This is a genomic window from Vibrio sp. B1-2, assembly GCF_963888445.1.
GTDB lineage: Bacteria > Pseudomonadota > Gammaproteobacteria > Enterobacterales > Vibrionaceae > Vibrio > Vibrio anguillarum.
Window position 1 is genome coordinate 57672 of sequence record NZ_CAWPJH010000002.1, and the last position, 57671, is coordinate 115342.

Annotated in this window: 56 protein-coding genes and 1 pseudogene (1 of these 57 only partly in view); 9 read left to right on the plus strand and 48 right to left on the minus strand. The window is 39.5% G+C overall.

Translation table 11 applies throughout. The features are described 5' to 3' along the window. Positions 1-185: 185 nt before the first annotated feature. The 5 genes from AACQ75_RS00960 to AACQ75_RS00980 all read right to left on the minus strand — a co-directional run bounded on the left by AACQ75_RS00960 (position 186) and on the right by AACQ75_RS00980 (position 3644). A complete protein-coding gene (locus AACQ75_RS00960; protein WP_170889281.1) occupies positions 186-875 on the minus strand; it encodes an HIRAN domain-containing protein in 690 nt (229 codons plus the stop codon). Continuing rightward, a complete protein-coding gene (locus tag AACQ75_RS00965; RefSeq protein ID WP_170889282.1) occupies positions 865-1797 on the minus strand; it encodes a HipA domain-containing protein in 933 nt (310 codons plus the stop codon). The genes AACQ75_RS00960 and AACQ75_RS00965 overlap by 11 nt, the downstream gene beginning before the upstream one ends. 778 nt (positions 1798-2575) lie before the next feature. Next, positions 2576-2839, minus strand: a complete 264-nt coding sequence (locus AACQ75_RS00970; protein WP_009836584.1) for a Txe/YoeB family addiction module toxin — start codon at positions 2837-2839, stop codon at positions 2576-2578. Continuing rightward, complete coding sequence (locus tag AACQ75_RS00975) at positions 2832-3086, minus strand: type II toxin-antitoxin system Phd/YefM family antitoxin (RefSeq protein ID WP_009836585.1); 255 nt, start codon at positions 3084-3086, stop codon at positions 2832-2834. Before AACQ75_RS00975 ends, AACQ75_RS00970 begins: the two co-directional genes overlap by 8 nt. Before the next feature lie 219 nt (positions 3087-3305). Beyond that, positions 3306-3644, minus strand: a complete 339-nt coding sequence (locus AACQ75_RS00980) for a hypothetical protein (protein WP_445285768.1) — start codon at positions 3642-3644, stop codon at positions 3306-3308. A 252-nt stretch (positions 3645-3896) separates the two neighbouring features. Between AACQ75_RS00980 and AACQ75_RS00985 the strand changes: the two genes are divergently transcribed. Beyond that, complete coding sequence (locus AACQ75_RS00985) at positions 3897-4229, plus strand: PBPRA1643 family SWIM/SEC-C metal-binding motif protein (RefSeq protein WP_170889284.1); 333 nt, start codon at positions 3897-3899, stop codon at positions 4227-4229. A gap of 240 nt (positions 4230-4469) precedes the next feature. On the opposite strand, the gene AACQ75_RS00990 is transcribed toward AACQ75_RS00985, so the two are convergent. The 16 genes from AACQ75_RS00990 to AACQ75_RS01070 form a co-directional block, all read right to left on the minus strand. Continuing rightward, entirely contained in the window at positions 4470-4805 is a 336-nt protein-coding gene (locus AACQ75_RS00990; protein WP_094165683.1) for a superinfection immunity protein, read from the minus strand. A 1313-nt stretch (positions 4806-6118) separates the two neighbouring features. Further along, complete coding sequence (locus tag AACQ75_RS00995; RefSeq protein ID WP_170889285.1) at positions 6119-7306, minus strand: hypothetical protein; 1188 nt, start codon at positions 7304-7306, stop codon at positions 6119-6121. Positions 7307-7472: 166 nt separating this feature from the next. Continuing rightward, positions 7473-7964, minus strand: coding sequence for a GNAT family N-acetyltransferase (locus AACQ75_RS01000; protein WP_170889335.1), 492 nt, complete (start codon positions 7962-7964; stop codon positions 7473-7475). Positions 7965-8675: 711 nt separating this feature from the next. Further along, positions 8676-9047: a nuclear transport factor 2 family protein gene (locus AACQ75_RS01005; RefSeq protein ID WP_170889287.1), complete on the minus strand. Its 372-nt coding sequence runs from the start codon at positions 9045-9047 to the stop codon at positions 8676-8678. A gap of 610 nt (positions 9048-9657) precedes the next feature. Then, entirely contained in the window at positions 9658-9939 is a 282-nt protein-coding gene (locus tag AACQ75_RS01010) for a hypothetical protein (RefSeq protein ID WP_170889288.1), read from the minus strand. 673 nt (positions 9940-10612) lie between these two features. Further along, the gene (locus tag AACQ75_RS01015; protein ID WP_170889289.1) at positions 10613-11278 is read right to left on the minus strand and encodes a DUF2971 domain-containing protein; all 666 of its coding nucleotides are present in this window, start codon (positions 11276-11278) and stop codon (positions 10613-10615) included. 164 nt (positions 11279-11442) lie between these two features. Then, the gene (locus AACQ75_RS01025) at positions 11443-11862 is read right to left on the minus strand and encodes a GNAT family N-acetyltransferase (RefSeq protein ID WP_170889290.1); all 420 of its coding nucleotides are present in this window, start codon (positions 11860-11862) and stop codon (positions 11443-11445) included. A 1219-nt stretch (positions 11863-13081) separates the two neighbouring features. Further along, a complete protein-coding gene (locus tag AACQ75_RS01030) occupies positions 13082-14230 on the minus strand; it encodes a hypothetical protein (RefSeq protein ID WP_170889291.1) in 1149 nt (382 codons plus the stop codon). Positions 14231-14901: 671 nt separating this feature from the next. After that, a complete protein-coding gene (locus AACQ75_RS01035; protein ID WP_170889292.1) occupies positions 14902-15819 on the minus strand; it encodes an alpha/beta hydrolase in 918 nt (305 codons plus the stop codon). A 213-nt stretch (positions 15820-16032) separates the two neighbouring features. Next, positions 16033-16500: a hypothetical protein gene (locus tag AACQ75_RS01040; RefSeq protein WP_170889293.1), complete on the minus strand. Its 468-nt coding sequence runs from the start codon at positions 16498-16500 to the stop codon at positions 16033-16035. 141 nt (positions 16501-16641) lie between these two features. Continuing rightward, positions 16642-17232 carry a pentapeptide repeat-containing protein gene (locus AACQ75_RS01045; protein ID WP_170889336.1) on the minus strand — a complete coding sequence of 197 codons (591 nt, stop codon included), beginning with the start codon at positions 17230-17232 and terminating at the stop codon, positions 16642-16644. A gap of 129 nt (positions 17233-17361) precedes the next feature. Further along, positions 17362-18321: a DUF4917 family protein gene (locus AACQ75_RS01050; protein ID WP_170889294.1), complete on the minus strand. Its 960-nt coding sequence runs from the start codon at positions 18319-18321 to the stop codon at positions 17362-17364. A gap of 239 nt (positions 18322-18560) precedes the next feature. Beyond that, on the minus strand, positions 18561-19070 hold the full coding sequence (locus AACQ75_RS01055; RefSeq protein ID WP_170889295.1) for a hypothetical protein: 510 nt from the start codon (positions 19068-19070) through the stop codon (positions 18561-18563). Between the two features lie 797 nt (positions 19071-19867). Next, a complete protein-coding gene (locus tag AACQ75_RS01060; protein ID WP_026028286.1) occupies positions 19868-20116 on the minus strand; it encodes a DUF3297 family protein in 249 nt (82 codons plus the stop codon). A 235-nt stretch (positions 20117-20351) separates the two neighbouring features. After that, positions 20352-20756: a hypothetical protein gene (locus AACQ75_RS01065; protein WP_164996832.1), complete on the minus strand. Its 405-nt coding sequence runs from the start codon at positions 20754-20756 to the stop codon at positions 20352-20354. Positions 20757-20998: 242 nt separating this feature from the next. Beyond that, positions 20999-21583, minus strand: coding sequence for a hypothetical protein (locus tag AACQ75_RS01070; RefSeq protein ID WP_170889238.1), 585 nt, complete (start codon positions 21581-21583; stop codon positions 20999-21001). 30 nt (positions 21584-21613) lie between these two features. Here AACQ75_RS01070 and AACQ75_RS01075 point away from each other — a divergent pair, with 30 nt between their 5' ends. Next, on the plus strand, positions 21614-22582 hold the full coding sequence (locus AACQ75_RS01075; RefSeq protein WP_170889297.1) for an IS30 family transposase: 969 nt from the start codon (positions 21614-21616) through the stop codon (positions 22580-22582). A 35-nt stretch (positions 22583-22617) separates the two neighbouring features. On the opposite strand, the gene AACQ75_RS01080 is transcribed toward AACQ75_RS01075, so the two are convergent. Further along, the gene (locus AACQ75_RS01080; RefSeq protein WP_170889298.1) at positions 22618-23304 is read right to left on the minus strand and encodes a hypothetical protein; all 687 of its coding nucleotides are present in this window, start codon (positions 23302-23304) and stop codon (positions 22618-22620) included. A 603-nt stretch (positions 23305-23907) separates the two neighbouring features. Between AACQ75_RS01080 and AACQ75_RS01085 the strand changes: the two genes are divergently transcribed. After that, positions 23908-24639, plus strand: a complete 732-nt coding sequence (locus tag AACQ75_RS01085; protein WP_115340187.1) for a hypothetical protein — start codon at positions 23908-23910, stop codon at positions 24637-24639. A gap of 1598 nt (positions 24640-26237) precedes the next feature. Beyond that, positions 26238-26474, plus strand: coding sequence for an RNA recognition motif domain-containing protein (locus AACQ75_RS01090; RefSeq protein WP_013867767.1), 237 nt, complete (start codon positions 26238-26240; stop codon positions 26472-26474). A gap of 211 nt (positions 26475-26685) precedes the next feature. Here the strand turns inward: AACQ75_RS01090 and AACQ75_RS01095 are convergent, their stop codons facing one another. From AACQ75_RS01095 to AACQ75_RS01120, 5 genes are all read right to left on the minus strand, one after another. Further along, a complete protein-coding gene (locus tag AACQ75_RS01095; RefSeq protein ID WP_170889299.1) occupies positions 26686-27099 on the minus strand; it encodes an RDD family protein in 414 nt (137 codons plus the stop codon). A gap of 681 nt (positions 27100-27780) precedes the next feature. Next, a complete protein-coding gene (locus AACQ75_RS01100) occupies positions 27781-28533 on the minus strand; it encodes a hypothetical protein (protein ID WP_170889300.1) in 753 nt (250 codons plus the stop codon). A 153-nt stretch (positions 28534-28686) separates the two neighbouring features. Continuing rightward, the gene (locus AACQ75_RS01105) at positions 28687-29046 is read right to left on the minus strand and encodes a VOC family protein (RefSeq protein ID WP_170888933.1); all 360 of its coding nucleotides are present in this window, start codon (positions 29044-29046) and stop codon (positions 28687-28689) included. A 176-nt stretch (positions 29047-29222) separates the two neighbouring features. Beyond that, on the minus strand, positions 29223-29864 hold the full coding sequence (locus AACQ75_RS01110; protein ID WP_108315849.1) for a hypothetical protein: 642 nt from the start codon (positions 29862-29864) through the stop codon (positions 29223-29225). A 2297-nt stretch (positions 29865-32161) separates the two neighbouring features. After that, positions 32162-32410: a hypothetical protein gene (locus AACQ75_RS01120; RefSeq protein ID WP_170889301.1), complete on the minus strand. Its 249-nt coding sequence runs from the start codon at positions 32408-32410 to the stop codon at positions 32162-32164. A 207-nt stretch (positions 32411-32617) separates the two neighbouring features. Between AACQ75_RS01120 and AACQ75_RS01125 the strand changes: the two genes are divergently transcribed. Further along, positions 32618-33268 carry an Ail/Lom family outer membrane beta-barrel protein gene (locus tag AACQ75_RS01125; protein WP_234911133.1) on the plus strand — a complete coding sequence of 217 codons (651 nt, stop codon included), beginning with the start codon at positions 32618-32620 and terminating at the stop codon, positions 33266-33268. A gap of 2240 nt (positions 33269-35508) precedes the next feature. Here AACQ75_RS01125 and AACQ75_RS01135 read toward each other — a convergent pair. The 14 genes from AACQ75_RS01135 to AACQ75_RS01200 all read right to left on the minus strand — a co-directional run bounded on the left by AACQ75_RS01135 (position 35509) and on the right by AACQ75_RS01200 (position 48310). Continuing rightward, complete coding sequence (locus AACQ75_RS01135) at positions 35509-35922, minus strand: hypothetical protein (protein ID WP_170889302.1); 414 nt, start codon at positions 35920-35922, stop codon at positions 35509-35511. Positions 35923-36060: 138 nt separating this feature from the next. Then, positions 36061-36564, minus strand: coding sequence for a DinB family protein (locus tag AACQ75_RS01140; protein WP_170889303.1), 504 nt, complete (start codon positions 36562-36564; stop codon positions 36061-36063). A 177-nt stretch (positions 36565-36741) separates the two neighbouring features. Continuing rightward, positions 36742-37701, minus strand: a complete 960-nt coding sequence (locus tag AACQ75_RS01145) for a pPIWI-associating nuclease domain-containing protein (RefSeq protein WP_170889304.1) — start codon at positions 37699-37701, stop codon at positions 36742-36744. 699 nt (positions 37702-38400) lie between these two features. Beyond that, positions 38401-38850: a GyrI-like domain-containing protein gene (locus AACQ75_RS01150; RefSeq protein WP_170889305.1), complete on the minus strand. Its 450-nt coding sequence runs from the start codon at positions 38848-38850 to the stop codon at positions 38401-38403. A gap of 1191 nt (positions 38851-40041) precedes the next feature. Beyond that, positions 40042-40476 carry a GNAT family N-acetyltransferase gene (locus AACQ75_RS01155; protein ID WP_170889306.1) on the minus strand — a complete coding sequence of 145 codons (435 nt, stop codon included), beginning with the start codon at positions 40474-40476 and terminating at the stop codon, positions 40042-40044. 141 nt (positions 40477-40617) lie between these two features. Continuing rightward, positions 40618-41151, minus strand: coding sequence for a hypothetical protein (locus AACQ75_RS01160; RefSeq protein WP_170889307.1), 534 nt, complete (start codon positions 41149-41151; stop codon positions 40618-40620). Positions 41152-41267: 116 nt separating this feature from the next. Further along, entirely contained in the window at positions 41268-41723 is a 456-nt protein-coding gene (locus AACQ75_RS01165; protein WP_170889308.1) for a hypothetical protein, read from the minus strand. Positions 41724-42928: 1205 nt separating this feature from the next. Next, entirely contained in the window at positions 42929-43369 is a 441-nt protein-coding gene (locus AACQ75_RS01170) for an excinuclease (RefSeq protein ID WP_170889309.1), read from the minus strand. A gap of 637 nt (positions 43370-44006) precedes the next feature. Then, on the minus strand, positions 44007-44489 hold the full coding sequence (locus AACQ75_RS01175; RefSeq protein WP_170889310.1) for a tetratricopeptide repeat protein: 483 nt from the start codon (positions 44487-44489) through the stop codon (positions 44007-44009). Positions 44490-45159: 670 nt separating this feature from the next. Next, a complete protein-coding gene (locus AACQ75_RS01180; RefSeq protein WP_158160353.1) occupies positions 45160-45705 on the minus strand; it encodes a hypothetical protein in 546 nt (181 codons plus the stop codon). 158 nt (positions 45706-45863) lie between these two features. Continuing rightward, complete coding sequence (locus tag AACQ75_RS01185; protein ID WP_170889311.1) at positions 45864-46079, minus strand: TIGR02450 family Trp-rich protein; 216 nt, start codon at positions 46077-46079, stop codon at positions 45864-45866. Positions 46080-46296: 217 nt separating this feature from the next. Beyond that, the gene (locus AACQ75_RS01190; RefSeq protein ID WP_170889312.1) at positions 46297-46662 is read right to left on the minus strand and encodes a hypothetical protein; all 366 of its coding nucleotides are present in this window, start codon (positions 46660-46662) and stop codon (positions 46297-46299) included. A gap of 629 nt (positions 46663-47291) precedes the next feature. Then, positions 47292-47753: a hypothetical protein gene (locus AACQ75_RS01195; protein WP_170889313.1), complete on the minus strand. Its 462-nt coding sequence runs from the start codon at positions 47751-47753 to the stop codon at positions 47292-47294. Between the two features lie 140 nt (positions 47754-47893). Further along, positions 47894-48310, minus strand: coding sequence for a VOC family protein (locus tag AACQ75_RS01200; RefSeq protein ID WP_017045395.1), 417 nt, complete (start codon positions 48308-48310; stop codon positions 47894-47896). A 775-nt stretch (positions 48311-49085) separates the two neighbouring features. On the opposite strand from AACQ75_RS01200, the gene AACQ75_RS01205 reads away from it, so the two are divergent. Next, on the plus strand, positions 49086-49922 hold the full coding sequence (locus AACQ75_RS01205) for a beta-1,6-N-acetylglucosaminyltransferase (RefSeq protein ID WP_017046804.1): 837 nt from the start codon (positions 49086-49088) through the stop codon (positions 49920-49922). Positions 49923-50600: 678 nt separating this feature from the next. On the opposite strand, the gene AACQ75_RS01210 is transcribed toward AACQ75_RS01205, so the two are convergent. The 3 genes from AACQ75_RS01210 to AACQ75_RS01220 form a co-directional block, all read right to left on the minus strand. Next, positions 50601-50882 carry a hypothetical protein gene (locus AACQ75_RS01210; protein WP_170889340.1) on the minus strand — a complete coding sequence of 94 codons (282 nt, stop codon included), beginning with the start codon at positions 50880-50882 and terminating at the stop codon, positions 50601-50603. A 172-nt stretch (positions 50883-51054) separates the two neighbouring features. Beyond that, complete coding sequence (locus AACQ75_RS01215) at positions 51055-51759, minus strand: FRG domain-containing protein (RefSeq protein ID WP_170889314.1); 705 nt, start codon at positions 51757-51759, stop codon at positions 51055-51057. A 146-nt stretch (positions 51760-51905) separates the two neighbouring features. Further along, positions 51906-52709 carry an HNH endonuclease gene (locus AACQ75_RS01220; protein WP_170889315.1) on the minus strand — a complete coding sequence of 268 codons (804 nt, stop codon included), beginning with the start codon at positions 52707-52709 and terminating at the stop codon, positions 51906-51908. A 231-nt stretch (positions 52710-52940) separates the two neighbouring features. Between AACQ75_RS01220 and AACQ75_RS01225 the strand changes: the two genes are divergently transcribed. After that, positions 52941-53171, plus strand: coding sequence for a PAS factor family protein (locus tag AACQ75_RS01225; protein WP_013868597.1), 231 nt, complete (start codon positions 52941-52943; stop codon positions 53169-53171). A 119-nt stretch (positions 53172-53290) separates the two neighbouring features. Here the strand turns inward: AACQ75_RS01225 and AACQ75_RS01230 are convergent. The 3 genes and pseudogenes from AACQ75_RS01230 to AACQ75_RS01240 all read right to left on the minus strand — a co-directional run bounded on the left by AACQ75_RS01230 (position 53291) and on the right by AACQ75_RS01240 (position 54960). Beyond that, positions 53291-53497, minus strand: a pseudogene (locus AACQ75_RS01230) (DUF1289 domain-containing protein). Between the two features lie 206 nt (positions 53498-53703). Beyond that, complete coding sequence (locus AACQ75_RS01235) at positions 53704-54099, minus strand: DUF3465 domain-containing protein (RefSeq protein WP_026028411.1); 396 nt, start codon at positions 54097-54099, stop codon at positions 53704-53706. Between the two features lie 153 nt (positions 54100-54252). Beyond that, a complete protein-coding gene (locus AACQ75_RS01240) occupies positions 54253-54960 on the minus strand; it encodes a hypothetical protein (protein WP_170889316.1) in 708 nt (235 codons plus the stop codon). A gap of 311 nt (positions 54961-55271) precedes the next feature. On the opposite strand from AACQ75_RS01240, the gene AACQ75_RS01245 reads away from it, so the two are divergent. Both AACQ75_RS01245 and AACQ75_RS01250 read left to right on the plus strand, forming a co-directional pair. Then, complete coding sequence (locus AACQ75_RS01245) at positions 55272-55766, plus strand: Hcp family type VI secretion system effector (RefSeq protein ID WP_025675295.1); 495 nt, start codon at positions 55272-55274, stop codon at positions 55764-55766. Continuing rightward, positions 55759-56544: a DUF4225 domain-containing protein gene (locus AACQ75_RS01250; RefSeq protein ID WP_170889317.1), complete on the plus strand. Its 786-nt coding sequence runs from the start codon at positions 55759-55761 to the stop codon at positions 56542-56544. Before AACQ75_RS01245 ends, AACQ75_RS01250 begins: the two co-directional genes overlap by 8 nt. 429 nt (positions 56545-56973) lie before the next feature. On the opposite strand, the gene AACQ75_RS01255 is transcribed toward AACQ75_RS01250, so the two are convergent. Next, positions 56974-57671, minus strand: the 3' portion of a protein-coding gene (locus AACQ75_RS01255) for a type I restriction endonuclease (protein WP_017044853.1). The gene runs 382 nt beyond the window's last position; the window shows 698 of its 1080 coding nt (coding positions 383-1080); its start codon lies beyond the right edge, outside the window; the stop codon is at positions 56974-56976.

A 57671-nucleotide genomic window follows, 5' to 3' on the forward strand; every position in this document is an offset into this window, starting at 1 on the left:
CGTTCAATTTCAACTTGATTTAGCTGATAAAAACTCACTTTGCCTAACGCCGCATTAAGGTGTAAGCAACGCTACCGCAACACTTAACCAATGCGCCAGAAACACAAAACCCAACGATGACATAAAAATGTCAAGCGTTGGGAATCACTCTTAAATGCTTTGTTAAGCAACTTTTGCCATATAGTCTACTTCGCAGATAACATGACGTATATAAGCGGACGTTCAGCTGTGCCGGAGACTTGTGCTACGTAACAGTTCAAATCACGATCCATTAGTTTTCTAACCGTCTGGCAAAACAATTTATTCACATAACCTATTTTTATTTGATTGACGAACATAGCTACTGCATTACAATCAAATTCATTTTCATTCTCACAATGCAAATCTACTTTAGAACCGAGCAGGATCTCGCCTGATTCTTCAAAGCTCAAATAGTATCTTGTACCTGCAACTTCCATTAAATATTCAAATGGAATATCAGCTTCTTCTAAGTTAGGAATTAAATCGAAGCCATCACTAGGCAACTGGATACCAGTATGTGCTATAAGGTCAAAATCACTACCATTAAAATCTACTGGTAAGTGATGATTAACTAAGTATTTTGTAAAGTCACGACGAGAACGAGGTGGTAGCCTTTTCATAAAAGTTGTCATGACATCATTAGTAAATGATCCTTTATTCAAAGGAAAGGCAGGGTAACCTAAAAAACCCTGTTCTAAAGCGTCAGAGTAGTCTTGCGTTTCGGTTAAATACGAAAACTCAAAACCACTTTCTAGCTTTTTCAAAGCACCAACAAGGTATCGTTGGTTACGATCCCGATTTGACTGCCATGTCAAAAACAAAGTGTTCACATGTATTGAGTTTTCAATCATCATTTTTTACTTCTTCTTTCAGTAACTCTAGTCTCATTACGAGATTTCTTTTGATCCAGTCAAACCTTTCTTGAGTGAACGGAACTTCTATATCGATTTTGGTTAGATCTTCGATCTCTGCAAGCATACCTTTTAAATCTAGCGTATCAAGCTTTTGCTGCATATATACTTGTGTATATTTACTTGCTGCTGACATTACATCAACTAGCTCAAAATGCTTAATCCTTTGTTTGGTATTTTCTCTGTTAAACCGTAAGTGATGACAACCACGCTGTACATAAGCTTTTAAACGATTGTCATCCCAACCTTGAATTTTATCCAAGAAACGCTCGTGTCCAAGTGATGTTCCATTGTCAAAAAGTGGACTTAAACGCGACTTTTCATCACTTTGGAAAACCACTCCCCAGTTTTCTTGATGTCTATCTGTGTTACCGACCAATGCATCGAACAGCGCCATATCTGATAACCACTTGACTCGTTCGGTCACTAACCCAGATTGGATAGCAAGACCACGAATAAAAATATTCATATCAGAAAAGTTATGCTGCTTGCCTGTTTTATCATCAAAGTCAGGGATAATTCTCTTAAAGTATGAACCAGCATGAACAAATCGCTCACTATCCACATCATAAAACCATTCAATAAGTGAACCACATACAATACCGTCTTCAGTATTTTTAATCGCTGGAAAAACCTTTGGTACATCAACTTGCAAATACTTAGACACTATGTATGCTACTAACTCAGTCCAATACTGGTCTTCATAGCGATAAATTGACTCCTTAAACAAGTAAGGCCAACTAGGCTTAAGACCCTCGACTTGATTTTCAGGAGACCATAACATTTCCTTGTCTCGTGCACCGACTGGAAATATTGCATTGTGCTCATCTCCAATCCAATCTGTAACATCGATTACCTTTACCACCTCAAGCCTCTCAATATCACTAAATCAATTAAAAACCAAAATACAAACCCACCATATCACATGGATATACATACAGTTAATAGTTTTTCCTAATGAGCGTGATTAAGTTGCTTAACGCCCGGCTAAGGGGTTGACAACGCATTACCAAACTCAAAAAACACACCGTAATCACTGAACTTCAATTTTGTACTAAAGTCGCCACGCGTTGGCAATCCCTCTTGAGCCGTTTGTTATGCAAATTCAATGAGATAAACTGAATTTACACGACCAAAAGCCACAATTGCAATGGTTGAGTGATTCAAGAACCAACCCAAGTAGGAGCCGAGATAAATAAGCCGCCAAAACAAAGTCCACAGTTCAACAACAAACCAAGCTTTTGAATGAGACAAACTCAACAAGCAAGACTTTCAGCAAATGCGAAATGCTCGAAAAACTTGCCCTTTCCACACTTTGCACCTGCTAAATTCACAACACGCTAGCGCTAAAACTGATTGAGGCAAACAAAGAACCTTGCCTGTTTTACGGTTTGAGTTAACCACGAATCTGAGGGTAAAAATGCTCATTTGCCGACAAAACAAAACGAATGGCCGGAGAAATCCCAAACGATTGAGCCCCTAAATTTACCTGAGTTGCATAACGCCCGGCTAAGGGGTTGACAACGCATAGCCGAACTCAAAAAACACACAGTAAACACTGAACTTCAATTTTAAACTAAAGTCGCCACGCGTTGGCAATCCCTCTTGAGCCGTTTGTTAGCTGCCTGACGATAAAGCCTAAATTAATAGTGATAACGGCAAGAAATAATCGTGATAGCACTATCATCAACCGCATAAACTAACCTATTCGCATCGTCTATTCGTCGCGACCAAAAACCAGATAAGTTTTCTTTTAGTGGCTCAGGTTTACCTATGCCCTCGAAAGGAGAACGCTTAGCATCCGTGATGAGTTTATTTATACGTTTAAGTGTTTTCTTGTCTTGCGTCTGCCAATAAACATAATCATTCCAAGATTCATCAGTCCAAGATAATAAACGACTACTCATCGATTAAATCTCTTTGGCTCACCTTACCCGCTTTAAATTGAGCAATTGAACGATGTAAGTGCTCAGCATTTGCCGGAGAACGAAGTAAATGAACCGTTTCCATTAAGCTATTGTAATAATCCAGTGACATAACAACGGCATCTTCAGAATCACGACGTGTGATCACGGTTGTATCTGCGTCATTAACAACAGCATCCAAAACGCTCTTCAAGCTATTTCTAGCTTCTGTAAAAGATACAATTCTCATAAAACCTCCACATGTACATTTAATGAGACAAGTATATGACTAAAAAACCAACTTGTACAGCTAATGGAACATGCGAACTTGTAAGCAGCTAACGCCCGGCTAAGGGGTTGACAGCGCATCGCCGAACTCAAAAAACACACCGTAAACCCTGAACTTCAATTTTTCACTAAAGTCGCCAAGCGTTGGCAATCCCTCTTGAGCCGTTTGTTATGCTTGTGCTCAAGTAAACTGCAAAACTAGACAACCAATTAATGCGGGTAAACCTGCAATAAAGAGAACCAAGCCTGTTTGGTAGTTAGCTCGATAATGCTCAACTTGCTCTTCTTCAAAATCATGTCCCTTTACCATTTTGTATACTTTATCGGTAACCGGATCATCTAATCGTGTCGTTTTGCTGTGTATACCACCTTCCCACATTAACTTTGCTAAAAGCCAAATAACAATCACGACAAAAAACAAAAAATCAGATGGCCGCGTTGTAGCAAAAAGAGGAACATAATTAGATAAAGCGAAAACAATCAAAAAGGCCACTATATTGATTAAAAAGACTTTTCTCATCAATTCGGTCAATTTTTACTCCTAGAGCATAACGCCCGGCTAAGGGGTTGACAACGCACCACCGAACTTAAAAAACACACTGTAAACACTGAACTTCAACTTTGCACTAAAGCCGCCACGCGTTGGCTATCCCTCTTGAGCCGTTTGTTATACCGTGACCCGATGCACATTGTAGGAACTTCTTTATCAATTACCATAGTGCCGTATAATCGCGGCCAAATTACACCACAACAATCCATCAGTGAGTTGCAAATGTCCAAACTATTTTTCAAAGGTCGAATCGATGCTAGACAAAATCACGTCATTTCAGGCTACAACGTAAACCGTGATGTAAAAGCAGGCACTAACGAGGCTCCAATCAATGTTGTCGTCCCAACCGAGGCTCGTAAAGCAGAGATAGAAATATTACTTTCTGAGCACTCAATAGTGGCTGATATTGTCATTGACTCAAAGCAACCAGAGAACACTGTTGAGCTTGATACGCTATTAAACAAACCTAAAACTATTACCTATGACAAAACACCAAACCGTAATGAACCGTGTATTTGCGGAAGCGGAAAAAAGTACAAAAAGTGCTGTGCTTAAACCCTCGATAATTACGTCCAAAGCCGTCTTCTGACGGTTTTTTTATAAACTAGAACCTATACGATGTTCTGCGCGTAAGTTAAAACGGTATAACGCCAAATTAAGGTGTGAACAACGCTAACACCTTAGCTAAACCATTGTGCCATAATCACTAAACTGACTTGAAATGAGAGCGCCGAGCGTTGTGAATCACTCTTAAATTTTTTGTTATGTGGTTCTTTACAGCGGCATTAGTTCCTTCTATTTGACCTTGAATTCATTCTCAGAAATAATACATCTCTCTTTCGAAGAGTGGAGCTTATCAAGCTCATCTACAACGTTGGCTATACTCGCAGCTTTATTTTCTGGGATAATAAAACACCAAATCAAAGCAATTAACCATCCTGCCCACCACAATAAAACACCTAAAACATTTACCAAGGCGATAGGAATCTTATAAGGATGATTTTTCTTTAACGCGATAATTGATGGAAGAAATGCAAATGGGATCAATATCATGAGTATAAGCAACAACGGCCCAGTACCTAACAAAAGCTTTAACACATGCAACAACTGCCAAATCCAGTCATCTGACATAATGAAGACCTCGTAGTTAATAATGAAACTAACAAAATAACACTATGGTTAATCCGATCAATATACCCTTAATTTTGGTACGTCCAAATACCACTGGTGTACGCCACCACATAACGCCGCATTAAGTGGTGAGCGACGCTAACACTAATGCCTCGGCAAACCACTTAAAACACAAAAACTGAATTTACACTAAAAACACCAAGCGTTGCGAATCCGTCTTAAATGCTTTGTTATGCAAATTCAATAAGATAAACATAAAGTTACACTAAATTTGATTAAGAAAACAATCAAAATGTTGGTTAAGTGAGCCAAGAATCAACCCAAGCCTGAGCCGTGATAAATAAGCCGCCAAAACAAAGTACAACTTTCAGCAACAACCCAAGCTTTTGAGTCAGAAAAGCTCAACAAGCCATTCATTCAGCAAGTACAAAATGATCGATTAACTTGCCCTTTCCACACTTTGCGCCCGCTAAATTCACAACAAACCAGCACCAAAACTCATTGAGGCAAACAAAGAAACTTACCTGTTTTACGGTTTGAGTTAACCACGAATTTGAGGATAAAAAAGCTCATTTGCCGACAACACAAAACGAATGGCCAGAGAAATCCCAAAAGATTGAACCCCTAAATTTACCTGAGTTGCATAACGCCCGGCTAAGGGGTTGACAACGCATTGCCGAACTCAAAAAACACACCGTAAACACTGAACTGCAATTTTGCACTAAAACCGCCAAGCGTTGGCAATCCCTCTTGAGCCGTTTGTTATGCAAATTCAATGAGATAAACCGAATTTACACGACCAAAAACCACAATTGCAATGGTTGAGTGATTCAAGAACCAACCCAAGCCAGAGCGGTGATAAATAAGCCGCCAAAACAAAGCCCACCTTTCAGCAACCAACCAAGCTTTTGAATCAGAAAAACTCAACGAGCGAAAACTTCAGCAAGTACAAAATGCTCGATAAACTTGCCCTTTCCACACTTTGCGCTCACAAAATTCGCAACGCGCCAACGTTAAAACTGATTGAGGCAAACAAAGAACCTTGTCTGTTTTACGGCTTGAGTGAACCACGAATTTTAGGGTAAAAATGCTCATTTGCCGACAACTCAAAACGAATGGCCGGAGAAACCTAAAAAGATTGAGCCCCTAAATTTACCTGAGTTGCATAACGCCCGCTTAAGTGGTGAGCAACGCTACCACGACACTAAATTATTGCACCGTAAACACAAAAGCCAAATCAAACCAAAACCGCCAAGCGTTGCGAATCCGTCTTAAAGCGTTTGTTATGTTGTTGATACGGTACACAGAGAATTTTACTTAACCATCGTTATCAATTCATTGTTCTTTAAAGTCTCTGCTTTAAAGCCATTTTTCTCTGTAAATAGAACACTTACATTTGAGTTGATATCTAAAGACTTTGGAATATCTTTAACATTTAAGTGTTGAAGGTATTTACTATAAAGTTTGTTGTAACTATCAAACTGATGAAACGATATCTGTTCACTACTTGGTCCGTAAGCGATATTTGCAGAACCTTGGACAACCTCACAGTAATCACTAGAAACTCCGCAGTATATTTTTGCATGAGATGCCTGTAATTTTGAAGCATTATCAACACTAGGAACCCCGAGAGCATATTCATTTAAAAAACTGTAATCATGAATTTGATTGCTAAATGCTTTCTTAAAAATGTTAAGTGTGGCTGTGCGGGTTATTATCTTTGATCTATCTGGGTTAAGCTGATTTATTATACTAAACCATGTGTCCAATAATTTTTCTTCTGGTAGATGTTGATAACCAAAGAATGGCGTAATTACATAAACTGAATCAAATAAAAAATCCCAACGGATAAGGCATTTCTTTAATATTTCCATACACTCAGTTTTAGACTTTGTACCATCAATATCATTATCAAGGGCGTCGCCACCAGTTATTGCACCTAACTTAAAGTCCGCTAATTCATAACCACTATGATCGTATTTCTTAAAGAAATAAGTATCATATTCTTTTTGACAAGAACACGTTATAGTGTTTGAAATTATGAATTTATCAGCGAAGTTAGCATAACCCTTAATTACTAAACTCGTATAATTATTCTCTTCTTTTATAACGGCTAAAAAGGACCCTTTTAACTTTATGAAAGCTAGTTCATCCAACCTATCTCCACAGCTACTACACGAATAAATGGGAGTTGTTGTTAAATTATATTCTGGCTTCGGAACATTTAGATTACTTTCGAATTGGATTATTTCTACTAAGTGAGCATGACTAGTAGGTTTAGAAATCTCGTAGTCAACATAATCCTCTTTGCTTGCACCAAGAGTTATATATGACTCCATAGGGTTTATAGTAGGTACTTTCAACTTTTTTTCGCATTTTGAACACTCTGCTATCATTTCTCCTCGATCATTATCAAGAGAGAACTGCACACTGTTATATTCGATTACATTTTTACAGCTAGGGCACTTTCCCCTAAATACAAACTTTTGATGTGGAATCATAAATACAACCATAATAATTAAATTAAAAGTGAGAGTTGCTTATGCAACATAACGCCCGGCTAAGGGGTTGACAACGCACCGCCAGACTCAAAAAACCACTGTAAACACTGAATTTCAATTTTTCACCAAAGCCACCACGCGTTGGCAATCCCTCTTGAGCCGTTTGTTATGTAACAATATTTTCCATCATGTATATGTGATCAGCATACATTTGACCACCAATTCCATATGCATTAGGAATAACACTATGTAATGTGAATCCACTTTTGATTAACACTTTTTCCGAACCCAGATTACCTTCAGTAACTACAGCGGAAAAACTGTTTAGGCAAAACTGTTTTCGGGAATATTCGACTAAAGCTCGTAATGATTCAGTTCCATAACCTCGACCGTGGAAACTAGGTAAAAACATAAAGCCAACTTCAGCAGTTCCATTCTGGATACAATAACCCGTTATGCCTACTTTGATACCAGTTTCTAATTCCGAAACAACCAAACAGTACCAATGGCTGGAATTTGGTGTCCATGGTTCAAGCCTAGAACGAAATTTAGATTGAATTTCCAGCAAAGTCGGTTCATCAAAGCAAAATGAAATCACCTCTGGATCGGTATGAAGTGTGTGAAATAGAGACCAATCATCTTCTGATATCGGAGACATCACTAAACGATCTGAACATATTTTTTCCACTGAACCTTCCTTGTTACATAACGCCCGGCTAAGGGGTTGACAACGCACCGCCGAACTCAAAAAACACACTGTAAACACTGAACTTCAATTTTGCACTAAAACCGCCACGCGTTGGCAATCCCTCTTGAGCCGTTTGTTATGCAAATTCAATGAGATAAACTGAATTTACACGACCCAAAGCCACAATTACAATGGTTGAGTGATTCAAGAACCAACCCAAGCCAGAGCCATGATAAATAAGCCGCCAAAACAAAGTCCACCTTCAACAACAAACCAAGCTTTTGAATGAGACAAACTCAACAAGCAAGACTTTCAGCAATTACAAAATGCTCGATAAACTTGCCCTTTCCACACTTTGCGCACGCTGAATTGCCAACAAACCAGCACAAAAATTTATTGAGGCAAACAAAGAACTTTGCCTGTTTTACGGCTTGAGTGAACCAAGAATTTTAGGATAAAAATGCTCATTTGCCGACAATACAAACGAATGGCCGGAGAAATCTAAAAAGATTGAGCCCTAAATTTACCTGAGTTGCATAACGCCCGCTTAAGGGGCAGCCAACGCTACTACCAACTTACCGCATAACACCGTAACCACAAAAACCAACGCATAGTAAAAATGCCACGCGTTGGCTGTCCATCTTGAAGCGTTTGTTATATGCCTGACCACCAAGCCTAGTTTTATATCAATTCAAAAGCCGCACATGGCGTTCCTTGATGATACTTCAACTGCCAACAGCTACCAGTAAATGCCCAAATAGAACAACGTTTAGCATAATCGCTTACTTCACCAGATTCTTTGACTAAAGCTGATTCATATTTAAGAAGCTGAACTGACGGTTCAAGTTGAATGCATTCGTATTTTTGCGAATGAATATGCAAATCCGAAGGCTTTTCTGAACTCATCATTTCGATTATCGAGTCAAAGTTAAAACTGTTACCTGATTTACCAACCTCAGTAAAACTCGGGTGAATTAGGCGTTCAATATCTGCTCTATTTTTTCGTATCTCATACTGGTGAAGTTCGATTTCTTGTTCTACTAAAATATCCATTTCTTCTCCTGAATTGATAAAGCATATAACGCCCGGCTAAGGGGTTGACAACGCACCACCGAACTCAAAAAACACACTGTAAACGCTGAACTTCAATTTTGCACTAAAGCCGCCACGCGTTGGCAATCCCTCTTGAGCCGTTTGTTAGGCCAACCGATTGACAACGATACTTTCAAAACCCAAGAACAAGGCTTGTTTGATAACTGAAAACCAACTAAGCGATTCATTTATAAACCAAAACGCTAAATCAGCAAAGAAACAAAAAACTCAAATTGAGCGGTTTGGAAGAAAAGTGACGAGTGTAGCATTCTCGGCGGACGTTTGGATGTTGAAGGTTATTTTGCCGCTAAATTCACAACGACAAGCAACCCAACGCGATCAAGAAACAACAAATATGTGATGACTATTTATTGCCTAACTTAAGCCAGAAAACCTTGAATTTACCGTTCAATTCCAACTCGATTTAGCTGATAAAAACTCATTTTGCCTAACGCCCGGCTAAGGGGTTGACAACGCACCGCCGAACTCAAAAAACACACCGTAAACACTGAACTTCAATTTTGTACTAAAACCGCCAAGCGTTGGCAATCCCTCTTGAGCCGTTTGTTAGCTATTTTTTCCCAGTGACTGATTTGAATGATTCAAAAATGAATGTCGCCAATCCACCTGCAACATTTGAATTTGCATAATCCTTCAAAGGCTCACAAAAATTTGATTTGAATTTATCAACAGCCTCTTCTGGAGAAGAAGCATAAATCGTATCACCTTCCACTTCTAACCCCGTTCTCAAGAGTTCTTCCTTTTCAAAAAGATAAGTTTCTGAACTCATATCCAGATAAGTAAATTCATTACGATTTGAATTTGGTTTACAGAAAAATTGATACTTTGACATCTTTAATTTCCTTGCTGCTGAATAAAACAATAGCTAACGCCCGGCTAAGGGGTTGACAACGCACCGCCGAACTCAAAAAACACACTGTAAACTCTGAACTGCAATTTTGCACTAAAACCGCCAAGCGTTGGCAATCCCTCTTGAGCCGTTTGTTATGCAAATTCAATGAGATAAACAAAATTTACACGACCAAAAGCCACAATTGCAATGGTTGAGTGATTCAAGAATCAACCCAAGCAAGAACTGTGATAAATGAGCCGCCAAAACAAAGTCCACCTTTCAACAACAAACCAAGCTTTTGAATCAGGAAAACTCAACGAGCGAAAACTTCAGCAAGTACAAAATGCTCGATAAACTTGCCCTTTCCACACTTTGCGCACGCTGAATTGACAACAAACCAGCGCTAAAACTGATTGAGGCAAACAAAGAACCTTGCCTGTTTTACGGTTTAAGTTAACCACGAATTTGAGGGTAAAAAAGCTCATTTGCCGACAATACCAAACGAATGGCCGGTGAAATCCCAAAAGATTGAGCCCCTAAATTTACCTGAGTTGCATAACGCCAAATTAAGGTGTGAACAACGCTAACACCTTACCTAACGCATTGTGCCATACACACTAAACTTGCTTGAAGTGAAAGCGCCGAGCGTTGTGAATCACTCTTAAATTTATTGTTAGGTATATGATATCTCACACTCTTCCACGGCAAAGTAATCTTTAGCAGTTTTCATTTGATATAAAGGAATTTTAACATCGTAGCTTTTTAGAATTTTGATCACATTTTCCTTAAGCTTGTCCGTTGCCCTTACGCCGAGATAAACACCTTTCAAACTATCTTTTGGAAACTTGTTTAATATAATGGGCTGACTCCACTCATCGTAACCTATAATTTCATTATCCTGAGGGATGTCCTGTAAAAAAAGACGCTCCTCTTCTTCATATGCCCAATCAAGCGCTTTTTCTAACACGACACTTTTCAATATATTCGCATTGCTCAAGCTGTCTAACTTTGCACCATTAAGATTTGCTCGCCTTTTTCTATATCTAATAGGCTCTGCTGGACAAAAGTATGGGTGGTTGCGGCTAAACTCTAAAACAAACCCCTTATGCGACTCGGAATAATGAGACCACATTAACAGATTTGAATTATTTCTGGATAAGGATAGAAACTTAAATCCATTATCACCAAGGCTATGATCGACGAATAACTCACTATCTCCTAACTTCATTAAATACTCATATGGGTCATTAAGAGAAATTACTGAAGTAAAGCGTATTCTATTGCTTTCTAATACATCGAGCCTTTCAGGTGGCAAATATTTGTACACACTATCAGTCATTAACTAGTCACCTTTAAATATACCTAACGCCGCGTTAAGGGGCAGCCAACGCAACTGCCAAGCTTCCGCATAACACCGTAACCACAAAAACCAACGCATAATAAAAATGCCACGCGTTGGCTGTCCCTCTTGAACGCTTTGTTATAAGCAAATAACACATTGATTTAATTGATTTTCAACTGTTCTGCGCGATATAGAACCCATGCACTATTAAGAGCTTCAAAACCAATTTTCGGATAATAACCTTGTGCTTTCGGTGCTGACAGTAAAACCAATTTACAGCTTGGGCTCAGCTCTTCTTTGGTCACTAAGATCAGATATTTACCTATACCATTGGATTGAACACTTTCATCAACAGCTAAATCAGACAGATAGCAGCAATAATGGAAATCTGTCACTGAACGAGCAACACCGACAAGTTGATCGTTCAGCCATGCGGTCACAATTAAATTAGAGTTATCGAGCATACCCTGAATAGTTGACTCATTATCCAAAGGACGCCGCTCACCCAATGATGTTTTCTTCAGTAAACTCACGAATTGTTCAACTGAGATTGGATGGTTTACTTTGTACTCGATTTCCATTTTTCATCCTCTGGAGCTGAATTTGCTTATAACGCCCGGCTAAGGGGTTGACAACGCACCGCCGGACTCAAAAAACACACCGTAAACACTGAACTTCAATTTTGCACTAAAGTCACCACGCGTTGGCAATCCCTCTTGAGCCGTTTGTTATGCAAATTCAATGGGATAAACTGACATTACACGACCAAAAGCCACAATTGCAATGGTTGAGTGATTCAAGAATCAACCCAAGCAAGAACTGTGATAAATGAGCCGCCAAAACAAAGTCCACCTTTCAACAACAAACCAAGCTTTTGAATGAAACAAACTCAACGAGCGAAATCTTCAACAAGTACGAAATAATCGATTAACTTGCCCTTTCCGCACTTTACACCCACTAAATTCACAACGCGCCAACGCTAAAAATGATTGAGGCAAACCAAGAAACTTGCCTGTTTTACGGTTTGAGTTAACCAAGAATCTGAGGATAAAAGCTCATTTGCCGACAACACAAAACGAATAGCCGGAGAAATCCCAAAAGATTGAACCCCTAAATTTACCTGAGTTGCATAACGCCCGGCTAAGGGGTTGACAACGCACCGCCGAACTCAAAAAACACACCGTAAATACTGAACTTCAATTTTGCACTAAAATCGCCAAGCGTTGGCAATCCCTCTTGAGCCGTTTGTTAGCTGCTGCACTTTAGCCGGAGATTTGCTACCCAACGGCCTAATTTAAAACACATTATTGCTTTCAAGCGACAAAGTAAAACGGACAACTTCGAAACCAAAACCTAAACCACGAAAAGCACTTGGCAAAGAAGAAATAACAGGGAAACTGGCGAGCTTCTAAGACTTAAATTTACAAAGAATTCTTTCGAAGAAGCCAACAACCAAGTGCGCGAAATCAACTTAAGCGCGAAAGAGCTTCAAAACCAAAGAAGCCACACCAAAGAAATAAACAAACACACCACTTCCCGTAAGAAGACTTCGGTTAGTTCAAACACTTCACGAACAGTGCCACTGGCGAGATACATGGAAAAGTGCTGACTTTCAGGTGTAAAGCTAGAGCCTCAGACTAATAAAAATAAGCGCTTAATTTTATGGCTTTTCTTAACCTCAGCTAACGCCCAATTAAGTAGTGAACAACGCTACCACCTAACCTAAACCATTGTTACGTAATCACTAAAGCTGATTCAGACTAAAAATGCCGAGCGTTGTGAATCTGCTTGAATTGCTTGTTATAACGCATTATTAGGAATTACTAGCTCTAAGAAATCAAAACCAGTTGTCGGATTATCATAAGAGAAGTCCTCCCCAGAAGCATATGCACCTGGAAGGAACTCCTCATATAGGTCAGCTATAATCCCCCAAGGAATAAACGATATAACATTTCCCTCCCAAGCCATTTCCTCTTGGAGTCTTTGCCAAGAACCAGAGTTCTCTGGTCCAGCAGAGGCGACACCTCGCAACATATCTTGACCAGACCACATAGAAGCAATGGTATTTCTAGTCACTCCATTTACTTCAGCCTGCCGAAGGAAATGATTAAGCTTGTAAATCATTTCATATCGAACTGAATTACTTACACTAGATGATATATTAATTTTAAACGGGTTGATATCCACAAAAGTAATGCAATAATCAGCGGAACGTTTTAAGTCTTCATGAAATCGCCAAAGAAAAGCGAAGCCATGTGAACCATTTTTTTCTGCTTTTCGACACATTCGTCTAAATGCAGATTTAATCTGTCCCAGATGATTATCTAATGCAATTTCTTTAACATTACGCACCCGGCTTTCTATCGGAAAGTGCATCCCAGAAAAATCTGAATCTTTGAAAGTATTTGTTATTGCTTGATCGTATAACAAACGTGGTGGAACTCTAGCTAGTTTGATATCACCATTGCTATACTGTACGGGCTCTAGACATAGAATCTTCCTTCTATGCCAAAACATTTCGTTAAATACATTGTTTTTTAATAATGTTGGCCAATGGGATGATATAATTACCGAGCAAACATCACTGTCAGAGATTAATGGAAAATGGTTTTTAATTGCATTAACGTAAGCACTAAGCTCAGTTCCTGTTTGTCTCGTTGCATTTCTATCATTTTTAAGCTCTACAATAACAAATGATTCATATCCCGGACAAAATAGGAAGAAATCAGGTTTAAGTATCTCTGACATATATTTGGATATATTTTCATCTTCGCTAATGGATTCAACTTGATATAAAAATTCCAAACAATAATTATAAGAATCCCATATAACTCGGTCTTCTAATGTTTTAGGTGTATACTCTAACTCTTCCACCAAGTCTCTGAAGCCATAATTTCTGTTAATATGCTCAGATAACCAATCCTGCATATTTCTTTCTCTTACAAACATTTTTACTCCTGAGACTGACTGCGTTATAACGCCCGGCTAAGGGGTTGACAACGCACCACCGAACTTAAAAAACACACTGTAAACTCTGAATTTCAATTTTGCACTAAAACCGCCAAGCGTTGGCAATCCCTCTTGAGCCGTTTGTTATGCAAATTCAATGAGATAAACCGACTTTACACGACCAAAAGCCACAATTGCAATGGTTGAGTGATTCAAGAATCAACCCAAGCAAGAGCCGTGATAGATGAGCCGCCAAAACAAAGTCCACCTTTCAGCAACAAACCAAGCTTTTGAATCAGGAAAACTCAACGAGCTAAAACTTCAGCAAGTACAAAATGCTCGATAAACTTGCCCTTTCTACACTTTGCACCCGCTAAATTCACAACACGCCAGCACTAAAACCGATTGAGGCAAACAAAGAATCTTGCCTGTTTTACGGTTTGAGTTAGCCACGAATTTGAGAGTGAAAATCCTCATTTGCCGACAACACAAAACGAATGGCCGGAGAAATCCCAAACGATTGAGCCCCTAAATTTACCTGAGTTGCATAACGCCCGCTTAAGGGGCAGCCAACGCCACTACTAACTTTCCGCATAACACCGTAACCACAAAAACCAACGCATAGTAAAAATGCCACGCGTTGGCGGTCCCTCTTGAAGCGTTTGTTATGTTTAATTTTTGATCGTTTCTGCAATATTCCTAATACAACGCCTTGCAGACTCACTTACACCCGAAAGTTGATAGAAACCATGTATTACACCTAGGTAACGTTCACAATAAGCGTCAACTCCTTGGGAAAGAAGCAACCTGTACAACTGCTCTCCTTCATCTCGCAGTGGGTCATACTCGGCTGTGATAATCATCGTTGGCGGTAAACCTTGAAAATCTTTTCTTGCCAATAGATTGAGTTCTGTTTCACTGACTAACCGCTCTGATTCACCCGCATAAAGCTGAAAACCTGACAGCAACATTTGAGCGGTAATAATAAAATCTGTACCGTTTTTCTGATAACTATCAGACGCCCCCAAGGGATCGACCATTGGATATATTAGGACTTGTTTTTCAGGTAGCCACAGCTTTTTATTTTTCAAGCGAAGTGCTGTAGCAAGAGCTAATTGTGCGCCAGCACTATCACCGACAAAAAACACATGTCCAGTATCACCGCCATATTTATGACCATGCTCTTTGATACCCAACGCGGCCTGAAATACATCATCATGAGCTGATGGATATGTATGTTCTGGTGCTAATCGGTACTTAATGCAAACCACTATAGTCTCTGATAGATGAGCTAACTGCCTCAGTTGTGCTTCATGTGTTTCAAAACCACCACTAATGAAACAACCACCATGAAAGTAAATCGTGATTGGCAAATTAGCTTTATCGCTTGGCTTATAAACTTTGATTTGAATACCATCCAGCTCATCAACAAACTCATCGGCCATTTCAGGGCTAGAGCCAGCTAAAACTGTACTTGATAGATAACCGGCACGACGCTCAGAAATAGTTTGTTTTGATGGGCAAGGTTTCCCACAAGAAATGAACTCTTCAACGAGTTCTTTAATGCCGCGCTCTAGATAGTTGCTCATATTTAATTCTTCGAATGTGTTCAAAGCTCAATATAATAGCCGAACACATATTGCTGTATATAAAAACAGTGTCGATTTGTGATGCTGATTAAACATAACGCCCGGCTAAGGGGTTGACAACGCACCGCCGAACTCAAAAAACATACTGCAAACACTAAACTTCAATTTTGTACTAAAGTCGCCAAGCGTTGGCAATCCCTCTTGAGCCGTTTGTTAGGCATTTTTTACTTTCAGATCTTGATTACCAATCTTTTTTACTTTATCAATACATTCATCTACAGCATTCCACTCAATTTCCAAGTGCTCAATCCAGTGCTGAGAGGTCCTTGCTTTACTTCTACCACTTTCCAAATCTGCTATAACATCAACAACTTCATGTGACACAATAAATGATGACTTTTCTGCAACTTTAGATACATCTTTTCTCGCTGCCCGATAATCAGCCCATTGCTCATCGCTAGCTTCATCAGATAATTCCCTACCTTCTAATGAAGCGGTAAGGTGCTCTGAGATTGGCCATTTCATTCGGTGTAATGATTCGATTAACTCAGAATACGCAAGCATCTTCTGATCCCAAACTTTTTCACTACGGTAACGGGACGTAGCCAACCTTGCTGCTAAAAAAGCAGCTCCAATAGATATAAGTATCTGAGCAGCAATTTTAAGAATTTCGAAATACATGATGTTCCTTATGCCTAACGCCCGGCTAAGGGGTTGACAACGCACCACCGAACTTGAAAAACACACCGTAAACCCTGAACTTCAATTTTGCACTAAAGTCGCCAAGCGTTGACAATCCCTCTTGAGCCGTTTGTTAGGCTATTAATCCACCAATTCAATACCTAAGCTTTCTAATAAGCTCAACGCTTCATATCGTGAAAACTTAGCCTTTTTAACGTTATTTTCTAGTACGTCAATGGAGTATGCTATTGATTCACTGAAATCAACCCCTTGCAAATTTGTTCTCATAAATAAACTGTGGCTAAGATCACTATAAATCATTATTGAACCTGCAAAGTTACCTTCACGGAAATCAACATCATGCAACTTACATTCATCCAAAACCAATTCATTTAAGGTCAGGCCAAAGAAAGACGAGTCATTTAAAATACAACGCTTAAAACTTAGCTCAAAGTCTGAGTGATAAACTGGCCATGTCGCTTTCGTCCAATCAACGCCGACTAACTTACTGTCTTGAAATTTAAGCTCAAAGAGCTTTGAGTTTGTAAAATCCACCAAACTCAAATTGCAGCGTTCAAATGTGCAGTTTGTAAACTTACATTTCTGGAATTTAACCGCTGAAAAATCGCAGTCGGAGAATTGGCAATCTTCAAACTCGACGTCGCTATATTTCTCATCAGGTGAGGAAAGCTTCTCAAAAGAAACGTCGAAATATTGCTCATTATTTTTTATAATCTATCATCGTATCCTCTGAATAGCCTAACGCCGCATTAAGGTGTGAGCAGCGCTTGGCTATACTTGAGCGAAGCGAAAATGCCAAGCGTTGCGAATCACTCTTAAATGCTTTGTTAACCCTATTTTTCACCACTGTGTAAAATCAGTAATATTTTCTAACCTGACTACTTCAGCTGTGTGACCTAGTGTCGTTCTCCAATATGTATCTCGTTCATCTTGTTGACCAGCACCATCCCACTCAACAACTCGTATCGGTTTTGCAGTTAAATACGGTCGAAGAAGCAAGTTTAAATGCTTATCTAGACCTGAGTAACCGAACAAGATTATTTCCTCTGCCTCAGAAAGAGCAAACTGTAAGTAATCCCAGTATGTTGACAAAACATGAGAAGCTGCAATAACAGATAGCTTATGCTTTACGTGGGTCAAGACTACATGCTCGCTGGCCTCATCTCTTTCGACAGTTAATTGATGTCGAGATAGCTTCGATGTTTCTTGATTACGATTAACGAAAAGAGGCGAGCCATGGAGATGTAAATAGTACCCGTATCTTCTACCGAACTTACGCTCAAGTGCATCTGATGAAAAACCACGGTCTAACATTCCATCAACTAAATAACCGTTATAGCCATTGAAAATGTCATTATCTATAAAAGAGTTATATAGCAATTTATCATAGTTAAGCGTTGCAACATGTGAACGAGTCTCTTTGATAAAATCAACAAGGTTATCTTCGAATTGTTTAGGTAAGTCTCCATCATAATTATGGAGTTTAGTTGCTACTTTATGAATGTATTTGGCTGTAATTTCAGGAAAACCCTGACCATCTTCAGTAAGCCAGTGAACATCTCCTTCCCCAATTCGATTTAGAGCTTTGCAGTACGTAACAGCTTGGTGCAAAGTGTCCAGTTCATGCTCGCCCTCCGGAGCTCCTGCACGCCCCAGACATCGTTCAATTAACTGTTGCTGATCCAATGTTAGGAAATTTTCTTTATTCCATATTTCTTCCAGTGCTGCCGTTAATGAAAAATGAGCAGGGTCTAAAGCCATTCCCAGTCCATTTCCAAATATTATTAATTTTCTAGCCATATTGTTATCTCGATATCCTCAAATAGGGTTAACGCCCTGTTAAGGTGTGAGCAACGCAATACCGAAGCTCCTGCACCCCACCTTAAACACAAAACGCAACGCATAGCAAAAATGCCACGCGTTGCGAATCACTCTTAAACAGATTGTTATACAAATCTACGGACGGAATTTACGACGGGTTTCAGTAGGCGAAGGCGCTTCCTGTTCCTTTTTATCGTCATCATCACCAAAATTTCGAATCACAGCGAGGCTCCTAAAGCTAAAAATGTGTGTGTAAAAATAAAAACCATACTCAACTTTAACTCATTATATGACAAGCTCAAATTACGAGATTTATTATTGTTGAACTCAATCAGCTCATGCGTACCAACGGTGTAACATTCCACGATTTGTGTCACAGCTTTAAAATCACGAGTCTTCATTAGATAGTTGATATTATCTCTACTACTACTTGCGTTCGGACAATCCCCTGTTTTCAAACAAGACAGAGCATGACCCCATGATGATATTAAACACAGAAAGACTATACATCCGTTAATTACTAATAAGTAATCTAGTGGCTCTTCTAGCACGATAGTCTTCTTTGCTTGGTCGAAGACGACTGAACTAAGAAGGACAAAGGTAGCAAGCAATGCAGACATTAATGATAATAACTTAGAAGCTTTCTGTTCAATTATCTCAAATCTTTTCTGCTCTTCATCATAACGCGCTTTAGCGTACTCAATAATTGATATATCAATTTCTATCACATTGCCTCCATTTGTATAACGCCCGCTTAAGGGGCAGACAACGCTACTACCAACTTACCACATAACACCGTAATCACCGAAACCAACGCATAGTAAAAATGCCGCGCGTTGGCTGTCCCTCTTGAAGCGTTTGTTAGCTTACTGAGGTAAATTTTCGCCTTAAACCAACATTTCACCTACAAGATTATATAAAGCAAGATTTGAAATTTATATCAATACGAAACGCTTGTTTTCTTTAAAGTTCTCGACACAGAAGTTCGCATTTTACGTAATTCAACCAACTGTTGTGACCTAGTTAAAAATAAGCTTATGATGCCTATTGATAATATGTATTTTCGAAGATAACTTGGCAGTTGAGAGATTTGCTCTCAAACATTTAAGGAAAATTGTTATGGCTCTAAAACCAGGTCCAAAACCAATTGCTGATTCAACAGGGAAACCAGATCAACGTCGACGTGACAATAAAAAAACACCAGGAAACACTCCTGACTTGAAACCTAGTAAATCCTCGAAAAAATAGGTTTTATTAACAATAAAAGCTACTGCAATGGTAGCTTTTTGTATAGCTTGCATACGATAAGCTAACGCCCGGCTAAGGGGTTGACAACGCACCGCCGAACTCAAAAAACACACTGTAAACACTGAACTTCAATTTTGCACTAAAGTCGCCAAGCGTTGGCAATCCCTCTTGAGCCGTTTGTTATATGTTTGGATGAGAAACCTAGCTAGATCTTGAATGCAATGCATTGAATTACATATTTATCAACACATTGCATGCGGACGGTATAAAATGCAGCTTATTTATAAAAAGCTTCAACTTCACCTTTTAACTTAATCAGCATCGGCTGGCCAAAACGATCTTTAGCTTTCGGTGAAGGAATTTTCACCCACCCTTCACTAATGCAGTATTCTTCAACATCAGTACGTTCTTTGCCATTTAGACGAATGCCAATGTGATGTTCAAAGCATTCCGCTACATAGTGTGGGCTGCGAGGATTACCAGCAAGGTGATCCGGCAAAGCGGGTTTAGCTGTAGTGTCGTTCATATTCATAACCTAAAATATGTAAAAAAGTGCGCTATTGTAGACAATACAAGCCGACCGCTCAACAAAGTAAAGATGCTATTTCATATGCGGTATAGAGCGCAGAACTAGATGACATATAACGCCCGCCTAAGGGGCTGGCAACGCATAACACTAAACTCAAACGCAACAACCGTAACCACCGCGGCTCAATGGGACTGGAAACGCCACGCGTTGACAGTCCCTCTTGAGGCGTTTGTTAGTTTTTTTCTTCCTTTACAATTGAACTCCAACTGTGGTCACACCCCTGACCATTGCAACAATAGTTTTTCCTAAGTTTGACAAATGTTGTCGATACAGCACGATTGGTACTTGCCCCATTATTGAGTTTTTCAGTTACATTCTTTGTTCCAACCCATCGATCCAATTCCTCCATGCTATGTAAGTAATATCGTGTCGAACGACATTTCGGGCACTTCCAACGTAATAATGAATTCCAAAATGCAAATGCAAACCAAACAAATGCAACCCCATAAATTTTCCAATCACCTTGTGGTATAGAAAAAATATCAAGGAACTCTGTTCCAGATTGCACACTAATAAAATACCGATGTAATGCGGCACCTATCATTGCAAGAAAGCCAAGATTAAAAATCATATTCATCACTTTTCCTTCATAAAACCATCTAATTTCATTTGGCAATGCTGCCAATGCACATCAGATTGCACATCTCATCATTGGAAATAAACAAATATAAGAAAGTTTTCATAATTTTCTTTAAGAAAGAAGATTTGAGTCACACCAAGAAAAAACTAACGCCCTGTTAAGGTGTGAGTAACGCAATGCCGAAGCTCCTGCATACCACCTTAAACACTAAACTCAACGCATAGCCAAGGTGCCACGCGTTACGAATCACTCTTAAACAGTTTGTTAGTTTTGAAGTTTAATTCGAAGCGTTTATCACTTACTTCCGCCTGGTACAATTTAATATGGCGAAGCTCTTTATTGTTAGAAATACGGTCCACAATGTATTCCTTATCTGCTGGGTCGACTTTACAGCCAAAATATACTGATTTTATTGCTTTTTCAGGTATGCGATAGAGGAAAATAGTACGCGGATCCTTAGAAATTCTTCTAAGGTATTCATTAATTGTACGATCGACAAAGGCAAGAACTAAATCTTCTCTATAAATATAGTCACCATCGTACCTAATTAGTCTAGATATCTCATCAAGTAGAGGCTCTTTAATGTTAATGAGATACATACTATTGCCAATGAACTTTTTTTCGAGTACTTCTGGTGATTCTGCGTAAAATTCAATGTCAGGTAAGTGCGCTTCATGAACAATTATCCTATCTGCTGTAACCAAAGGTAAAATTATTCGATGCTCTTTTTCGTAAATCCATTCGTCACTTTTTACTAGAAAACTTGGATTCAAGTACGAAGTGCGACACCTCTGAACATAAAAACAGTAAGGTGCGATAATCATGAAGTTTGCTCCCGCCAAGAAGTAAAAAACATGAAATACACACACCTCACCGAGAACGAAAGGTATATGATTTCTGCGCTCAGAAAGCAAGGAATAAGCACCGCAAAAATAGCTAAACAACTGGGGCGTCACAAAGCCACTATCTATCGAGAAATTGAACGTAATTGTCGTTACAACAAGTTCTTCGATAGGTACTCTTATCAACCAGAGCGAGCACAGCAAATGGCGCGCAACCGGCTTAGTCGTTCACGGCGAAACAAACGCTATACCGAACTTGACTTCAGACTACCTGAAGCATTGCTACGACTGGATTGGAGCCCTGACCAAATCGTCGGATACCTAAGAATGAGAGGCTATCCAACAATGAGCCACGAGCTCATTTATCAGCACGTTTGGAACGACAAAACTCTCGGTGGAACGCTATGGAAACACCTACGCCAATCCACCAAGAAAAGGCGTAAAAGGTACAACTCAAAAGACAGTCGAGGACGGCTGGCAAATAAGCGTCATATTACCGAAAGGCCTGCAGACGCTGAGCATCGAAAAGAGCCTGGCCACTGGGAAATTGATACCGTCGTGGGTCGCGGAACCAAGCACTGTATCGTCACTTTAGTCGACAGAATGACTGCCTACACTTTTATTGGGCAAATGGACGATAGAACAAGCGAATCACTCAACGTAAGAATGAGCAAAATCATGACCCGCTCTGACTTACCTTTTAAGACGATAACTTCGGATAACGGCACTGAATTTCATGGTTATGCACAACTAGGAAAACATCATAACTGCCTGTTTTACTTTGCAAATCCATACCATTCATGGGAGCGAGGCACTAATGAAAACACCAATGGTTTGATACGACAATACTTACCAAAACGAACCTCCATGTCACACGTGACACAGAAGCTCTGCAATGAAATTGCACACAAATTAAATACACGCCCACGCAAAAGGCTTGGGTATAGAACACCAACGGAGTATATTCATGCGCATCTGTAGAAAGTGTCGCACTTCAAACTTGATACTAAGCCTATTTAGCTTAAATATTGCTCTGAAAAACCTTGTACAAACAACAACATCATTTGAACTTGTGATACGTCATATTCGTCATATTGACCATGTGCAGCTTTATTTCGAATGTGAGCAAAACTTGTGACCTGCTTCTGAACCAACTTTGAATATACTTCGTTTTGAGCAAGCTCAGTATTTAAAGGCTCGATTGTCTTAGGTGCGCCATTAGGCTTAACAACAGCAATATCATTTTTCTTACTCAATTCCCGCAGCCCATCTTCCAGAACTGCCCCAATAGTCACTGCTGCGGCATCTTTGTATCCTTCGTTCAGAAGGTGTTCTCCGATTTCTAAGAAATTTGCAAATATCTCGGCTTGTAATAAACCTTTTATGTTGGCGATTAGGTCATTTTCGATGTCGTGTTTAACTGTTAGTGCTACACCATGAACTTGAGATACGTGACCATACCAATTACTGTGAATTACATAGAAATTGTCTATTCCTATAGCCTTAGTGTAATTTTTGTAATGCTGACTATTTTCACCATAGAGCTTTAATATCAGTTGCCCAACTCTAGTTACCCAAGACGTAACTTCAGCTAAATCACTCCCCTCTAGTGAGCTTCTAGCTGTTGATGCTTTTTTAACTATTGTCTCTCCAAGCCTGACAATCGAATCCACTTCATTCTTCACCATATTACTGATATTCATTTGCTCTCCAGACTATAAATTGTGGTGTAGGTATAACGCCCGCTTAAGGGGCAGCCAACGCTACTACTAACTTTCCGCATAGCACCGTAAACACTGAAACTAACGCACAGTAAAAATGCCACGCGTTGGCTGTCCCTCTTGAAGCGTTTGTTAACTGGCCAATGTGCACTTTAAACCAACACAAAAAGATTACTCTACACTTCGTTTGATGTCTTTGTATCTAGGGTTGCTTTTCTGATCTGAGCATGAAAAATTCGCAAGTTTTACGAGTGGTTGCTCCCAAGCAGCTTTGTTGCTTAGAATAAATAGCCACTTTGATTAGGTCAGCTGGCATTTTAAGCGCTTAGTATAGCCATATTTTTTCAGAGAAAAAAATTATTTTAGCATTTTACTCCAAAATATAGCACAAATTCTTTACAAAATAAAAATCAATCACCAAAGACCTAGGTATCCAAGAATGTAGACAGGCAGAAATGCCAACATTCATTCAGCCTCCGACTTTAAGCAACAAGTGTTATATTTGACTTTATATTTTGGACAGCTATACATATAAGGCTGATTGCATATCAGCTTCATTAACAGGAATATGAAAGGAGAATTAAAATGGGTTGGTTAAGTTGGCTTTCTACAGGTATCCGAGTCGCTGGTGCAGTTGTCTCTTCTCTAGGTGGAACAACTATGGTTGGCGAAAAAATGATGCTCAATGCTGGAACAACAAAAGAAACGTACCTTGGAAATTTAAAGATCCGTAAGATAACAGAGCAAGGTAAAACGGCAGCTTATCTATTTAATAATGACATTAACAATGGATATTACTTGTCATTTACATCTTCAGATCAAGTAGGAGCAGGCAGTATTAAAAATTTATTTATTCCCGCTGCTAAAGATGGTGTAGAAGTGAAAATTGATGTGACGGACTATTTCATTGATAATCTCGCTGGGTCAATATGTTACTCATCCGTGCCATATGAAAATGGAAAGCCATTGGCCGAAACAGACATTTCGTTCTCAATTAAGAACTGGTCTAAGAAAAGACTTAATTTTTGCGGTAATGACTTTGGCATTGCAATAAATTACGATGAAAATATGTTTATATTGACAAATCAATTAAACAAAGGGGAATTTAAAGACATAAAAATTCAAGCAATTACGCAATCAGGTGATGTTTATAACATTCTCACAGATAGAATTGCTGCAGGAGAAAATAAAATGGTAAAATACCCTGAAGCAATGGATAACGTTACACCAATCACACGTGTAACCGTATCATTAACCGCACCTATTAATGCAATTATCGATGATGTTCATCCTACTTTAGAATATTTAATTTCTTAATTTTAATGTTTGTATTTTTCAAATCAACAAGCCTCATACATGAGGCTTGTTGATTTGTATAGTGTGATTTATGAAGGAAATATTAAGTAAAAAATTAAGTCTAATAAAACACTTTTCCTATGTTCGACAGGCTTTGTTGCGTTATGAATTATTCACTTTAATGATCGATTAACTTCTTCAACATTTTATTATTAAATTAGTTATTGTTTTTTGTAAATTAACTATCACACAACAGAACCCCAAGCACAACAAAGACCCTTCAGATTATTTTCAGCTCTTCTGTAATGACTAGGTTGCACAACAAAACATTTGCAGACTCCCTTTTCTCAGATGCTTTTGGCATTTCCACTTCGCCAGTTAACGCCCGGCTAAGGGGTTGACAACGCACCACAGAATTCAAAAAAACACACTGTAAACACTGAACTTCAATTTTGCACTAAAGCCGCCACGCGTTGGCAATCCCTCTTGAGCCGTTTGTTAGGCCAACCAATTGACACCGACACTTTCACAACCAAAGAACGAGCTTTTTTGTAAACTTGAAACAAACTAACCGATTCATTTATAAACCAAAATCTCAAATCAGCAAAGAAACCAAAAAACTCAAATTTAGCGATTTGGAAGAAAAGTGACGAGCGTAGCATGCTCGGCGGACGTTTGGATGCTGAAGGTTATTTTGCCGCTGAATTCACAGCGAAAAACAACCCAACGCGATCAATAAACAACAAATATGTGATGACGATTTATTGTTTAAGTCCAGCCATGAGAACATGGAATTCGCCGTTCAATTCAAACCCGATTTAGCTGATAAAAACTCACTTTGCCTAACGCCCGGCTAAGGGGTTGACAACGCACCACCGAACTAAAAAAACACACTTAAACACTGAACTTCAATTTTGAACTAAAGCCGCCAAGCGTTGGCAATCCCTCTTGAGCCGTTTGTTAGCTGCTGCACTTTAGCCGGAGATTGACTACCCAACGGCCTAATTTAAAACACATTATTGTTTTCAAGCGACAAAGTAAAACGGACAACTTAGAAACTAAAACCTAATCCACGAAACGCACTTGGCAAAGAAGAAATAACAGGAAAACTGACGAGCTTCTAAGACTTAAATTTACAAAGAATTCTTTCGAAGAAGCCAACAACCAAGTGCGCGAAATCAACTTAAGCGCGAAAGAGCTTCAAAACCAAAGAAGCCACACCAAAGAAATAAACAAGCACATCACTTCCCGTAAGAAGGCTTCGGTTAGTTCAACCACTTCACGAACAGTGCCACTGGCGAGATACATGGAAAAGTGCTGACTTTCAGGTGTAAAGCCAGAGCCTCAGACTAAGAAAAATAAACGCTTAATTTTATGATTGTTCTTAACCTCAGCTAACGCCCGGCTAAGGGGTTGACAACGCACCGCCGAACTCAAAAAACACACTGTAAACACTGAACTTCAATTTTGCACTAAAGCCGCCAAGCGTTGGCAATCCCTCTTGAGCCGTTTGTTATGCAGTTTTTTAACCAATACTCAGTATAGAGAACGAATTGCTTAGCCAAACTTATCTTTAGCTGCCACAATTCACACTGTCATTTACTACCAACTGGTTCATCATGAAACTTTTAGTTCGCAATCTATCTCGCTCTACAACTGAACAAGAACTTCGTGTTTTATTCTCAGCTCATGGCTCCGTAGCCGAATGTACGCTTGTTTTAGACCAAGTAACGGGTCAATCAAAAGGCTTTGCTTTTGTCGAAATGCCAAACGAAAACGAAGCTAATGCTGCAATTTCTAGCCTAAACCTTTCTGACGTAGCTAAAAGCAAAATCAGAGTAAAAGCCGCAGAATAAACACCTTACATACAAAAAGAGTAAAACTCCGTCAGTTCAAATACATTGGGCTGACGTTTTTTAGTTTCCGTTGAACCTGTAGAACTGCATAACGCCCGGCTAAGGGGTTGACAACGCACCGCCGAACTCAAAAAACACACTGTAAACGCTGAACTTCAATTTTGCACCAAAGTCGCCAAGCGTTGGCAATCCCTCTTGAGCCGTTTGTTAGCTAATTTACTACAACGATTGTTTTTGCCAGCTTGTCACCTAACCTCTGTCTTCTTTTGCCAAGAATAAAAACCGCGTCGATCATACCAATTATTGGTGTCAGAAGGTTACGAAAAAATGACTGAGGGAAACTACAACTTTTTCCTGTAACCGAATCTATAACTGAGATCCCTAGTAGTTTCTTACCGAGACTTTGCCCTTTAGGCAAACCGTCAGAAAGTAGAAAATATAAAGCAGCCGCCGAAAATGCTATTAAACTTGATGAAGCTTGGGATAAACCAATTAAAGTACCGAGCCAAAGAAAGAAAATGAATATTGTGGCACTTATTGCACCATCAATGATTTGCCCTAGATAACGAAGACCCGGGCTTGTCAGCCTATGTGATTCAATGATCGAATATCTATCTATTTCCACTTACTTTTCCTCCATGCGAGTTAGATGTCGAATAAATTTGCTAACGCCCGGCTAAGGGTTGACAACGCACCGCCGAACTCAAAAAACACACTGTAAACATTGAACTTCAATTTTGCGCTAAAGTCGCCACGCGTTGGCAATCCCTCTTGAGCCGTTTGTTATGCAAATTCAATGAGATAAATAGAATTTACACGACCAAAAGCCACGATTGTAATAGTTGAGTGATTCAAGAACCCCCCCAAACAAGAACTGTGATAAATGAGCCGCCAAAACAAAGTCCACCTTTCAACAACAAACCAAGCTTTTGAACCAGACAAACTCAACAAGCAAGACTTTCAGCAAGCACAAAATGCTCGATAAACTTGCCCTTTCCACACTTTGCACCCGCTAAATTCACAACACGCCAACGCTAAAACGGATTGAGGCAAACCAAGAACCTTGCCTGTTTTACGGCTTGAGTAAACCACGAATTTTAGGGTAAAAATGCTCATTTGCCGACAACGCAAAACGAATGGCCGGAGAAATCTAAAAAGATTGAACCCCTAAATTTCCCTGAGTTGCATAACGCCGCATTAAGGTGTGAGCAACGCTACCACGAAACTTAACCATACCACCGTAAACACAAAACCCAACGATGGAACAAAAAATGCCATGCGTTGGGAATCACTCTTAAATGCTTTGTTATAACTCTTCTGCCATCTTTCCGAGGACATCAAGGCAAACACCAAAGAGATCTTGTGCGGTATCAATGGTATATAGAGCTTCAGGATGCTGAGTCGGATTCCTGTAATTTTTCCTAATCAGATCTAATGACTCCAATAATGCTAGAGGTGGCTTATTTGTCTTCTTAGCTTTTAACTGATCTAACATATTTGCCCACATTGGCTTTGGAATGCGCTTTTGCTTACGGTGATGAAAATAATAGCTTTTTAACACATCCTCTGTCGCACGTAGTATATGAAAAGCAGATGCCGTAGCTTCTCCAAAAAGCAAACACTTTGAGGCAGAAAATATATCGGCTCTTGCTAGTTCAGAATATTTTGAGAAGTGACCATCCTTAAAGAGTTTATCCGGGCTATTTAACAAGTATTTTGTATTGTATCTTCTCGCGGGGAGCGAGTACGTTTTCTTTGTAGACGACTCAGCAAATATGACTTTCTCTAAGTCGTAAAAAACAGCAGTCAAACGCTCACGCTCTTCGCTGTCAATGAACTCTTCTGGAGATGATTCAAATTTTTTCTTAATTTCGTCTTCCACTCTGCCAAATTTCTCAGAATCAGTCATCGCGAGTGAAACTTCAAAGTTAACTTCGCTCAAAAGCTCTTTAACTTCACTAAACAGTGAGTTGGCAAATGTATAGCTATACCTAGACCCGGCTCCTGCTCTTAAAAGTAAACCAAGCTTAATATAATCATAAGAACTTCTATCTTCCATTTTTCCTCTTTATCAAAGGTTTACATTGAGTTATAACGCCCGCCTAAGGGGCTGGCAACGCATTACCACTAAACTCAAACACAACAACTGCAACCACCGCGGCTCATTGGGACTGGAAACGCCACGCGTTGACAGTCCCTCTTGAGGCGTTTGTTATGCGCGTGCTTCAGACCAAACAGCAAATTCATTACCACTTGGCTCTGCAAAATGAAAACGACAACCACCAGGAAACTCAAAGATAGGACGGATGATATGACCGCCATTTTTCACGACTTTTTCTAAAGTAGCTTCAATGTCTGAACTATAGAAAATTAACAGTGCGCCACCATTTTCAGTCCGGCCAGAAAGCTCAGCTTTGAAAAAACCACCATCTAAGCCTTCATTTGAGAAAGCTGCATATTCAGGCCCATAGTCAACAAAGCTCCAACCAAAAACCTTTGAAAAGAACGCTTTCGTTGACTCTAAGTCTTTCGCTGCAAACTCCACATAATTGAGCTTTTCATGCTGGTTCATTGTTAACTCCTGTCAATTTTTCCAATTAGCGCATAACGCCCGCCTAAGGGGCTGGCAACGCATTACCACTAAACTCAAACACAACAACCATAACCACTGCGGCTCATTGGGACTGGAAACGCTACGCGTTGACAGTCCCTCTTGAGGCGTTTGTTATGTTCGGGATTATGAGGTGACTACTTTAACTGAGGGACACCATCAATATTTTCCAACCATTTATTCATTGCTTCAAACTGCTTTGGAGTGAGTTGTTTTCTTTCACGGACAATATTACGAATACTTTTTAGGAACTGTCTTTTATCTTCATCTAGTTTTTCGATACCAACATCAATCCAGAACAAATAGTTATAACATTTTTGTAGTGTATCTAGTTTCAAAGAATCTGGAGCTTTTCGTTCGATATTATTTATTGAACGGATATCTTGCTCCGTAAGGTTACCTTCAAGATAAACCCTGTAAAAATTAGTTAGAACTTCCCAAGAGCAATTAATTTCATTAGTTAGTTTTCGTTCTCTTAACTCTAAATACTCAATAGCTCTTTTTTCATCAGAACTCTCGGTGGATTGACCTCCATTACCACCAGTGCCTCCACTGATCCTAGATCCAGTTGCGCTAGTGTATTTTGTAAGGTCAGGAATCCCTTTTAGCGAAAAACCTTCAGCTAAGTGCTTTTTAGCACATTCAGGACCAGAAAATACAATTGCGCCTGTTTTGGTATTTTTTAAGACATATGCCTTCAAAGACCTTAGATGTTTGGGGCAAAAATTACACTTCTGACTTGTTTCTGTTAAGTCTTTGCGTAATGGAATATATGTCATGGGATCTCCAAAGTGTTCACACAGCGAATCTTGGTTTTAACATACCATACAAGTGATTTGATACGACACTAGAGACACTAATTTTGCAATTATAATCATAATGTTAGCAAGAGAACATAACGCTGCGTTAAGGGGTGAATGCCGCATAAACCAAGCTTCCGCATACCACTTTCACCACCAAAACTCACTGCAAACCAGAAATGCCACGCGGCATGAATCCCGCTTAAACGCCTTGTTATGCTTAAGCTTCAATGGGTTACGTTTGACCAGAACCAAGATTAACTCGACTTTGATTTACACACAAAAGCCAAAACGTAGAAAACCGAAATGAATCATAGTTTTGATAATCAGGCTCGGAATTTTGGCAAATCTGGTTTGAAGTTTGAAAACCTAGAAATGGATTTCTGATTGAGCCAACCGCCCTAACCTCGCGCTTGCCCGAGAATTGATTGAGGCAATTCTCAGAGTTTTTAGCGCCAAAGAATAAGTGTCCGGAAAACAGCGCCCACTGGAGCCGACTTGCCGAAAAACTCGAAACAAACAAGCCTGGGGAACAAAGAAAAATCATAAACCACTGATTTTACGTGATTAAGCATAACGCCCGGCTAAGGGGTTGACAACGCACCGCCGAACTTAAAAAACACACTTAAACACTGAACTTCAATTTTGCACTAAAGTCGCCAAGCGTTGGCAATCCCTCTTGAGCCGTTTGTTAGGCCAACCGATTGACAATGATACTTTCAAAGCCAAGGAACAGGGCTTTTTACAAACTTAAAACAAACTAACCGATTCATTTATAAACCAAAGCCCTAAATCAGCAAAGAAACCAACAAATTCAAATTGAGCGATTTGGAAGAAAAGTGACGAGCGTAGCATGCTCGGAGGACGTTTGGATGCTGAAGGTTATTTTGCCGCTAAACTCACAGCGCTAAACAACCCAACACGATCAAGAAACAACAAATATGTGATGACGATTTATTGTTTAAGTCCAGCCATGAGAACATGGAATTCGCCGTTCAATTCAAACCCGATTTAGCTGATAAAAACTCACTTTGCCTAACGCCCGGCTAAGGGGTTGACAACGCACCACCGAACTAAAAAAACACACTTAAACACTGAACTTCAATTTTGAACTAAAGCCGCCAAGCGTTGGCAATCCCTCTTGAGCCGTTTGTTAGCTGCTGCACTTTAGCCGGAGATTGACTACCCAACGGCCTAATTTAAAACACATTATTGTTTTCAAGCGACAAAGTAAAACGGACAACTTAGAAACTAAAACCTAATCCACGAAACGCACTTGGCAAAGAAGAAATAACAGGAAAACTGACGAGCTTCTAAGACTTAAATTTACAAAGAATTCTTTCGAAGAAGCCAACAACCAAGTGCACGAAATCCATTTAAGCGCGAAAGAGCCTCAAAACCAAAGAAGCCACACCAAAGAAATAAACAAACACACCACTTCCCGTAAGAAGACTTCGGTTAGTTCAACCGCTTCACGAACAGTGCCACTGGCGAGATACGTGGAAAAGTGCTGACTTTCAGGTGTAAAGCTAGAGCCTCAGACTAAGAAAAATAAACGCTTAATTCTATGACTTTTCTTAACCTCAGCTAACGCCCGCTTAAGGGGCAGACAACACTACTACCAACTTTCCGCATAACACCGTAATCACAAAAACCAACGCATAATAAAAATGCCACGCGTTGGCTGTCCCTCTTGAAGCGTTTGTTAGCTGCTGCACTTTAGCCGGAGATTTACTACCCAACGACCTAATTTAAAACACATTATTGCTTTCAAACGACAAAGTAAAACGGACAATTTAGAAACTAAAACCTAATCCACGAAACTCACTTGGCAAAGAAGAAATAACAGGAAAACTGACGAGCTTCTAGGACTTAAATTTACAAAGAATTCTTTCGAAGAAGCCAACAACCAAGTGCGCAAAACCCATTTAAGCGCGAAAGAGCCTCAAAACCAAAGAAGCCACACCAAAGAAATAAACAAACACATCACTTCCCGTAAGAAGACTTCGGTTAGTTCAAACACTTCACGAACAGTGCCACTGGCGAGATACGCGGAAAAGTGCTGACTTTCAGGTGTAAAGCTAGAGCCTCAGACTAAGAAAAATAAACACGTAATTTGATGATTTTTCTTAACCTCAGCTAACGCCCGCTTAAGGAGCAGCCAACGCTACTACTCACTTTCCGCATAACACCGTAACCACAAAAACCAACGCATAATAAAAATGCCGCGCGTTGGCTGTCCCTCTTGAAGCGTTTGTTAGGTATTTATTTCCAATCTACAATCTGGTCACTTTATCTTCTGGTAAATTTAAACCGGCCCATAGTATCCACTGAGGCTCACCATCGTCTATCAAACCAGCCTCAGTGTTGTAAGTACTTATTGAACCTTCGTCATCTTTCCATTTTTCAAAGATAATGAACTTACCATCAATAGTTTTATACATTGAAGTATTGCGATTTTTGCCTAGTAATTCTCCAATAAACCGATAAGCTTGTGAACAATGAATTACTGTTAATTCTTTCATCAAAACTCCTTTTATATTCTAAACGTAGAATACCTAACGCCCGGCTAAGGGGTTGACAACGCACCACCGAACTCAAAAAACACACTGTAAACACTGAACTGCAATTTTGCACTAAAGCCGCCATACGTTGACAATCCCTCTTGAGCCGTTTGTTATGTGATGCCCCACAATCGAAACACAATATTCATCACATAAAAATGCAACCAAATGAAACAAAATGAAACACTTAACCCATTGATAATAAGAATTGCTTGCAACATTATTATAGGCGAATCAAATAGATTGATTCATCAGTTAAAAAGAGAATTAGTATCAATGAAAAAACAACTATCATTAGCAACAGTATTATTCGCTGTAGCAACTTCTTATGCAAATGCTGCAAGTCATACAATTCATTTAGGTTATGCACAAACCGATCTTGAACAAATTACTGATAAACTTCACGGTTTAACTGTTAAATACCGCTTTGAAGGCACAAGTAATCTAGGTTTTCTTGCTAGTGCTACAATCACAGGTTTAGAAAATAAAGAATATCAAGACCTTGCAACTACCAACCTTCAACTAGTTGAGAAAAGCAAGCGTACATACAGTTACGGTAGCTTTCACTTTGGCCCAGTTTATCGTCTAAACGATACTGTAAGTCTGTACGGTACTGTAGGGTACTCTCAGCTTGTTGTTGAAAGTAAGCGAGATGGTAAGGATGCTGGCAAAATAGAAGATGGTAATTTTGCTGGAGGTTTAGGCTTTGAGTTTAACATCACTCAACGTTTGGCTATGAATACTGGCCTCGAGTATACACAGCACCTTTCTAATTCTGACGCTTATACCTATGCAATTTCGTTAGGCTATCGTTTCTAAAAAATAATGGTCTAGGTACCTGCATAGATGTCTAGACCATCACATTTATCTTCATAGAACTAGAAGCTTAAAAATGAGTCTTTTCGGTGCTTACAATAAAAATTTCAGTTCGAAATATCACCCACACATAACGCCCGGTTAAGGGGCAGCCAACGCCATTACGAAGCTTCCGCATAACACCGTAACCACAAAAACCAACGCATAATAAAAATGCCACGCGTTGGCTGTCCCTCTTGAACCGTTTGTTATGTTTAAGCTTCAATAACTTACGTTTTACCTAAACCAAGATTAACTCGGTTTTGACTGACAAACAAAAGCCAAAAACCAGAAAACTGAAACAACTCATAGATTTGAAAAACAGACTTCGAATTTCGGCAATTCAAGCACAAAAACCTGTGTTCAAAATACTGATTGAGCCAGCCGAACCAACCTCGCGCTTACTCGAAAATAGACTGAGGCAATTCTCTGAATTTCCAGCGCCAAAGAATAAATGTCCAGAAAACAGCGCCAAACGAAGCCAACTTGCCGAAAAACTAGAAACTAACAAGCCGATGGTACAAAGAAAAATCATAAACCACTGAATTTACGTGATTAAACATAACGCCGCATTAAGTGGTGAGCAACGCTAAACACCGGTGCTTCGACAAACCACTTAAAATACAAAAACTGAATTTACACTAAAACCGCCAAGCGTTGCGAATCCGTCTTAAATGCTTTGTTATGTAAATTCAATAAGATAAACCAGAAGTTACACTACATTTGATTAAGAAAACAATCAAAATATTGGTTAAGTGAATCAAGAATCAGCCAAAGCCTGAACCGTGATAAATAAGCCACCAAAACAAAGTCCACCTTTCAGCGACAAACCAAGCTTTTGAATGAGAAAAACTCACCGAGCAAGACTTTCAGCAAATGCGAAATGATCGATTAACTTGCCCTTTCCACACTTTGCACCCGCAAAACTGACAACGCGCCAACGCTAAAACCAATTGAGGCAAACAAAGAAATTTGCCTGTTTACGGTTTGAGTTAACCAAGAATTTGAGGGTAAAAATGCTCCTTTGCCGACAACACCAAACGAATAGCCGGAGAAATCCCAAAAGATTGAACCCCTAAATTTACCTGAGTTGCATAACGCCCGGCTAAGGGGTTGACAACGCACCACCGAACTCAAAAAACCACTGTAAACGCTGAACTTCAATTTTGCACTAAAGTCGCCACGCGTTGGCAATCCCTCTTGAGCCGTTTGTTATGCAAATTCAATAAGATAAACCAACTTTACTCGATCAAAAGCCACGATTGCAATGGTTGAGTAATTCAAGAATCAACCGAAGCCAGAGCCGTGATAAATAAGCCGCCAAAACAAAGTCCACCTTTCAGCAACAAACCAAGCTTTTGAATGAGACAAACCCTACAAGCAATACTTTCAGCAAGTGCAAAATGCTCGATTAACTTGCCCTTTCCACACTTTGCGCACGCTGAATTGGCAACAAACCAGCACCAAAGCTCATTGAGGCAAACAAAGAACTTTGCCTGTTTTACGGCTTGAGTTAACCACGAATTTTAGGGTAAAAAAGCTCATTTGCCGACAACATAAAACGAATGGCCGGAGAAACCTAAAAAGATTGAACCCCTAAATTTACCTGAGTTGCATAACGCCCGGCTAAGGGGTTGACAACGCATAGCCGAACTCAAAAAACACACTGTAAACACTGAACTTCAATTTTGCACTAAAGTCGCCACGCGTTGGCAATCCCTCTTGAGCCGTTTGTTAGGCCAACCAATTGACACCGACACTTTCACAACCAAAGAACGAGCTTTTTTGTAGACTTGAAACAAACTAACCGATTCATTTATAAACCAAAATGCTGAATCAGCAAAGAAACAAAAAAACTCAAATTGAGCGATTTGGAAGAAAAGTGACGAGCGTAGCATGCTCGGCGGACGTTTGGATGCTGAAGGTTATTTCACCGCTAAACTCACAACGACAAACAACCCAACGCGATCAAGAAATAACAAATATGTGATGATTATTCATTTGCTTAAGTTCAGCCATGAGAACATGGAATTTACCGTTCAATTTCAACTCGATTTAGCTGATAAAAACTCACTTTGCCTAACGCCCGCTTAAGGGGCAGCCAACGCTACTACCAACTTACCGCATAACACCGTAACCACAAAAATCAACGCATGGTAAAAATGCCGCGCGTTGGCTGTCCCTCTTGAAGCGTTTGTTATGTGCTAATTCCGTTTGTTGATATAGTCTATGGCATATTCTATATGTGCAATTAACTCTTCAACGCATTTAGGGAAATAATACTCTGCATCATCAGGGTGTAAGTTGTCTTTAGGCAATAACGTATATTCAATTTCATCGTTAAACAAAGGGTAAAGGTTATGAGTAAGGTAGTTACGACGAACCAGTATAAATTCCAAAATTTCACGAAGCTCATCAGTAACCAATTCATGTTCTTTACAGCTACCAACAAGCTGACCTAACATAGCTCGACTAAGGTTGTATCTCACTTTAAGACTACTCGTGAGAACGATTGACTTTAATGCTGACTCTAACTTTCCAGACATCAATATCAGCCGCCCCAAGCTTTCACAAAAACGCTCACTTTTGAGTAATTCATCGTAAAATTCCAGAGACATTGCTTGATTACTCCTTTACACATAACGCCCAATTAAGTAGCCCGAAACGCAACTACCAACTTCTCGCACAACACCGTAATCACCAAACTCAACGCAAAACAAAAATGCCACGCGTTGAGGGTCTGCTTGAATTGTTTGTTAGGTGCCTGAACACAATCGTCTTTTGGGCTCTGTTTCATGCAAGTATCGAGTAAAAGTATCTTTCGGACGCTCAAGACCATTTTCAGCTAACACTCTTGAGGCCATACCTCGATGATTACTGCCATGCGTCAGTAAATGAAGCAAAATTTCTTCTATTGTTAACTGTCCAAAACCACCATCGATAAAACGGAAAATCACATTACGTTTGAGTTCGTCTGCACTCACTGATTTTGTAAAATCAATAAGCCATGAGTCATGCTCATTTATGATTCGTTGTAACTCTGACAATGAAGGAGTCTCGACGGTATTGCCACCACTGTACTTTTCGGGCTCACCTAAAATACGACTGATAAAAAGACTATCCACGACCGTTGTGTGATTCAAAATCCGAACGAAAAAGGTCGCATCGTTTTCTGGTAACTGTGAAAATTGTTTTTCACCTAACTCAAGCAACTCATCGTTTGCCCATTTTTTATATTGAAACGCACTAGCAAACTGCATTTTTTCTCCACGATTTATTTCTTGAAAACTGATGATAACTGATTGGCACCTAACGCCCTGTTAAGGTGTGAGCAACGCAGTACTTAAGCCGCCGCATACCACCTTAAACACTAAACGCAACGCATAGTAAAAATGCCACGCGTTGCGAATCACTCTTAAACAGATTGTTATATTTCTTTATTCGCCAAACCACTCACGGTTGTCTACATCAATATCCCCTTCAAATATTTGGACATCATTGAAATTACCCAAAGGTATATGCGCCGTAAAATTGAGAGGGAAATCTTCATCCATAGTCGCGCCATTGTCGTTTCTAAAATCGCTTCCTGATCCCCAAACCAATGTACAATAAGCATAGCCAGTTCCCTTAACCTTCAGCCATTGACTGTCAATGTCATCAACTGAAAATTCCGAGACTTCCACATCATTTACGTGCCCGTGAGATGACAATATATCTAAGCCCTCTAGCGTAGTTGTGAGAGCTTCTTGAGTAACAGTCTCACTGATTTGCTCACGTACTAAATTTTGAATTTCACTACGACATTGTTCAACCAAACGAACAATGTCACTAGTTAACTTCAATACTTCTTTTGACAATTTCTCACAAAGATCATTACTGATATTGAACGAGCTATCGGATCGAACATGGGTATATTTACTCAACTCACCAAATTTTTTGCCAAATACTTTTAATGTCTGATCAAGGATATTTTCTTCGTCTTCTTCAATTTGAAGAACTTCACGCTTAACATAGTCAAGCTCTAAGCCACCACAAATTGAATATATTACACGCTGTTTGCGAGTTACTGTTGTATCCGAAGGTGGTACAAACCACGCACATCTTTGAATTTCATCGTCATCTGAATACTTAGCTAGGATTATGCTAATTATTTCTCGCATACAATAAGCAAAGTTATTGAAGCGAACTGGGTTACCTTTATCAGATAAATTTTCAAGTGAGGCTAGAAACAAATTCTGCTCAAAGCCAACGCCCAAGTGAGATAAGATTTTTTGCGAATTGTCATCATTAATTAGATGATTATATAAAGTGCTTCGTCCACTCCTGACACGTACCCCATAAGTTCTTTGTTGCACCTTCGCCATTCGTTTTCGAGTTTTCTTAATTTTAGTTATCACCGAGTTTCTCCAAAAAATATAACGCCCGGCTAAGGGGTTGACAACGTACCGCCGAACTCAAAAAACACACCGTAAACACTGAACTTCAATTTTGCACTAAAGCCACCACGCGTTGGCAATCCCTCTTGAGCCGTTTGTTAGCTGCTACACTTTAGCCGGAGATTGACTACCCAACGGCCTAATTTAAAACACATTATTGCTTTCAACCGGCAAAGTAAAACGGACAACTGAGAAACTAAAACCTAATCCACGAAACGCACTTGGCAAAGAAGAAATAACAACAAAATTTGACGAGTTTCTAGAGCTTAAATTTACAAAGAATTATGTCGAAGAAGCCAACAACCAAGTGCGTGAAACCCATTTGAGCGCGAAAGAGCTTCAAAACCAAAGAAGCCACACCAAAGAAATAAACAAACACATCACTTCCCGTAAGAAGACTTCGGTTAGTTCAACCACTTCACGAACAGTGCCACTGGCGAGATACGCGGAAAAGTGCTGACTTTCAGGTGTAAAGCTAGAGCCTCAGACTAAGAAAAATAAGCGCTTAATTTTATGGTTTTTCTTAACCTCAGCTAACGCCCGGCTAAGGGGTTGACAACGCATAGCCGAACTTAAAAAACACACTGTAAACACTGAACTTCAATTTTGAACTAAAGCCGCCACGCGTTGGCAATCCCTCTTGAGCCGTTTGTTATGTAACTATTTGACAGAAATAGAGATCTCGACTTCATGAGCACTTTTATAATATTCAAAGTCTGTTGTGTATGCTCGTGCGTGAGGACAGCTTTCAGAGCTAAAGTAATTCCAAACTTCACCCCAAAGATCTATAACTGCTTGTGGCATTTCACCGCTCGCAGCAAAAGTCACGTACTTACCAGAAGTAACATTTACTTTTACTGAGTCTGGTAATATTTCTGGTGATAAGGTATCCGAACAAGCAATAACGTCAAAAGCACCTGTAAAATCAGACTCATAGTTTGTGTACAAGCCATAAACTTTTGATTTTTCATCTAACTTTGGAGCAGCATTTGTGTAAAATTTAGCCCAAAGATTTCCAATTTTTGCAGTCGATGAATTTACTTCATCCGCATTAGTTGTACGAATGACAAAACCAGTAACTTCAAAACCATTCATTTCATTGATGCTCATTTTTTCTCCTAGTTACATAACGCCCGGCTAAGGGGTTGACAACGCACCGCCGAACTCAAAAAAACACACCTTAAACACTAAACTTCAATTTTGTACTAAAGTCGCTATGCGTTGGCAATCCCTCTTGAGCCGTTTGTTATGCAAATTCAATGAGATAAACCGACTTTACACGACCAAAAGCCACAATTGCAATGGTTGAGTGATTCAAGAATCAACCCAAGCCAGAGCCGTGATAAATGAGCCGCCAAAACAAAGTCCACCTTTCAGCAACAAACCAAGCTTTTGAATCAGACAAACTCAACAAGCAAGACTTTCAGCAAGTGCAAAATGCTCGATTAACTTGCCCTTTCCACACTTTGCGCACGCTGAATTGACAACAAACCAGCACCAAAACTCATTGAGGCAAACAAAGAACCTTGCCTGTTTTACGGTTTGAGTTAACCACGAATTTTAGGGTAAAAAAGCTCATCTGCCGACAACACAAAACGAATGGCCGGAGAAATCTAAAAAGATTGAACCCCTAACTTTACCTGAGTTGCATAACGCCCGGCTAAGGGGTTGACAACGCACCGCCGAACTCAAAAAACCACTGTAAACACTGAACTTCAATTTTGCACTAAAGTCGCCAAGCGTTGGCAATCCCTCTTGAGCCGTTTGTTATGCAAATTCAATAAGATAAACTGACTTATCTCGATCAAAAGCCACGATTGCAATGGTTGAGTGATTCAAGAACCAACCCAAGCAAGAACTGTGATAGATGAGCCGCCAAAACAAAGTCCACCTTTCAACAACCAACCAAGCTTTTGAATGAGACAAACTCAACAAGCAAGACTTTCAGCAGCTGTAAAACGCTCGATAAACTTGCTCTTTCCACACTTTGCGCACGCTGAATTGGCAACGAACCAGCGCTAAAATTGATTGAGGCAAACAAAGAACCTTAGCTGTTTTACGGCTTGAGTGAACCACGGATTTGAGGGTAAAAGTGCTCATTTGCCGACAACACCAAACGAATGGTCGGAGAAATCCAAAAGATTGAACCCCTAAAATTACCTGAGTTGCATAACGCCCGGCTAAGGGGTTGACAACGCACCGCCGAACTTAAAAAACATACTGTAAACACTGAGCTTCAATTTTGTACTAAAGTCGCCAAGCGTTGGCAATCCCTCTTGAGCCGTTTGTTATAAGCTGCCACTAAACGTTTGGATTACTTGAGTTATTAAATGAATACATGCGTATTTCATCCCTTGGAAGCCAGCCTAATTTTTCGTAAAAATTTTGCGCATTAACATTATTGCTATAAACAAATAAATGCGTCTTTGAAACACCAATCGAAGTCAAAGCATCAACTGATTTTTCAACCAAAGCTTTACCTATTTTTTGGCCTCGAAATTCTGATGAAACAGCCAAATGTTGCAGATACCCTCTGCGACCATCGGTCCCAACGAGTACCGCACCAATAATGTTATTGCCGCTTAACGCAACAAAACTTAGCCCAGAGTTTCGGTTAAGGTAACTTTCAATGCTTTGTTTAGAATCAGCATCTCTTAATGACAAGCTTTCCGTCTGGCGCCACAGATCAATCACTGAATCGTAATCGGAAATATCCATTTCTCGAATTGTAATCACTAAAGCCTCCAAAGCTTATAACGCCCGGTTAAGGGGCAGCCAACGCTACTACCAACTTTCCGCATAACACCGTAATCACCAAAACCAACGCATAGTAAAAATGCCGCGCGTTGGCTGTCCCTCTTGAACCGTTTGTTATGTTTAAATACTCTCACACTTGGCATTTTTCACTTTGTTTAGAACGCGTTCCATCAACGACCTATCTTTCATATGATTCATACTTATAAATGGGTAAAGTGGTTTGGATTGCTTAGACGAAACCTCTTCTCCTTTTGCATTAACCACGGTCATATTTATACACCAATTAGTTTCGTTGGCTTTTATAAAATATTTTTCACCTGCAACCAAATTTATCTCTGCTTCAAATCGAGATGCCCAAACCACTTCAGTTGTATTTGAAGTATGAGTTACTTCAATATCTAAAGAGCTTGTACCAGCAGAAACCAAATGAGTTGCTTTATATGGGGTTGTAAAAATGGGTATTTCGAGTTTTTTACCATTCACCGTTCTAAACATCAATGAATGCTTATTTTCTCCATCTTTAATTTTTTGATTTTGGAGTGTTGCAAACTTACTTGCGTCCGTATTAGTAGACGCACAACCTGCCAATACGAGGGTTAACCCCAGAAGTAAACAAATTCTTTTCATATAAAAACCATTGCTAAAATTAAACATAACGCCCGCTTAAGGGGCAGCCAACGCTACTACTAACTTTCCGCATAACACCGTAACCACAAAAACCAATGCATATTAAAAATGCTGCGCGTTGGCTGTCCCTCTTGAAGCGTTTGTTATAGCGCATTTTCACGAACTTGCATTATTGACAGTACTTTTGCCAATACACTTGGAATACCAGTACCTTTAAGGTACTCAATACTTGTAGGTCGACTGGTCGTTTCATCGAATAACTCATGAAATGAGCTTTGTTTATCGATTATAACTGAGGCTAGTTCATAACCATCATCATTAAACTGATCGGCTGTAATATCGATAATGTAGCCCTCGCACACCAACCATGCGTGAGTTTGATTTGAGTTATTTCCTAACCCGTGACCACAAACGTACTCACTATCTAGGCCATGATATTTCAAGAAATATAACCCTAGCAAATCGGTCGCATCTCCACAGCAGCCAGCAGGAAAGCCAGATGAAAAATAAAAGCTAGTCATACTGTGAAAGTCTGACCTTTCAAATCCAGCTAGAATCTCTCGAATTTGATGGATAATCTTATTGATATCTTTATTCAAATGAAACTCCAAATTTACCTGCGCTATAACGTCGCATTAAGTGGTGAGCGACGCTAAACACCAATGCCTCGACAAACCACTTAAAACGCAAAAACTGAATTTACACTAAAACCGCCAAGCGTTGCGAATCCGTCTTAAATGCTTTGTTATGCAAATTCAATAAGATAAACCAGAAGTTACACCAAATTTGATTAAGAAAACAATCAAAATATTGGTTAAGTGAACCAAGAATCAGCCAAAGCCTGAACCGTGATAAATAAGCCACCAAAACAAAGTCCACCTTTCAGCGACAAACCAAGCTTTTGAATGAGACAAACTCAACAAGCAAGACTTTCAGCAAATGCGAAATGATCGATTAACTTGCCATTTCCACACTTTTCACCCGCAAAACTGACAACGCCCCAACGCTAAAACCAATTGAGGCAAACAAAGAAAATTGCCTGTTTTACGGTTTGAGTTAACCAAGAATTTGAGGGTAAAAATGCTCATTTGCCGACAGCACAAAACGAATAGCCGGAGAAATTCCAAAAGATTGAACCCCTAAATTTACCTGAGTTGCATAACGCCCGGCTAAGGGGTTGACAACGCACCACCGAACTCAAAAAACACACTGTAAACACTGAACTTCAATTTTGTACTAAAGCCGCCACGCGTTGACAATCCCTCTTGAGCCGTTTGTTATGCAAATTCAATAAGATAAACTGACTTTACTCGATCAAAAGCCACAATTGCAATGGTTGAGTGATTCAAGAATCAACCCAAGCCAGAGCCGTGATAAATGAGCCGCCAAAACAAAGTCCACCTTTCAGCAACAAACCAAGCTTTTGAATCAGGAAAACTCAACGAGCGAAACCTTCAGCAAAAGCAAAATGATCGATTAACTTGCCCTTTCCACACTTTGCGCACGCTGAATTCACAACAAACCAACGCAAAAACTGATTGAGGCAAACAAAGAACCTTGCTGTTTTACGGTTTGAGTTAACCACGAATTTGAGGGTAAAAATGCCCATTTGCCGACAACACAAAACGAATGGCCGGAGAAATCTAAAAAGATTGAACCCCTAAATTTATCTGAGTTGCATAACGCCCGGTTAAGGGGTTGACAACGCACCACTTAACTCAAAAAACACCCCGTAAACGCTGAATTTCAATTTTGAACTAAAGTCGACGAGCGTTGACAATCCCTCTTTAACCGTTTGTTATGCTTATTTTTTGAGCTTCACAACTTCACCACTCAATGCAACTCCAGCCATTACGGCTCCAGCACCACATTGAAAAGTATCGTTGCTTGAAGTGAGGTTATTTTTGTAATTTGATTTGATATTAACTACTGCATTTCCACCTTCTTTTATCGCTCTGTCTTTAAGAGCAATCATGGCGGAAAGAAAAACCCAGTTGCACGCTTCTTCATCTGTTTTATTGAAAGCGTTCGTTTTTTTACTGGTTTTAAATTCACCTAATTTTTTGAGAACTTTGCCGTAACTCTGCTCGCCAAAGTAAAATGAAACTTCAGAGCCTAATTTAGATTTAGCCACTTCAGAGCTCATTGCCTTTGTAATCGAATAATTACCCACATCATCTCTAGCGAAAGTGCTTGATGAGAAGAAAGCCAGTGATGAAATAGCTAGAATTGTTAATTTTTTCATTGTGATAAATTCCAAAATAGTTTGATTGTGACTAGAGCATAACGCCCGGCTAAGGGGTTGACAACGCACCGCCGAACTTAAAAAACACACCGTAAACACTGAACTTCAATTTTGAACTAAAGCCGCCACGCGTTGGCAATCCCTCTTGAGCCGTTTGTTAGGCCAACCAATTGACACCGACACTTTCACAACCAAAGAACAAGGCTTTTTATAAACTTAAAACAAACTAACCGATTCATTTATAAACCAAAATACTGAATCAGCAAAGAGACCAAAAAACTCAAATTGAGCGATTTGGAAGAAAAGTGACGAGCGTAGCATGCTCGGCGGACGTTTGGATGCTGAAGGTTATTTTGCCGCTAAACTCACAACGAAAAACAACTCAACGCGATCAAGAAACAACAAATATGTGATGATTATTTATTGCTTAACTTAAGCTAGAAAACATGGAATTTACCGTTCAATTCCAACTCGATTTAGCTGATAAAAACTCACTTTGCCTAACGCCCGGCTAAGGGGTTGACAACGCATAGCCGAACTCAAAAAACACACTGTAAACACTGAACTTCAATTTTGCACTAAAGTCGCCAAGCGTTGGCAATCCCTCTTGAGCCGTTTGTTATAAGCGTGCTTCGTTTTACCATGTTTTATCTAAGTCTTGTGCGTATAAAGAAATAGCTCGCTGATACTCTTTAATTGCATCACTATTCGTGGTCGATACTAGAAGTCCAAGTAGCAATGATATCGCTTCTTTATAGCGTCCCAAGTTGTAGAGGCACATGGCATAGAAAGGCTGAACTTCAATAGAACCAGGGTAGTCACTGAGAGTTTGCTCGAAATAGCATAACGCCTCTGAATACATGCCAAGGGTTCGATAAGTGCTCGCTAGCCCAAACAAAGCATCAAACCTTTCTACCGACGAAAGTAGACCCGAAAGAGACAACAGATAATGAGCAACCGCTTCTTGCTCTTTACCCTCATTGTCGTACGACCAAGCAATTTGTAAGTGAGCCTTAGCAGAATAAGCCTCATCATTTAATAACGTTTTTAGTAAAGCTCTCGACTCTTGATACTTAGCCTTTTTCCGCAATTCAATCGCTTGTTTGATGAGACTTTCCATAATTTTCCTCGAAGCTTATAACGCCCGGCTAAGGGGTTGACAACGCACCGCCGAACTTAAAAAACACACTTAAACACTGGACTGCAATTTTGCACTAAAGTCGCCACGCGTTGGCAATCCCTCTTGAGCCGTTTGTTATGCAAATTCAATAAGATAAACTGACTTTACTCGATCAAAAGCCACGATTGCAATGGTTGAGTGATTCAAGAATCAACCCAAGCAGGAGCCGTGATAAATAAGCCGCCAAAACAAAGTCCACCGTTCAACAACAAACCAAGCTTTTGAATGAGACAAACTCAACAAGCAAGACTTTCAGCAAGTACAAAATGCTCGATAAACTTGCCCTTTCCACACTTTGCGCACGCTGAATTGGCAACAAACCAACACAAAAACTCATTGAGACAAACAAAGAACCTTACCTGTTTTACGGCTTGAGTGAACCACGAATTTGAGGGTAAAAAAGCTGATTTGCCGACGGCACAAAACGAATGGCCGGAGAAATCTAAAAAGATTGAACCTCTAAATTTACCTGAGTTGCATAACGCCCGCTTAAGTGGTGAGCAACGCTACCACGAAAATCAATTATTGCACCGTAAACACAAAAGCTAAATCAAACCAAAACCGCCGAGCGTTGCGAATCCGTCTTAAAGCGTTTGTTATGTTCACATTGCTAAAGATGCTTAACCAAATCAATGTAATACCTTAAAGCAAAACAAAACTTCGTAGCATCCAACACAATGACCCACTCTTTGTTATTGAAGCTACCTTTGAGCTCACATTTTCCTACCCAATAGTCAGAACCAGCTTCATTTTTAGCAAACACTAAATCGTACGAGGTTGCATGAATAATTTTATTACAACACTCACGAAGAGAAGGTTTGAAGCTTCCTTTTTTTACTTCTGCTATTTCTTCGAAATGCTCGAAAGCTTCAAGGTCTGGCGAATATTGAGGATTATCGTCACTAGAAAAATCGTAACTATCTTGTAAAACCCTCGTACGCGTAGCACATAGAATTAAGTGGCTACTTACAGTTTCTATTAGCCACTCAACGTAAGACGCATACTCTATTTCATATTCAGAAATAACGTATTCTTCCGCTTTTTCTGTATTGTACAATTCTAATAACTTGAGCACATGATTGGCACTTGCCGAAGCCAATTGTTCAATGTAATACGCCTCATGTACGATCGAATTGTAATAAATAGGATGTGACATTTTATCTCCGTGAACATAACGCCCGGCTAAGGGGTTGACAACGCACTGCCGAACTTAAAAAACACACTGTAAACACTAAACTTCAATTTTGAACTAAAGCCGCCAAGCGTTGGCAATCCCTCTTGAGCCGTTTGTTAGGTGTATTACCCAAATGCCGATTATGTCCAACCTTGAGACCATTTTTCTTCATTTTTTAACTCAAGCCAATCAATGGAATATTCATTTTGGGAAAGAATAGATTCTAACTTACACAAAGTTACTGAACCGTCTTCTTCATAGTCAACCTCTGACACCAAAAAGTGTTTCTCTCGATTTATCGGTTTTACAGCTGTCCATTTGCTATTACGCAATTTTGCCGGATTAATCTGATTCATTTTTAACTCCGTAATATCATGAATTCATTATTTTACGGACATTTTGAAAAATAAGTTCAATTGATAGCTGCGTTACTAAAGACACCTAACGCCCGCTTAAGGGGCAGACAACGCTACTACCAACTTTCCGCATAACACCCTAACCACCGAAATCAACGCACAGTAAAAATGCCGTGCGTTGGCTGTCCCTCTTGAAGCGTTTGTTATGGCTTTGAGCTTATTCGCGCATGAAACTATCTCTTGCAGCGGAGTCACTATTAGAATTTCCTTGGCAAGCTTCGCATAGAAAAGATTCGTTTTGGTAGCATTCAACCAAATCATCGTCTTCTAGGATATTTGGACATTCGTTCTGATCTTCGCCAAATAAGCCTTGGTATCCGTCACAAGACACATCCTCAATAAGAGGTCGAACAGCATTATCAAATACCCAAATTTGGCGACCAACTAAAGCATCGTACCCACGATCATCGACGATTAACGCCGCAGCTCGCACTGATTGCTCTTCAAGCCCCATACTTTGGGCACGCTCCACCAATAAGTGTTCGTGATTTTCAATAATCTCTCTTAATGCATTTAGGTTCATTTTATTTCCTTTTTATTTGTACTGAATTAGAGAAAGCCATAACGCCCGGCTAAGGGGTTGACAACGCACTGCCAAACCCAAAAAACACACTGTAAACACTGAACTTCAATTTTGAACTAAAGCAGCGACGCGTTGGCAATCCCTCTTAAGCCGTTTGTTAGGCCAACTGATTGACGCCGACACTTTTAAAACTAAAGAACGAGCTTTTTTTGTAAACTTAAAACAAACTAACCGATTCATTTATAAACCAAAATGCTAAATCAGCAAAGAAACAAAAAATTCAAACTGAGCGATTTGGAAGAAAAATGACGAGCGTAGCATTCTCGGCGGACGTTTGGATGCTGAAGGTTATTTTACCGATGAATTCACAGCGTTAAACAACCCAACACGATCAAGAAACGACAAATATGTGATGATTATTTATGGCTTAAGTTAAGCCACAAAACATGGAATTTACTGCTCAATTCCAACGCTATTTAGCTGATAACAACTCACTTTGCCTAACGCCCAATTAAGTGGTGAACAACGCACTGACCAAGCCGCTGCATAACACCGTAAACACTTTACCTGACGCATAGTAAAACTGCCACGCGTTGAGAATCCACTTGAATTGTTTGTTATGTGAATTTTTAGTAGTTACCAAAAATGTCACGCCTGCGAACAGTTTGGATTGTAGTTTTATATGTAGAATCTCGATAACCACTATCACACTTATGACAAGACCAATAGCCATTTTTAGCAGGAGAAAGAACTCGAACTAAAGAGCCATCACTGTCGTAGCAACACTGGCAGTATGGGCCAATTTTTTGATTATCTTCTTCAACTATAAAATAAAATGGTTCTTCCCAAACAACACTAGCTTGCTTTGATTTTTCTTGCTGCAAACCACGGATTATTTCATCTTTTTCTAATAGCAACTCTTTGAAATTTGCAACTTCTACTTTCGTATCTGCAAGCGCATTTATGAGCTCTGCCAACTTTAGCTTTGTTTCAGCATCTTCCAAAGTTGAACCTGAATTTTTAATCCAAGTAGCAATTTCTGTTGCACTTTTCAGTCCCGCCAATGCGGTTGTAATTGAAGATATGTCCATTTTTCGCTCCATTCACATAACGCCCGGCTAAGGGGTTGACAACGCATTGCCGAACTCAAAAAACACACCGTAATCACTGAACTTCAATTTTGTACTAAAGTCGCCAAGCGTTGGCAATCCCTCTTGAGCCGTTTGTTATGCTACCTTTTTGCCATTGGATGGCTTGGATTCAATTGAAGAAGATCCCACAAGTTTCCATACAAGTCTTCAAACACTGCTACCGTTCCATAGTCTTCTTCTGTTGGCTCGCGGACGAAATTAATACCAATCGATTTCATACGCTTAAAGTCACGCCAGAAATCATCAGTATTTAAGAACAGAAATACTCGACCGCCTGCTTGATTCCCAATGAAATCATGCTGCTCTGGCTTCGAGGCTCTGGCAAGTAATAGCGTAACACCATGAGAATTTGGTGGAGCCACAACCACCCAACGTTTGTCTTGTTCAGGTTGATGAGTATCTTCAATAAGTTCAAATTTGAGTTTGTTTACATAAAAATCAATGGCTTCATCATAATCTTTTACAACTAAAGCAATATGGACAATGTTCTGTTTCATAGTATTCCTTATTGAAGATTTCGACTGGTAGCATAACGCCGCGTTAAGGGGCGCAGGCACGCAATACAAAAGTTGCCGCATAACACCTTAACCACTAAACAAACTGCAATCCGAAAATGCCACGCGTGCCAAGTCCCTCTTGAACGCTTTGTTATGCTTAAGCTTCAATAACTTACGTTTTGCCTGAACCAAGATTAACTCGACTTTGATTCATAAACAAAAACCAAAACGTAGAAAACCGAAACAACTCATAGTTTTGAAAAACATACTTCGAATTTCGGCTATCCAAGACCATAAAACTAAGATCAAATTTCTGATTGAACCAACCGCCCTAACCTCGCGCTTACGCGAAAACTGATTGAGGCAATTCTCTGAATTTTCAGCGCCAAAGAATAGATGTCCAGAAAGTAGCGCCAGACGAAGCCAACTTGCCGACAAGCACAAAACCAACAAGCCGAGGGAGCAAAGAAAAGATACAACCAACTGATTTGACGTGATTAAACATAACGCCCGCTTAAGGGGCAGACAACGCTACTACCAACTTTCCGCATAACACCATAATCACGAAACCCAACGCATGATAAAAATGCCACGCGTTGGCTGTCCATCTTGAAGCGTTTGTTAGGTTTATATTTCATTGCTATTGATTAATCAAGACAGAACCCCCATATAGTCTATGGATAAGAACACGCCTTACCACTCAGAACATACATTCCCTAACTGAGATAACTGGAGCGTGAAAATAAATATTCCAGATTTCTCAAGGAATGATCTAATGATTGCTTATCTTATTCTCGTTCACCGCTATCCAGATCAATTTAAACGGCTATTTCATGCAATATACCACCCAAATAATCATTACGTTATCCATGTTGACAAAACTTCTGGAAAAGAAATTTCAGATGAAATAACTTTGTTTCTAAATGATTACCAAAATGCTGAAATTCTTGAATCAGAAAATGCACTATGGGGTGGGTATAGTTTAGTTAATATTGAACTTCGTGGTATGGCTAAGCTATTGAATATGAACAAAAGCTGGACGCATTTTATAAACCTAAGTGGACAAGATTTTCCATTGAAAACTCAGCCATATATTCATGAGTTTTTGTCAAACAATAAAGACAAGGAATTTATTCGAGCACTAGACCAAAATGAAGCTAGGCCTGAAACGATGAATCGCATACAAAATATGTGCTTTGAATATAAAGAGCATATTTACCGACCTAAAATAGCTAGAAAATTCATGTCAGGGATAACACCATTTATTGGCACCCAATGGATGATTGTGTCACGAAAATTCTGTGATTTTGTTTGTAACACGGATGCATCTCAGCCCTATAAAGAATTTTATAAAAATACATTTATTGCTGATGAAGGATTTTTCCAAACAGTTATGATGAATAACGATTGTCATGGTGAAATAATTCAAGATGACTTGCGACTTATCGATTGGGTACCAGATGGAGATATAAAGCTTAGACCGAGGACGTTTACAATGGCCGATATTTCTAACTTAATTTCGAGCCCTAACCTTTTCGCTCGAAAATTTGACCTATTAGAGGATGCTAAAGTCTTGGATAGGATCGAACATCACCTCGCTGCAACAGTCTAATTTTTAATGAGCTACCCTCAACGGGGTGGCTCAAAGAAACCTAACGCCCGGCTAAGGGGTTGACAACGCACCGCCGAACTCAAAAAACACACTGTAAACATTGAACTTCAATTTTGCGCTAAAGCCGCCACGCGTTGGCAATCCCTCTTGAGCCGTTTGTTAGGCCAACCAATTGACAACAATACTTTCAAAACCCAAGAACAAAGCTTTTTGTAAACTTGAAAAACACTAACCGATTCATTTATAAACCAAAACTCCAACGCAGCAAAGAAACAAAAAACTCAAATTGAGCGATTTGGAAGAAAAGTGACGAGCGTAGCATGCTCGGCGGACGTTTGGATGCTGAAGGTTATTTTGCCGCTGAATTTACAGCGCTAAGCAACCCAACGCGATCAAGAAACAACAAATATGTGATGACGATTTATTGCTTAAGTCCAGCCATGAGAACATTGAATTCACCGTTCAATTCAAACCCGATTTAGCTGATAAAAACTCACTTTGCCTAACGCCCGGCTAAGGGGTTGACAACGCACCGCCGAACTTAAAAAACACACTATAAACACTGAACTTCAATTTTGCACTAAAGTCGCCAAGCGTTGGCAATCCCTCTTGAGCCGTTTGTTATATTTTTATCCTCTACGCTAACGTGACCGACTGCTTAGGATTGCAGAAAAACCATTAACAAACTGATATTTCGTGCTTTTCCAAAACTGTAGCAGCTTCCGCACGCTCAATGATTTTTAACAATACAGATTGAATCGCTTCGTCTTCGCGGGCATCTTTGTTACTTGTAAAGCGTTGTATTTGAGGCTCGGCATTCTCCTCAGGTAAAAAGGTGATAACGACTTCGGTCGCTAAATCCGTCGTTTTACCGAAATACTCTAATGATATTTGCGGATAACCTTTGAAACCTCTTTGTACTCGTTTCAATATGCGTTTTTTCGCTTTATCCACGTTCATCATGAATCCTTTTGATTGCTGAACTTAAAAAAATATAACGCCCGCTTAAGGGGCAGCCAACGCTACTACTAAGCTTCCGCATAACACCGTAATCACAAAAACCAACGCATGGCAAAAATGCCGCGCGTTGGCTGTCCCTCTTGAAGCGTTTGTTAGCATAATAAAACAGGCGCTATCTCCGCTTTTGGATTGCCTTTACTTCATCCATTAAGCAATGATGCTTAGAAAGACCATCCAAATCTGGGAACAAGGTTTTATAATTCACTGACAAACGGTCAAGCATAAGTATTATGGATACCTTAGCATTTGCGGGTATGATCCACTCAAACAAAGTTTGATGTTTTGCTGGCTCGAAAAATTCATTTTCGATCTTGAACTCTGGCTCTTTATGATAAGTAAAGTAACCTGACTGAGCTTGAAGTCGCGCTGCAACTCCCTTTAGCTGATAGCCAAGAACACGTTCGGGCTTGCCACCAGGAACCAACACATCTTTTTCTAGATAGGCATATTGCGTAGGAAAGTAAGCATAGATTTTGCCATCTTTGTCAAAATTACTACTACAAGCAAAAAAAGCAGAAGTTAAGATATTTGATGACCAATCTAGTAACTTGGTTGCGAAGCCATGATGTTGCGCTATTGCCATTGCCTCTAGCTCATTTTCAAAATCCATTTCAGGATATTTATGTGCTTGCTTAAGCCACATTTTAAATTTGAAATCGAACTTGTCTCCCTCGTTGTGTGGAAAACGATGAGCTTTAGGTTCCAGATCCCAAGAAGCATCCGACTGCCCACGATAGAACCATCCTCCAACATAGTCATCTGATGGCAACTTGCTCACTACATCTAGTAACTCTTGGACAGACTCCAATTTATTCATAAATACTTGTTCCCAATTTTAGTATGCTAACGCCGCATTAAGGTGTGAGCAACGCTACCACGACACTCAACCTTACCACCGTAAACACCGCACTCAAAGATAGAATGAAAAATGCCATGCGTTGGGAATCACTCTTAAATGCTTTGTTATAACAACTTAACGTACTGACTATAATGCCATGATAAATTATCAGTACTACCTGTCGTCTGCACTACTTTCCTATATTTCCCATACTCAGATTCTAAAGCCGGATTTAACTCTAAGTTTTTAGTTTTAGGGTTAATAGATAGCAAGAAGCTATCAAAAAGTTTGTGAATATCGGCTCGAAGAAGGATTCCATTTTTCAATGTATCATTCCTACCACTGAAAGGAACTATATGTGCTGCTTCAAGTACTTGTGGCAGCTTGCTACCTGTTATAGCGCAAGCACCGTAGGCTTCCAGAACTGTGGAACGAAATTCACTTTGTTTAGTTCGAGTAGTTATTTTTGAGTAAGTTTGAATTTTACTGCTTTCATCTTGTATTTCTGGGAGAATGTAACCATCGTCCAAATCAAGATCTGCAATAGACTCTAGCTGAACCAAGTTCATAGGGTTAGCATAGTTTGAATCAATACCTTTTAAGAAACGAATTTTAGAAAGAAGTTTTGCACAACAAAATTTCGTACTTAACATTTCTTCACGAACTTTCCAAAGAATTTCGAGTTCTTCTATGCTCTTTTCTTCGATGTAAGCATCTAAATCTTCAACCTTAATCCTTGACGATTCTATTCTTTCTAAACGAGCTATTTCAGCAGTACGTGCCAGCTCTTTTTGTCTTGCACGCTCTTGAAGTTCTTTTTCAGCCAGCAGGTCATAACGAGCTTTGCTTCTTTTTTTGTTCTTGAGCTGACTTTCCAAGCGTTCAATTTTGTCGCGAGTACTCAACCCATGATTCTTTTTCTTCTTCATTTAAATTACCAAACTTGACTCGTTGTTATAACGCCCGGCTAAGGGGTTGACAACGCACCACCGAACTCAAAAAACACACCGTAAACTCTGAACTTCAATTTTGCACTAAAACCGCCACGCGTTGGCAATCCCTCTTGAGCCGTTTGTTATGTGATTGTTGCACAAGATTTACATTAAGGGCTCAGCTATAATCCATAAGCACCAAGTTAACTATAATAATATGGACATGATATGAAAGCTCTTATTTATGAAACACTTATTAGCCTTGCAAACCAAGACCCTGAACAACATGCAAAAATTCGCGAAAATCTGTATGAACAGTTGGGCTTGCCTTTGGACAAACAATTAGCTCTATACTCTAGAGCCCTTGGGCCAGCAAGTTCAGGAAAACTTGAAAATGACCAAGCGATCAATAATGCAGTTGAAAGTGCCATTAAGCTGCTAGAAACACCTGAGCACTAGCCTTGCATTACTAAATATCAACGGCCCACGACGTCAAGGGCCGTTTTTATATGCTCATTTTCTAACAAACTCTCAGCCAATTTAGACAAAATTATCACCAGTAGTACTTTTGGATAAAACTAAAACCTCGATTTTTGAGCCAATTTCCTTCTTTGACAGCATACGATAAGAATCTTGTTCTTTTCAATTATCGTTGAAGAATGCCAATCAATAATTTCATTCAACGATCTAAAACATCCCAAACAAATATCCATTTAATCTAAACAGCACTGTCTAATACACGGTGACTTGGGCTCTTCGACCTCACTCATTTTCCTATCTTTCATAACAAAAATCCTATCACATTTCCGCAGTAGTCTTTATTAACGAAATCATAGTAAAGAATTCGGCGTACACTAGCACATAACGCCCAATTAAGTGGTGAACAACGCACTGGCCAAGCCGCTGCATTGCACCGTAAAACACTTTACCTGACGCATAGTAAAACTGCCACGCGTTGAGAATCCACTTGAATTGCTTGTTATGTGAATTTTTACTCGTACTTTTTACCGTTGTGCTTTAACCAACCATGCGGATGTTTATTGTTAGGATCGTGGTGTGTCCAGTGCATTACACCACCCTTTTTAGTCCATTCATATTCACCGTAAAACTGAACTCGATCGCCTACTCTTAAGTTAGGAATCCTCGGCGCAAGATCGATATTGTGAGCAACAAGTAGGGTTTGTTTACTATTCAGTCTTATGATGAATTTTTGATGTCGACTTCCATCATTATCATCGGGTAACAAACGAATTACAGTACCTACCCCCTGAACTTGAAGGTCACTTTGATGGTTTTCATATGCCTGTTTCAATTTGTGATCATTGGCTTGCGCACCAACTGAAATCAGGCACAAAGCTGCCACAAATATTGCTAAAAACTTCTTCATATACTCAAATCCCTTGGATTCACATAACGCCCAATTAAGGTGTGAAGCACGCAACCACAACACTCAATTTAACCGCCGTAATCACCGGACTTAACCCAAACTAAAAATGCCAAGCGTGCTGAATCACTCTTAAATTGTTTGTTAGGGCAATTTTTATAGGCTTGTAACTTTGACATTCCTCTTACTATTTTTCGTTTCACGCCAAACCTCTACTCTAAACTGATCTACAGCAGGAGCTGGATTTCTAGGTTGTTGAGGCTTCCGTGGTTGCTTTTGGGGCAGATGAGGAATGGCTAACTCTTCTCCATTCACGTCAACTAGCTTCAATTCCATTTGCTGTGGAATTACTTGTGTTTTCTCCAAAGATTCTTTGAGGTCATTATAAAACTCTGGAGCCTCCTCTAGCTCTGCACCGAAGATAGCTTCCGTTTCTTGCATTGCCATTTCGACAGTTAATTCACCGCGCTGAACTTTGATAAAAAGGTTTTCTAGACGAGCAAGAGATTCCCCTCGTTTTCGCAACTTAGGCTGAACTAGACTTAGATCAAATGGTGAACTAGCTCTTTCGCCTAGATAATCACCAACAGCCTTAACTTGATTATTTATTGTTTGTAGACCAGAGATGAATGAACCATATTGGGCAATACCAAAATACAAAACACTCGCGGTAGCAAGTATTTTACCTTTGGCTTTTATTGAACCTTCCTCAACTTCTAGAACAAGAGAGTAGTCACTTAGCTCCAAGTTTTGGCCAACATAAGCTTCCCATTCGTCAAAAAGCTGTGTCGAATAGTTTTCAAAGTCCTCGCGAGGTAAACTTGGCACTCCGATATAGAAATCAATTGTACCTATATTTGCCATTTTTACTCCTTCCGCCAAACTAGAATTGCCCTAACGCCCGGCTAAGGGGTTGACAACGCACCACCGAACTCAAAAAACACACTGTAAACCCTGAATTTCAATTTTGCACTAAAGTCGCCAAGCGTTGGCAATCCCTCTTGAGCCGTTTGTTATGTGCCATTTTGTGCACTGAACCATAACTTATCTGTCTTTCATAGGCAAGATGTTGCCCATGCGTGATCTTCTGTGCAAATTTGACAATTATCTTTTAATAGACTTAGGCTCGGCATTAAACTCTGCCTAACTTTAAAATGACTTCTTAAGGAAAACTCATGGCTCACACTGCCTACCTAACCATTGTTGGTGAAAAACAAGGCTTAATTTCTAGTGGCTGTAACACCAAGGACTCAATGGGCAATAAATTTCAAACTGAGCATATGAATGAAATTACCGTATTGTGTTGTGAACATAATATGAATAAGCAACCAGAGGATACTCGAAAAACACACTGCCCACTCTACATCACCAAAAATATCGATAAAGCCTCACCACTTTTAGCCACGGCATTTGCAAGCCAAGAATACTTAGATTGTGTCATTGATTTCTTCAGAACAAACGAGCAAGGGTATAACGAAAAGTTTTATACCATTGAACTTAAAAAAGCACTGGTTACAGGCATTGACTTTACACAACCCCACACTGTTCTTTCACACAATGAAGAAATGCATGAAAACATCGCACTAAGTTACAAAGAAATTGTCTGGAAACACAATATCGCAGGGACGATGGGGTACGACAATTGGGAAAATGGTGGATTACATGGCTAGACCCGATTTATACGAACTTTGGGAAGTTCAAAAGGCAACAAAGAACTTAACCATGCAAGCCTCTATTTTATCTCAACGGCATATTAAGAACGGTGCATTACGGTCTAAATTCACACGAGAAATTGATGTCTTTGGACAGTGTTTAGTTGAGGACTTCGAAAATGGCCGAAAAACTAAAAACCAAGTATTTAATGAGGTGCAAAAAGAAAACCGCAATCTTCTTGACCAAGGAAAACTGATTGCTCAAAAAGGTATTGGCCTCATTGCAGGTGTAATGCAAACCGTAGCTGGAGGAGCGACATGTTATTATTCCGCGGGAATGCTATGCGCTGTTTATGGTGCCCCTCTAGCGTTACATGGAGCTAATAATATTTATGAAAATGGTAAATATTTCGTTGATGGCGATGAAAATGCAACTGGTCTAGTTCGCCAAGGTTATCAAAATGCAGCCCAATTTATAGGCTTTGATCAACACGTTGGAAATATGGCTTATTACGGTGTTGATTTAGGGCTTTCAGTTCGCGGAGTCTTTGGCCGTTCAACCACCGTAAAACCACCATCAGCGTCAAATGAACTACATTATGCACCAAGCTTGCTACCGCCAAAACCAGTACAAACATGGAATCGTCGCCAACATGCAAAGCGCTTTAAATTGTTCAGATACTCATCTGAAGATTATTTAAGAGGCTATCAAGCAACTAGCAAAGCAGCGCTAGGAGCCGAAGCTCTTGGAGATGCAGCCACACTGGAACAATTATACAAGGAATCTAACAATTGATAGAAAATATTTTATTTTGGATTGTTTCTTTTATGTTAATTATTATATTTAGAAAAGCATCAAAATTAAATTATTCCAGATCATTTCACATATGGATATATGCATTTTTTTGGTTGTTAGTAGGTAGTCAATATTATTCTATATTCATCAATGGCGATCCAATGTTTTTTATGGATGCGATTATACCAAGCTTTAGTGGTAATTATTTCATCCAATATTCCAGCCTATTCATATCATTAATCTTTTGTATTTTCTGTCTACCTAAAACGAGAGTACCTAAAAATGATTAGTACACGGGCACATAACGCCGCATTAAGGGGCAGACAACGCCGCCACAGAATTAAAATAGACAACCGTAAACACAAATTTTCAAGTAAACCACAAATGCCACGCGTTGACTGTCCCTCTTAAATGCTTTGTTATGTGTTTTTACTCATATAATGCAAGGGTGCTTTGTAATTGTTCACTGAAATTGAATATATCATCCACAGTTTCGATCGGATGCCGAGTTTCATTCTTAGCTTCATCAAAGATACCAATATATTTCTGCTTAGTATTAAACCACAAACGGCATAGAGGCTTACGATTGTTATCATCTAGCAGAATTCCAAAATAGCTTTGAGTATCACGCGCACAAACTCTCTGTACTTCTACTTTTTGCCTAAGTATTGCTTTGACTATATTAAAACCTTCAATTTCTTCTTCTGTAGTAAGAATTTTAGATTTTTCTGAACTTTCATTTACGTCTTCAGCAGGAATAACTTGAGTTTCAATATTCGTTGATTCTTTGACGTCAGCGCCAATAGCTGATTTTAGACGGGCATTTATACTGTCATTGAGAAACTGCTTTAAAGCTTTAGTGGTAATGTCTAGAAATTGAGATTTAACTTTTGCAGTTTGAACACCGTCATAGACGCGAGAAGTAAAGAACTTCACAAAATCTTCTTCTGGGCTTTGGAACTGTTCACCTAGAACTTTTTTTATTTGGTTTAAATATTTTAATTCACCTGCTGCATCAACTACAGATTCAACATCAAAGGAGGATTTAGTTAATTTTTTTATTTCAGGGACAACATGCTCATCTAAATTTTCGAGATCTAATGTCAAAAATGGCTTTTCATCCATTT

What these genes read in the sequence shown, in the direction of transcription:
- AACQ75_RS01070 (WP_170889238.1), bottom strand. Translation starts at nt 21,583, where the DNA reads ATGATTATCGCACCTTACTGTTTTTATGTTCAGAGGTGTCGCACTTCG.
- AACQ75_RS01250 (WP_170889317.1), top strand. Translation starts at nt 55,759, where the DNA reads ATGGCTAGACCCGATTTATACGAACTTTGGGAAGTTCAAAAGGCAACA.
- AACQ75_RS01135 (WP_170889302.1), bottom strand. Translation starts at nt 35,922, where the DNA reads ATGTCTCTGGAATTTTACGATGAATTACTCAAAAGTGAGCGTTTTTGT.
- AACQ75_RS01150 (WP_170889305.1), bottom strand. Translation starts at nt 38,850, where the DNA reads ATGAGCATCAATGAAATGAATGGTTTTGAAGTTACTGGTTTTGTCATT.
- AACQ75_RS01120 (WP_170889301.1), bottom strand. Translation starts at nt 32,410, where the DNA reads ATGAAAGAATTAACAGTAATTCATTGTTCACAAGCTTATCGGTTTATT.
- AACQ75_RS01190 (WP_170889312.1), bottom strand. Translation starts at nt 46,662, where the DNA reads ATGAACCTAAATGCATTAAGAGAGATTATTGAAAATCACGAACACTTA.
- AACQ75_RS01245 (WP_025675295.1), top strand. Translation starts at nt 55,272, where the DNA reads ATGGCTCACACTGCCTACCTAACCATTGTTGGTGAAAAACAAGGCTTA.
- AACQ75_RS01125 (WP_234911133.1), top strand. Translation starts at nt 32,618, where the DNA reads ATGAAACAAAATGAAACACTTAACCCATTGATAATAAGAATTGCTTGC.
- AACQ75_RS01210 (WP_170889340.1), bottom strand. Translation starts at nt 50,882, where the DNA reads ATGAACGTGGATAAAGCGAAAAAACGCATATTGAAACGAGTACAAAGA.
- AACQ75_RS01085 (WP_115340187.1), top strand. Translation starts at nt 23,908, where the DNA reads ATGGGTTGGTTAAGTTGGCTTTCTACAGGTATCCGAGTCGCTGGTGCA.
- AACQ75_RS01100 (WP_170889300.1), bottom strand. Translation starts at nt 28,533, where the DNA reads ATGGAAGATAGAAGTTCTTATGATTATATTAAGCTTGGTTTACTTTTA.
- AACQ75_RS00985 (WP_170889284.1), top strand. Translation starts at nt 3,897, where the DNA reads ATGTCCAAACTATTTTTCAAAGGTCGAATCGATGCTAGACAAAATCAC.
- AACQ75_RS00970 (WP_009836584.1), bottom strand. Translation starts at nt 2,839, where the DNA reads ATGAGTAGTCGTTTATTATCTTGGACTGATGAATCTTGGAATGATTAT.
- AACQ75_RS01065 (WP_164996832.1), bottom strand. Translation starts at nt 20,756, where the DNA reads ATGAATATGATTTTTAATCTTGGCTTTCTTGCAATGATAGGTGCCGCA.
- AACQ75_RS00960 (WP_170889281.1), bottom strand. Translation starts at nt 875, where the DNA reads ATGATGATTGAAAACTCAATACATGTGAACACTTTGTTTTTGACATGG.
- AACQ75_RS01215 (WP_170889314.1), bottom strand. Translation starts at nt 51,759, where the DNA reads ATGAATAAATTGGAGTCTGTCCAAGAGTTACTAGATGTAGTGAGCAAG.
- AACQ75_RS01170 (WP_170889309.1), bottom strand. Translation starts at nt 43,369, where the DNA reads ATGAAAAAATTAACAATTCTAGCTATTTCATCACTGGCTTTCTTCTCA.
- AACQ75_RS01140 (WP_170889303.1), bottom strand. Translation starts at nt 36,564, where the DNA reads ATGCAGTTTGCTAGTGCGTTTCAATATAAAAAATGGGCAAACGATGAG.
- AACQ75_RS01075 (WP_170889297.1), top strand. Translation starts at nt 21,614, where the DNA reads ATGAAATACACACACCTCACCGAGAACGAAAGGTATATGATTTCTGCG.
- AACQ75_RS01195 (WP_170889313.1), bottom strand. Translation starts at nt 47,753, where the DNA reads ATGGACATATCTTCAATTACAACCGCATTGGCGGGACTGAAAAGTGCA.
- AACQ75_RS01015 (WP_170889289.1), bottom strand. Translation starts at nt 11,278, where the DNA reads ATGACTGATAGTGTGTACAAATATTTGCCACCTGAAAGGCTCGATGTA.
- AACQ75_RS01030 (WP_170889291.1), bottom strand. Translation starts at nt 14,230, where the DNA reads ATGTTTGTAAGAGAAAGAAATATGCAGGATTGGTTATCTGAGCATATT.
- AACQ75_RS01240 (WP_170889316.1), bottom strand. Translation starts at nt 54,960, where the DNA reads ATGGCAAATATAGGTACAATTGATTTCTATATCGGAGTGCCAAGTTTA.
- AACQ75_RS01035 (WP_170889292.1), bottom strand. Translation starts at nt 15,819, where the DNA reads ATGAGCAACTATCTAGAGCGCGGCATTAAAGAACTCGTTGAAGAGTTC.
- AACQ75_RS01235 (WP_026028411.1), bottom strand. Translation starts at nt 54,099, where the DNA reads ATGAAGAAGTTTTTAGCAATATTTGTGGCAGCTTTGTGCCTGATTTCA.
- AACQ75_RS00990 (WP_094165683.1), bottom strand. Translation starts at nt 4,805, where the DNA reads ATGTCAGATGACTGGATTTGGCAGTTGTTGCATGTGTTAAAGCTTTTG.
- AACQ75_RS01080 (WP_170889298.1), bottom strand. Translation starts at nt 23,304, where the DNA reads ATGAATATCAGTAATATGGTGAAGAATGAAGTGGATTCGATTGTCAGG.
- AACQ75_RS01110 (WP_108315849.1), bottom strand. Translation starts at nt 29,864, where the DNA reads ATGACATATATTCCATTACGCAAAGACTTAACAGAAACAAGTCAGAAG.
- AACQ75_RS01180 (WP_158160353.1), bottom strand. Translation starts at nt 45,705, where the DNA reads ATGTCACATCCTATTTATTACAATTCGATCGTACATGAGGCGTATTAC.
- AACQ75_RS01000 (WP_170889335.1), bottom strand. Translation starts at nt 7,964, where the DNA reads ATGTCTCCGATATCAGAAGATGATTGGTCTCTATTTCACACACTTCAT.
- AACQ75_RS01025 (WP_170889290.1), bottom strand. Translation starts at nt 11,862, where the DNA reads ATGGAAATCGAGTACAAAGTAAACCATCCAATCTCAGTTGAACAATTC.
- AACQ75_RS01060 (WP_026028286.1), bottom strand. Translation starts at nt 20,116, where the DNA reads ATGAACGACACTACAGCTAAACCCGCTTTGCCGGATCACCTTGCTGGT.
- AACQ75_RS00995 (WP_170889285.1), bottom strand. Translation starts at nt 7,306, where the DNA reads ATGATTCCACATCAAAAGTTTGTATTTAGGGGAAAGTGCCCTAGCTGT.
- AACQ75_RS00975 (WP_009836585.1), bottom strand. Translation starts at nt 3,086, where the DNA reads ATGAGAATTGTATCTTTTACAGAAGCTAGAAATAGCTTGAAGAGCGTT.
- AACQ75_RS01160 (WP_170889307.1), bottom strand. Translation starts at nt 41,151, where the DNA reads ATGTTTAATTTTAGCAATGGTTTTTATATGAAAAGAATTTGTTTACTT.
- AACQ75_RS01105 (WP_170888933.1), bottom strand. Translation starts at nt 29,046, where the DNA reads ATGAACCAGCATGAAAAGCTCAATTATGTGGAGTTTGCAGCGAAAGAC.
- AACQ75_RS01205 (WP_017046804.1), top strand. Translation starts at nt 49,086, where the DNA reads ATGATTGCTTATCTTATTCTCGTTCACCGCTATCCAGATCAATTTAAA.
- AACQ75_RS01005 (WP_170889287.1), bottom strand. Translation starts at nt 9,047, where the DNA reads ATGGATATTTTAGTAGAACAAGAAATCGAACTTCACCAGTATGAGATA.
- AACQ75_RS01225 (WP_013868597.1), top strand. Translation starts at nt 52,941, where the DNA reads ATGAAAGCTCTTATTTATGAAACACTTATTAGCCTTGCAAACCAAGAC.
- AACQ75_RS01010 (WP_170889288.1), bottom strand. Translation starts at nt 9,939, where the DNA reads ATGTCAAAGTATCAATTTTTCTGTAAACCAAATTCAAATCGTAATGAA.
- AACQ75_RS00980 (WP_445285768.1), bottom strand. Translation starts at nt 3,644, where the DNA reads ATGAGAAAAGTCTTTTTAATCAATATAGTGGCCTTTTTGATTGTTTTC.
- AACQ75_RS01220 (WP_170889315.1), bottom strand. Translation starts at nt 52,709, where the DNA reads ATGAAGAAGAAAAAGAATCATGGGTTGAGTACTCGCGACAAAATTGAA.
- AACQ75_RS01200 (WP_017045395.1), bottom strand. Translation starts at nt 48,310, where the DNA reads ATGAAACAGAACATTGTCCATATTGCTTTAGTTGTAAAAGATTATGAT.
- AACQ75_RS01090 (WP_013867767.1), top strand. Translation starts at nt 26,238, where the DNA reads ATGAAACTTTTAGTTCGCAATCTATCTCGCTCTACAACTGAACAAGAA.
- AACQ75_RS01050 (WP_170889294.1), bottom strand. Translation starts at nt 18,321, where the DNA reads ATGGCTAGAAAATTAATAATATTTGGAAATGGACTGGGAATGGCTTTA.
- AACQ75_RS01175 (WP_170889310.1), bottom strand. Translation starts at nt 44,489, where the DNA reads ATGGAAAGTCTCATCAAACAAGCGATTGAATTGCGGAAAAAGGCTAAG.
- AACQ75_RS01185 (WP_170889311.1), bottom strand. Translation starts at nt 46,079, where the DNA reads ATGAATCAGATTAATCCGGCAAAATTGCGTAATAGCAAATGGACAGCT.
- AACQ75_RS01040 (WP_170889293.1), bottom strand. Translation starts at nt 16,500, where the DNA reads ATGTATTTCGAAATTCTTAAAATTGCTGCTCAGATACTTATATCTATT.